The 57671-nt window shown below is 60.6% G+C and carries 40 protein-coding genes (2 of these 40 running past the window's edge); 27 read left to right on the top strand and 13 right to left on the bottom strand.

Annotated elements, in window-relative coordinates; all coding sequences use genetic code 11:
- Both JIN78_RS02185 and JIN78_RS02180 read right to left on the bottom strand, forming a co-directional pair.
- Positions 1–1081, bottom strand: partial view of a hypothetical protein gene (locus tag JIN78_RS02185; protein WP_200390291.1) — the 5' portion only. Its footprint begins 548 nt before the window's first position; only the first 1081 of its 1629 coding nucleotides appear in the window; it begins with the start codon at positions 1079–1081; its stop codon lies beyond the left edge, outside the window.
- Between the two features lie 110 nt (positions 1082–1191).
- Positions 1192–1626 carry a YlbF/YmcA family competence regulator gene (locus tag JIN78_RS02180; protein WP_200390290.1) on the bottom strand — a complete coding sequence of 145 codons (435 nt, stop codon included), beginning with the start codon at positions 1624–1626 and terminating at the stop codon, positions 1192–1194.
- A 136-nt stretch (positions 1627–1762) separates the two neighbouring features.
- Between JIN78_RS02180 and JIN78_RS02175 the strand changes: the two genes are divergently transcribed.
- The 3 genes from JIN78_RS02175 (at position 1763) to JIN78_RS02165 (ending at position 5337) form a co-directional block, all read left to right on the top strand.
- Positions 1763–3070, top strand: coding sequence for a hypothetical protein (locus JIN78_RS02175; RefSeq protein WP_200390289.1), 1308 nt, complete (start codon positions 1763–1765; stop codon positions 3068–3070).
- A 99-nt stretch (positions 3071–3169) separates the two neighbouring features.
- Positions 3170–4666, top strand: a complete 1497-nt coding sequence (locus tag JIN78_RS02170) for a S10 family peptidase (protein ID WP_200390288.1) — start codon at positions 3170–3172, stop codon at positions 4664–4666.
- Between the two features lie 47 nt (positions 4667–4713).
- Complete coding sequence (locus tag JIN78_RS02165) at positions 4714–5337, top strand: hypothetical protein (RefSeq protein ID WP_200390287.1); 624 nt, start codon at positions 4714–4716, stop codon at positions 5335–5337.
- 6 nt (positions 5338–5343) lie between these two features.
- On the opposite strand, the gene JIN78_RS02160 is transcribed toward JIN78_RS02165, so the two are convergent.
- From JIN78_RS02160 to JIN78_RS02145, 4 genes are all read right to left on the bottom strand, one after another.
- On the bottom strand, positions 5344–6222 hold the full coding sequence (locus JIN78_RS02160; RefSeq protein WP_200390286.1) for a haloacid dehalogenase-like hydrolase: 879 nt from the start codon (positions 6220–6222) through the stop codon (positions 5344–5346).
- 79 nt (positions 6223–6301) lie between these two features.
- Positions 6302–7087, bottom strand: coding sequence for an SDR family NAD(P)-dependent oxidoreductase (locus JIN78_RS02155; protein ID WP_200390285.1), 786 nt, complete (start codon positions 7085–7087; stop codon positions 6302–6304).
- A complete protein-coding gene (locus JIN78_RS02150; protein WP_200390284.1) occupies positions 7084–8091 on the bottom strand; it encodes a zinc-dependent alcohol dehydrogenase in 1008 nt (335 codons plus the stop codon). Before JIN78_RS02150 ends, JIN78_RS02155 begins: the two co-directional genes overlap by 4 nt.
- A gap of 48 nt (positions 8092–8139) precedes the next feature.
- The gene (locus JIN78_RS02145; RefSeq protein WP_200390283.1) at positions 8140–9324 is read right to left on the bottom strand and encodes an FAD-dependent oxidoreductase; all 1185 of its coding nucleotides are present in this window, start codon (positions 9322–9324) and stop codon (positions 8140–8142) included.
- Positions 9325–9483: 159 nt separating this feature from the next.
- Between JIN78_RS02145 and JIN78_RS02140 the strand changes: the two genes are divergently transcribed.
- A complete protein-coding gene (locus JIN78_RS02140) occupies positions 9484–11745 on the top strand; it encodes a right-handed parallel beta-helix repeat-containing protein (protein WP_200390282.1) in 2262 nt (753 codons plus the stop codon).
- Positions 11746–11881: 136 nt separating this feature from the next.
- Positions 11882–12778 (top strand): ornithine carbamoyltransferase, encoded by an 897-nt coding sequence (gene argF, locus JIN78_RS02135; RefSeq protein ID WP_200390281.1) that lies wholly within the window; start codon positions 11882–11884, stop codon positions 12776–12778.
- 131 nt (positions 12779–12909) lie between these two features.
- Here the strand turns inward: argF and JIN78_RS02130 are convergent, their stop codons facing one another.
- Positions 12910–13767, bottom strand: coding sequence for a carbon-nitrogen hydrolase (locus tag JIN78_RS02130; RefSeq protein ID WP_200390280.1), 858 nt, complete (start codon positions 13765–13767; stop codon positions 12910–12912).
- Between the two features lie 73 nt (positions 13768–13840).
- Here JIN78_RS02130 and JIN78_RS02125 point away from each other — a divergent pair, with 73 nt between their 5' ends.
- From JIN78_RS02125 to galB, 11 genes are all read left to right on the top strand, one after another.
- Entirely contained in the window at positions 13841–14194 is a 354-nt protein-coding gene (locus tag JIN78_RS02125; RefSeq protein ID WP_234037729.1) for a BrnT family toxin, read from the top strand.
- A complete protein-coding gene (locus tag JIN78_RS02120; protein WP_200390279.1) occupies positions 14195–14470 on the top strand; it encodes a CopG family antitoxin in 276 nt (91 codons plus the stop codon).
- 12 nt (positions 14471–14482) lie between these two features.
- The gene (locus tag JIN78_RS02115; protein WP_200390278.1) at positions 14483–14893 is read left to right on the top strand and encodes a VanZ family protein; all 411 of its coding nucleotides are present in this window, start codon (positions 14483–14485) and stop codon (positions 14891–14893) included.
- A gap of 71 nt (positions 14894–14964) precedes the next feature.
- Positions 14965–16791 (top strand): SulP family inorganic anion transporter, encoded by a 1827-nt coding sequence (locus JIN78_RS02110; RefSeq protein ID WP_200390277.1) that lies wholly within the window; start codon positions 14965–14967, stop codon positions 16789–16791.
- Positions 16788–17351, top strand: a complete 564-nt coding sequence (locus JIN78_RS02105) for a sugar O-acetyltransferase (protein WP_200390276.1) — start codon at positions 16788–16790, stop codon at positions 17349–17351. Before JIN78_RS02110 ends, JIN78_RS02105 begins: the two co-directional genes overlap by 4 nt.
- Positions 17352–17641: 290 nt before the next feature.
- Positions 17642–18820, top strand: coding sequence for a 3-keto-disaccharide hydrolase (locus JIN78_RS02100; protein WP_200390275.1), 1179 nt, complete (start codon positions 17642–17644; stop codon positions 18818–18820).
- An 82-nt stretch (positions 18821–18902) separates the two neighbouring features.
- The gene (locus tag JIN78_RS02095) at positions 18903–20282 is read left to right on the top strand and encodes a hypothetical protein (protein WP_234037728.1); all 1380 of its coding nucleotides are present in this window, start codon (positions 18903–18905) and stop codon (positions 20280–20282) included.
- A gap of 154 nt (positions 20283–20436) precedes the next feature.
- A complete protein-coding gene (locus JIN78_RS02090; RefSeq protein WP_200390274.1) occupies positions 20437–24762 on the top strand; it encodes a PVC-type heme-binding CxxCH protein in 4326 nt (1441 codons plus the stop codon).
- 89 nt (positions 24763–24851) lie between these two features.
- A complete protein-coding gene (locus JIN78_RS02085; RefSeq protein WP_200390273.1) occupies positions 24852–27992 on the top strand; it encodes a DUF1553 domain-containing protein in 3141 nt (1046 codons plus the stop codon).
- A complete protein-coding gene (locus JIN78_RS02080; protein WP_200390272.1) occupies positions 27989–29449 on the top strand; it encodes a DUF1501 domain-containing protein in 1461 nt (486 codons plus the stop codon). Before JIN78_RS02085 ends, JIN78_RS02080 begins: the two co-directional genes overlap by 4 nt.
- 64 nt (positions 29450–29513) lie before the next feature.
- Positions 29514–31988: a beta-galactosidase GalB gene (gene galB, locus JIN78_RS02075; protein WP_200390271.1), complete on the top strand. Its 2475-nt coding sequence runs from the start codon at positions 29514–29516 to the stop codon at positions 31986–31988.
- A 69-nt stretch (positions 31989–32057) separates the two neighbouring features.
- Here the strand turns inward: galB and JIN78_RS02070 are convergent, their stop codons facing one another.
- On the bottom strand, positions 32058–33689 hold the full coding sequence (locus JIN78_RS02070) for an Ig-like domain-containing protein (RefSeq protein ID WP_200390270.1): 1632 nt from the start codon (positions 33687–33689) through the stop codon (positions 32058–32060).
- 162 nt (positions 33690–33851) lie between these two features.
- Here JIN78_RS02070 and JIN78_RS02065 point away from each other — a divergent pair, with 162 nt between their 5' ends.
- The 5 genes from JIN78_RS02065 (at position 33852) to JIN78_RS02045 (ending at position 42178) form a co-directional block, all read left to right on the top strand.
- Positions 33852–36098, top strand: a complete 2247-nt coding sequence (locus JIN78_RS02065; RefSeq protein WP_200390269.1) for a 3-keto-alpha-glucoside-1,2-lyase-like domain-containing protein — start codon at positions 33852–33854, stop codon at positions 36096–36098.
- Complete coding sequence (locus JIN78_RS02060; protein WP_200390268.1) at positions 36095–37594, top strand: sulfatase family protein; 1500 nt, start codon at positions 36095–36097, stop codon at positions 37592–37594. The genes JIN78_RS02065 and JIN78_RS02060 overlap by 4 nt, the downstream gene beginning before the upstream one ends.
- The gene (locus tag JIN78_RS02055) at positions 37591–39213 is read left to right on the top strand and encodes a sulfatase-like hydrolase/transferase (RefSeq protein ID WP_200390267.1); all 1623 of its coding nucleotides are present in this window, start codon (positions 37591–37593) and stop codon (positions 39211–39213) included. The genes JIN78_RS02060 and JIN78_RS02055 overlap by 4 nt, the downstream gene beginning before the upstream one ends.
- A 141-nt stretch (positions 39214–39354) precedes the next feature.
- Positions 39355–40179: a PEP-CTERM sorting domain-containing protein gene (locus JIN78_RS02050; RefSeq protein ID WP_200390266.1), complete on the top strand. Its 825-nt coding sequence runs from the start codon at positions 39355–39357 to the stop codon at positions 40177–40179.
- A gap of 205 nt (positions 40180–40384) precedes the next feature.
- Positions 40385–42178 carry a DUF5060 domain-containing protein gene (locus JIN78_RS02045; RefSeq protein WP_200390265.1) on the top strand — a complete coding sequence of 598 codons (1794 nt, stop codon included), beginning with the start codon at positions 40385–40387 and terminating at the stop codon, positions 42176–42178.
- Positions 42179–42217: 39 nt separating this feature from the next.
- Here the strand turns inward: JIN78_RS02045 and cysS are convergent, their stop codons facing one another.
- Together cysS and JIN78_RS02035 are read right to left on the bottom strand one after the other, a co-directional pair.
- The gene (gene cysS, locus JIN78_RS02040; protein ID WP_200390264.1) at positions 42218–43624 is read right to left on the bottom strand and encodes a cysteine--tRNA ligase; all 1407 of its coding nucleotides are present in this window, start codon (positions 43622–43624) and stop codon (positions 42218–42220) included.
- A 38-nt stretch (positions 43625–43662) separates the two neighbouring features.
- Positions 43663–44997, bottom strand: coding sequence for a dicarboxylate/amino acid:cation symporter (locus JIN78_RS02035; protein ID WP_200390263.1), 1335 nt, complete (start codon positions 44995–44997; stop codon positions 43663–43665).
- 446 nt (positions 44998–45443) lie between these two features.
- Here JIN78_RS02035 and JIN78_RS17670 point away from each other — a divergent pair, with 446 nt between their 5' ends.
- The 5 genes from JIN78_RS17670 (at position 45444) to JIN78_RS02010 (ending at position 53369) form a co-directional block, all read left to right on the top strand.
- Positions 45444–49232: an autotransporter family protein gene (locus JIN78_RS17670; RefSeq protein ID WP_200390262.1), complete on the top strand. Its 3789-nt coding sequence runs from the start codon at positions 45444–45446 to the stop codon at positions 49230–49232.
- A 93-nt stretch (positions 49233–49325) separates the two neighbouring features.
- Entirely contained in the window at positions 49326–50360 is a 1035-nt protein-coding gene (locus JIN78_RS02025; RefSeq protein WP_200390261.1) for a LysM peptidoglycan-binding domain-containing protein, read from the top strand.
- 290 nt (positions 50361–50650) lie between these two features.
- Positions 50651–51853 carry an OmpP1/FadL family transporter gene (locus JIN78_RS02020; protein WP_200390260.1) on the top strand — a complete coding sequence of 401 codons (1203 nt, stop codon included), beginning with the start codon at positions 50651–50653 and terminating at the stop codon, positions 51851–51853.
- A gap of 105 nt (positions 51854–51958) precedes the next feature.
- Positions 51959–52633 carry a helix-turn-helix transcriptional regulator gene (locus JIN78_RS02015; RefSeq protein ID WP_200390259.1) on the top strand — a complete coding sequence of 225 codons (675 nt, stop codon included), beginning with the start codon at positions 51959–51961 and terminating at the stop codon, positions 52631–52633.
- A gap of 10 nt (positions 52634–52643) precedes the next feature.
- Complete coding sequence (locus JIN78_RS02010) at positions 52644–53369, top strand: helix-turn-helix domain-containing protein (RefSeq protein ID WP_200390258.1); 726 nt, start codon at positions 52644–52646, stop codon at positions 53367–53369.
- A 634-nt stretch (positions 53370–54003) separates the two neighbouring features.
- Here the strand turns inward: JIN78_RS02010 and JIN78_RS02005 are convergent.
- The 3 genes from JIN78_RS02005 to JIN78_RS01995 are packed head-to-tail and all read right to left on the bottom strand — an operon-like array spanning position 54004 to position 55856.
- Positions 54004–54441: a DUF2752 domain-containing protein gene (locus JIN78_RS02005; RefSeq protein WP_200390257.1), complete on the bottom strand. Its 438-nt coding sequence runs from the start codon at positions 54439–54441 to the stop codon at positions 54004–54006.
- Positions 54438–55364, bottom strand: coding sequence for a bifunctional riboflavin kinase/FAD synthetase (locus JIN78_RS02000; RefSeq protein WP_200390256.1), 927 nt, complete (start codon positions 55362–55364; stop codon positions 54438–54440). Before JIN78_RS02000 ends, JIN78_RS02005 begins: the two co-directional genes overlap by 4 nt.
- A gap of 3 nt (positions 55365–55367) precedes the next feature.
- A complete protein-coding gene (locus JIN78_RS01995) occupies positions 55368–55856 on the bottom strand; it encodes a DUF1802 family protein (RefSeq protein WP_200390255.1) in 489 nt (162 codons plus the stop codon).
- Between the two features lie 90 nt (positions 55857–55946).
- On the opposite strand from JIN78_RS01995, the gene ligA reads away from it, so the two are divergent.
- On the top strand, positions 55947–57671 hold the 5' portion of the coding sequence (gene ligA / locus JIN78_RS01990) for an NAD-dependent DNA ligase LigA (protein ID WP_200390254.1). The gene runs 597 nt beyond the window's last position; 1725 of the gene's 2322 nt are visible here — the first part of the coding sequence; the start codon lies at positions 55947–55949; the stop codon falls past the right edge of the window.

Genomic DNA, 57671 nt, shown 5'->3' with positions numbered 1-57671 from the left:
TCAAGCCACCCGTGAGCTCACAGTTGCGGAGTTCGGTGTAGATTCCGATGGTTCCTACTTCCCAGGGAACGCCCTCGAAGGTGAGACGCTCGCCTTTCCGCACGGGACCGAGATTGAGGAGCATTTTGGTCTGCTCGAAGGTCTTGGGAATGGTGTTTTTCGCCGTCCAGCCGAGACCGACGATGAAAACGATGAAGAGAGTAAGGAGCAGCCAGTCTCCGCTGTAATAGAGCACCATCAGGGAGGCAAAGGCGGCGAGGAGCCCGCTGATCACGACTGCGGAGAGTTCCAAGAGGCGCCAGCCGAAAGCGCCGTGGTCGCGCTTTGCCAAAACGGGCAAGCGCAACAGCCAGCGCCAGAGCCAACGGAGAAGAAACCAGGTGGCTGCCAAGGCTCCGATGGCTTTCAAGAGATTGAGGCCCCGTCCCTTGAAAAAATTCCCCAAGGCATCGCTGACCGGTTTAAGAATGGAGCCTTGTTCGCTTTCCTGCTGATCCATCTGAACGGCCAGGGCCGCGAGCTGACCCTCAGCGTCCTTCTGGCGCGACGACCAGATTTCCTGCAGTTCGGCGACCTCTTCCGCCGCATGCCCCTGCAGGCCTTGCCAACGGGAGAGCCGGGCCAGAGCTTGCTTGGCCAGCTCCGCTTGCTCCAGTAGGCGCGCTTCCCGCGAGCGCAACATCTCGATTTCACGAGGCCGGGCCGTGGCTTCCTTCACCGCTTTGATCGCCGGTTGAAGGATTTCCCGGACTTCATCCATCGGATCGAGGTCGGCCTCATCAGCAGTGGTCAGCTCGTCAGCCCGCACCCCGGTGGCCAATTCACCAAAGCCTTTCTCATTCTCCTCCAGGCGGGCGGCCAATTCCGCTTCCCGCTTTTGTAGACGCTCGATTTCCTGTTGGGCCAAGGGCTCCTCCCCTTCTTCCGGGCTCAGCAAATCGCGCACCCGGGTCAGCTCCGCTGAGGTGTCGGCAATGACTTGGGAGAGGGTTTCCAAGGTCTCCCGCGTGCGCCCGTTGGTAACGGAATCGGCTTGAAGAGACCACGCGAACAGGAAGAAGCAACATGCAACAGCCCTCATTCTGCTGATTCTAACCACTTTGTTTCAGAGAACGAAAGCCCCAAGGCCCAAAAAAACCGCTTTCACCGGAGTGAGAGCGGTTTTTGCAATTAATTTTGGCCAGTGGGCGATCAACCGCAGCCACAGCCACCACCGCCTCCGCCTCCGCAGCAGCCCCCGCCATCCTGTGCGGCGAAGTCCTCGGCAGAAGGGACCCGGCCCAACTCGAGGGTCATCCCCACATACTTGCTCACGCTGCCCTGCAGAGCTTGCAGGGTTTGCTGGGCATTGAGGAAATTGGTCGCTACGGGATTCTCGAAGAGAGCGCCCCGAGCGGACTCGAAGTCCTTGATCTCACTGTCGCTGAGCTCGAGGCCAGCTTGCTGCTTCTGATGGAGTTCATCGCCCCACTCCTGCACGCGCCGGAAACTGTCGCGAGCGGTGTCATCTGCAAAAAAGGTCTCCACGTCCTTTTGCAGGCTGGCGAACTCATCATTTTCTGCGATCAAGGCGCAGAGTTCGCGCGTCTTTTCCATTACCGGGGAATTGTCCTCCAAGATACTCATGTGGAGCGGACGCTAGCGGCGGCCGTCCTCGCCCGCAACTCGCGATTTGCGGAATTTGGCCTTAAGAAAGGGATTTTCCCGCGAATTGCGACGAATTTTGCCAAGAAGAGAGGGAGAGAGAGCGTATAATGCCCCCATGAACCCAAGATCCATCGCCTATCTCTCGATTTGGGGCCTTTCCGTGGGTGCCGCCTATTTTGCCGGAAAATCACTCACGCCGACCGACTCTGCGGAGGGCGCGTCCGTGCAGGCCACCAAATCGGTGCGGGCCAACGTCAGCGGCGGCTCTGCCCCGGGCACCACCCCCGATAGCACCACCAGCCGTTCCTCGGCCCAAGCCCGGCTCGAGGCCGCGCCCATGGTGCGCAAGGGTTCGAGTCCGGAGGAAATGATGGCCGATATTGCTCTTTCCGAAGATCCACTGGAGCGGACCAATGCGCTCCTCGCCCTCATCGACAGCCTCGACCCCAGCCAATTCGAGTCCGTAGTGGCCTCTTTCCGCGATTTGGGCATCACCCGCGAGCGCTGGGGCGAATACCGCATGCTTCTCACCGCTTGGGCCAAGGTCGATCCGCAAAACGCCCTGACCTATGCATCAGAAAATACCGACGGCACCTTTGCGCGCAACACCATCCTGGCCACTTGGGCCGCCACCAATCCCGAGGGTGCCATTGCGTGGGCCGAGGCCAATCATGACAATCCCGACGAAGCCAACCCTTGGTTGGTGGGCGTGATCGAAGGCCTCGCCCCCCACGATCTGGGCCGTGCCACCGCCCTCATGGAGACCATGCCCCGCTCCCGCCAGCGGGGAGACGCTCTCGAAAGCATTCTCTCCAACATGCTGGCCCGCAACCCGGAGGACGCCAAAAACTGGTCCGCCACCATCACCGATGACGTGCTACGCGCCGGGGCTTACGCCATGACCGCCGAGGCCATTGCCCGCAAAGACGCGGAGGAGGCGGCCACTTGGCTGGCTGGCACAGGCGACATCGATGCCCTCAATCGGGTGGGCGAAGACATCGTGGAGGATTGGTACCGCCAATCTCCCGAAGCCGCCACCCAGTGGGTCACCAACCTGCCACCGGAAGCGATCAGCGAAGGCGCTGAGGGCGTGATTGACAACATGGTGCGGGAAGACCCCGTCAACTCCGCCCTCTGGCTCTCCGATCTGATGACCACCCATCCCGACACCAACTTTGACTCTGCAGTCGATGAACTGGTGCGGGGCTCAACCCGGCGTGACCCTGAGCTGGCCGCCACTTGGGTCTCAGCCTACCGGGACGAAGGTCACCGCAATCGCAATTACCACCGCGTGCTGGGTGACTGGAACAACCAGGACTCGCAGGCCGCCAAGGCCTGGATGCAGCAAAATATCGATTCCCTGCCCAATTCCATTCGCCGCCGTTTCCTGGAGCAAGATCAGCAGCCTAACAACGGCCAGTAAAAGACAGTCGAAAGAAGAGGACAAAAGGGTCATTATTCAGTCGACGTTGGTCCGCGCGTTCACCAGACTGCGCCGGACCTTCACTTTTGTTGACTTCGCATGAAAATAACCACCTTTGCTCTCTTCACCGCCTCCTGCCTCATCCTCCCATTATCCGCTCAGGAGAAGGATAAGAAGGAGGAGAAAAAGCCTGAATCCGCCGAGATCAGTCTCGCCCCCGTCGAGGCTGAGGTCGAGATTGCAGGCGCGACCCTCTCCTACACCGTCACTGCCGACACCTTGGTTCTCAAGGAGGACGATGGCAAGGAACGGGCCTCGGTTTTCCATGTCTCCTATGTGAAAAAGGAAGAGGGCGACAAGGATCGGCCGGTGATGTTTGCCTTCAATGGTGGCCCGGGTTCCTCTGCGGTTTGGCTGCACCTCGGAGCCCTTGGTCCCAAGCTCGTCCCCACCAGCAAGGACGGCACTGAAACCCTGCCCCCGCCAGTGACCCTCATCGACAATCCCCACTCCATCCTTGATGTCACCGACCTCGTCTTCATTGACCCGGTTTCCACGGGATACTCGCGACCCAAGGAGGACAAGACCAAGGGCCAGTTCCACGGACTGAATGGCGACATCGAGTCGGTGGCCGACTTCATTCGGCGGTGGACGACGGAGAACAAGCGCTGGAGTTCGCCCAAATACCTTCTCGGAGAATCTTATGGAGGGATTCGGGCCGCAGGACTCGCCGAGCATCTGCAGTCGGAATACGGCATGAGCCTAAATGGCGTGGTCATGCTCTCCTCTCTCCTCGACTTCCGCACGCTGCGGGCGAGCCAAGGCAACTACCTGATGAACCAAGTCTATCTCCCCGCCATGACGGCAGTGGCCCATCATCATGGCAAAATCTCCGGCGATCGCGATGAGCTGCTCAAGCAAGCCTATGCCTTGGCGGCGGGCGACTACACCCGGGCCCTTTTTGTCGGCTCCCGCCTCAGCGAGGGGGAAGTGGAGGCCATGGCCGAGCGTCTCTCCGCCCTCACCGGGGTTCCTGCCGCCCTCTGGGTCGAGACCAATCTACGCCTGTCGCCCACCCGCTACCGCCGCGAGCTGCTGCGGGCGGAAGGGAAGGTGCTCGGTCGCTTCGATGCCCGCGTGGCCTGGCCCGCCCAGTCCAAAGACAGTGATTACCCCTCCTACGATCCCTCTTATGCGGTGGCCTACGGAGCGTTTTCCACCGCCATGCTCGCCTACCTTAGCGAGGACCTTGGCGGCCAGGACATCCACCACCCCTATCGCATTCTGACGGGAAAGGTGCATCCCTGGCGTTGGGATGCCGAGAACAGCATTGTGAACGTCGCCGACCGCTTGCAGGACGCCATGACCGAGAATCCCAACCTCCGCCTGCTCGTGATGGGCGGTTACACCGACTTCGCCACCCCCCCGAGCGGCATCGAATACACCCTCGATCAACTGGTGGACCTGCCGAAGGAGAGCCGCGAGCGCATCAGCTACACCTATTATGAAGCCGGGCACATGTTCTATCTCAACGAGCCCGACATCATCAAGATGCGCACCGATCTGGTCGAATTCATCACCGGCCAGTCCGAGTAAGGGCCGTTCTGCCTTGCACGGCCAAAGAGAATCTGCTAGCAGGAGCGATGATCCCGCTCGATCCTGAAGAAATCTTTGGCTGTGCGATCTGGGACGCCGTTCGCCGCGTCCTTGCCGTCATTGCCTGTCTTTATCTGGGGAGCTTCGTCGCCTTTCTCGCTGCGGGTTTTTGCGAAATCCTCGGCACCCTCATCGGCTCGGGCTTGACGGTCTTCCCATCCTTTGCCTGGACTCCAGAGCTTTTGATTCTCCCCTTCTGGAGCTTCGGCAGCCTTTTTGGCATTCTCACCGCCACGACCATCTTCCTCGCCCTGATCTACTACCTGCGGGTGGAGGAAACCTCGTGGAAAAAATTTCTCCAATTCGCCACTCTGCAGCAAATCGCCCTCGCGGGCACTCTGGCCGATCACTCTCTGGCCCTGGGGCTCGTTTCTTCTCCTGTTTGGCAAACCGTGCTCGCCCTGCTCGGAAACTTGTTCTTTCAACTGCAGGGCTGGGCGTTCATGGCTCTTACCCTGTTCTTTCTCAAAATCAAACAGCGCCAAGACCACGAGATCCACCTTCTCAATGTCGCGGCCGAGAATGCGCGCTGGCGCGAGAAGGTCGAGTCTCTGGAGCACATCCCCCCTCCGCCTTCGGGGCCGAAGCCGCCCCAGCCCCGCCCCCTCTAGCTCTTCCTAAAAGCCGGGTGCCGAGACCGTTGCATTGGTCCGCTCATCGACCCGGCGCTTGAGGATGCGGTCCGCGATGCCAAGCACGATCTCTTCCAGCAGCAAGCGCAGGTGGCTGCCGGGTCGGTAATCGGCCGGGGCAATGTGCTTCACCCGCTCGGCCCGCGCCGAGAGCTGGTAGCACTTGCGAAAGCTCCGCCGCGTTTCATCATGAGGATTGTAGACCGCCACCGCGTGCCCCCCATTCTTTTTCATCACGGTGAAGCAAGGCACATCGGTCGGCCCGTCTCCGATATAGGTCATGTTTTCAAAGGGAATCGGCCGCTGTTCAGGCGGCATGTGGTCGTTGACATCCTGGTCATAGCCCAACATCCCCTTGTTGATGCGAAAGAGAAACTGCGTCTTGGTGGTGTGCGAGATGGTGCGCTTGGGAAAGGCGATGCAGCCGTCGGAATTCTCACCGAATTCGCAACCGAAGATGGCCTTCACCTTGCCCTTGAGGCTGCAGCCATCGAGGAGTGCCTTCAATCCCGAAGAAATGATGTAGTGCTCGATGGTGATCCCGGCGGCTTCGTGCTCCGGTCGCAAGATTTGATTCATCTCCCCGAAAAGATCATCCACCCCCGGGTAATAGCTCAGATTGCGTCCCAGCTCCGAGAGGTCCGCATTGCTGACATTGTCCATTCCAAGGTAGTCGAGGAGACACTTCATGTAGGCCAGCTCCCCGTCCCAGCTCTGCTCCGTGACGAGGGTGTTGCACTTCTTCCAAAACTGCTCGGGATCGATGCCAAAGCGCGGAAAAAGAACGTCGTCCTGCATGTAGCTCGGGCTCAGGGTCTGGTCGTAATCATAAACGAGAGCTATGGTATTCTGCGGTTCTGCCACCGCGCGAGACTGGCACGTTCCCTCAGCCCGAGCAAGGGAAAGGCGGCAGGGTCCTCACCGGGCAGCGGGGCGGGTCCGCTCACTTCTTGGGCACGGCCCGCACCGAGCCCACCGAGATGCCGCCATCGACCAACAGGGTCTGCCCCGTCAGGTAGGCGCTGGCCTCGCTGGCGAGGAAAATCAGGGTGCCATCAAGGTCCCCCGGTTCTCCAGGCCGCCTGAGCGGAATGCGATCGGTGAGATACTCCACCCAGCCCTCATTCTCATACATCACCTGATTCTGCGCGGTCTTGAACCAGCCCGGAGCAAGGCAGTTGACGGTGATGCCGTGGGGTCCCCAGTCATCGGCAAGACTCATCGTCAATTGCTTGGTCCCGCCCCGGCTCGCTCCGTAGGGAGCCAGCCCGGCATAGCCATTGACACAAGTCACCGAGCCAATATTGATGATTCGCCCCGCGAGACCTTGGGCCATCATGCGCGCGGCACAGGCCTGGGCCACGAAGAAAACCCCGCGCAGATTGGTATCGTGGACGAGATTCCAATCCTCCCAAGTCACCTCCAGAGCGGGCTTGCGCACATTGCAGCCAGCATTATTGACCAGAATATCGAGCCCTCCACTCACCTCCCACGCCTCCGCCACCGCTTGGGTGATGCTCTCCTGCTCGCGCACATCCAGGGCCACGGGCCAGGCCTGCCGACCGAGGTCCTGCACCGCCGCCACGGTATCAGCCAGAGAGTCCAGAGAGCGACTGGTCACCACCACATCGGCTCCAGCCCGCGCCAGGGCGAGAGCGAAACCCTTCCCCAACCCCCGGCTCGCCCCTGTGACGAGCGCCTTCTTTCCTGATAAATCAAATGCCTTCATAAAATCTCTGCTGCCGGAGTGACCATGACCTTGAGGGCGCCCTTCTCCCCCGCCGCGGCAAAGGCCCGAGCCCCTTCGCCCAGCGAGAAGGAGGCCGAAATCAGCGGCTGCACCCGGATCGCACCACTAGCAATCGCTTCCAGGGCCGCTGGATACTCGCCCGCGATCGCGCAGGAACCGAGAACGTCAAGCTCCCGGGTGACGACGGCTTGCAAGGGCAGCGGAACCTCCGGCGACAAATTGCCCACCAAGACCAAGCGGCCGCCTTTGACCAAAGATTTCACCGCCAAAGCCACGGTGGGCGCGATGCCGACGACTTCAAAGGCGAGATCAAAATCGCTACCCGCGAACTCATCCGGCAAGGAGACCTTCTGCGCTCCCAGCTCCATGGCCAGCTCAAGCCGCGACTGGTCTTGATCCACCGCCGTGACCACCGCCCCCTCGCTGGCGAGAGCCTGGATGAGGAGCAATCCGATGAGACCGGCCCCGATGACAAGAACTTCCTTCTCCCGCACCGAGCCCGCCCGCCGCAGCGCGTGGAGAGCCACCCCCACCGGCTCGGCAAAAGCGGCCTCCGCGAAGGAGAGCCCGGCAGGCAAGGAATGGAGAATCCGCGCGGGAAGGACCACTTGTTCGGCAAAAGCCCCATCGCGATGGAATTCCGCACAAGAGACCCCCACCACCTGCCTCTGGTCGCAAAGATTGACCCGTCCCGCCCGGCAGTAGCCACATTCCCCACACCAGACCGTGGAATCGAAGGTCACCCGATCGCCCACCTGCCAGTCGTCCACCCCCGGGCCGAGAGCCGCAATCACCCCACTCGCCTCATGCCCCATGACCACGGGGGGAATGCGCCGACCCGTGCGGCCATCCATTCCATGCAAGTCGCTTCCACAAATGCCACAGGCCTGCACGGCAAGCACGACCTCCCCGGGACCAGGCTGCAGGTCAGGCCTTTCGACCACAGTGAAGCGGGAGGGAGCGGAAAGTTCGAGGGCTTTCATGCCTCATTGCTACGCGATCGTGAGTCGGAAGGCCAAGAAATTGTCCCCTCACCCCAGCTGTCGACGGTAAGCGGCCAGGTTCTCACCAAATTGCCGGAAGATCGCCTCGTGCCCGGCCAAGATGCGATCGCTATCCCCGCTATCGGGCGGCAAATCCTGACGACCCCGGTCGTAAGTTCCGCCCAAAATGACCCCATCCGCGCGGGGAAACATGTAATGGAGCCCACTAATCAAATTGTAGTTCACCTCCTGCTGCGGCAGTAGCACGCAGAGCTGCCCCCGGATGGGCATCAATTCCCCGTCTCCAAAGAGCGGCCCGGCCCCGAGTCCCGTGCAGTTGAAAATAAGGGCCTCCGGCAAGGCGAGGACTTCATCCGCGCTGGTGAAATCGCGCACCACCACCCTGGCCCCTGTTCCCTGCACTTCTGCCAGCAAGCGGGCGAGATAGGTGGCGGGCTCGATGAGCATGGAATGAAAACGCCGCACATAAGCGGAGGGGAACAGATGCTCCCCGGGAGCGAAATCGCGGAACCCCACTTGCAGGTCGTGCAAGACCCCGCCAGGTCCATCGATCCAGCCATTGGCCGGGGCGCGATTGCTCAGGTAGTAGTTCGGCAACCAGCGCACCCCCCACTGAGGACCCACGAGATTCTGGAAATAGCGGTGGGCAAAGTGCGCCGCCTCGACAAATTGGCGGCCAAAAGACTCACTGCGGCGGCTCCCGTCAAAAACAGAGACCGGCCACCATTGCGCGCCCGCGATATTGGAGGTGGTCTCCGGTGGCAGAGCCCGGGTATAGAGCGTCACCTGCGCGCCCCGCTGCTGCAGCAGTCGGGCCGTGCTCAAGCCCATCACCCCTCCGCCAACCACGGCACAAGAGCGCCCGGCCAGGTCCCCGGCCTCTCGACAGGCAAGATGAGCCGAACCCCAGGAGAGAGACATTCCCCCTCCGCCATGACCGTAATTATGGATCAGCACCTTCTCTCCGCGCTCTTCCCGCCGCACCACAAAGCCAGCCGGGCGGAAGGGCCGCAAGCCCACCACCGTCCGGATCTGCCGCGCTCGCTCCACCCGCACCGGCTCCAAGTCCCAGCCTTCGGGAGCTTCACTCGCAGGCCCTTCCACCGACCGGCTTTCCCCCGGCATGGGAGGAGGGTTTTCTTCTTTCTTGCGGCACCCCGCTGCCAAGCCGAGCCCTCCTGCGGCCAATGTCAAAGCCTCTCGTCGTTTCATCTTCCTAGCATCGCCCCAGCGACAATGAAAAGATACGGAAAAAGCCGTAAAAAATTGCCGTCCATCCCCTCGCGAAAACGTCATTTTTTGGGCATTGGGCAGGCAATTTGCCCTCTCTACGGACGTGAAAAGGCAGGCCATCACGCCACGCGCCCAGCTATGAAGTTCCTCACCAGTTGCCTCCTGCTTTCTCTCCTCACCTGCCCCGCTCACGAACTTTTCCTCTCGCCCCAAGGGGACGACCGCCATCCCGGCACCCGCGAGCAACCCCTGGCCACCCTCGCCGGAGCCGCCCGGGCCCTCCAAGAGGCGCCCGTCGGGGAGGAAGCCATCACGATCTGGATTCAGGGTGGTCACTATCCCGTCAGCGAGACCGCCGTTTTCGGCCCCGGGCTGGCCGGCACGGCCGAGAACCCCATCCGCTTCCGCGCCGTGGCCGGGGAAGTCCCCGTCTTCGATGCCGGACTCACCTTGCCGCTTTCCGAGGCCCAGCCTGTGGAGAAAGAAGAAGAACTCGCCAAACTCCACCCGACTGCCCGGGGCCAGGTTTACTCCCTACCCGTGACCGATAAAGGCCTGCACCAGGCTCTGGCCAAAAGAGGGATGCGCTGCAGCCTGGATGGCAAGATGATGACCGTTGCCACCTACCCTAATGTGGGCTTCGGCCACATCGATCGAGTGCTCGCCAAGGGCGCCGTCTATGCTCAGGGCCGCACCCAGGGGGCCCCGCCCCGCTGGACTCTCGATCAACCCATTGGCGGCAAGTTCACCCTTCTTGACAAGGATCTCTCGGCTTGGGAAAAGGAGCTACAGGATCGCCGGGTGGCCCTCGTCACCGGTTACTTGAGCCACGATTGGTATCGCGAGACCCACCCCATCGCCAATATCCAAGAAGGCGTCATCCAGCTGGCCGATTCCAGCCGCTACGGAGTCCTGGGAGGCAAGGCGGTTCCCCGCCGTTTGCGCGTCACCAATCTCTTGTGCGAGCTGGACCAGCCTGGAGAATTCTACTACGACGAGCCTACCGCCCGGCTTTACTTCCTTCCCCCCCGCCCCCTCTCCGCCGGGTCCCGCCTCAGCATTTGGCAGGGGCCGGCCATCGTGGAAACCCGGGGAGCGTGCCGCCTCTCACTGGAGGGGCTCGTCTTCGAAGGCGTGGGTCAGGGAAAGGCCCTCGTCAGCATTTCCGGGAGCCACGACGTCGTCCTCGCGGGCTGCACCATTCGCAATTCCACCCGCCCGGGAGTCATTATCGAGGGCGGCCAATCGTGCGGACTTCTTTCCTGTGATCTCTACGACCTCCCCCACCACCTCACCCTCTCCGGAGGCACCGTCAAGACCCTCACCCCCTCCGGCCACTTTGCCAAAAACTGCCACTTCACCCAGATTGAAGCCGCCGATTTCTATGGCCGGGTCAGCATCCGGGGCGTGGGCCAGGTCTTCCGCAACAATCTCATCCATCACTTCCCCGGCCAAGTGGTCGTCTTCGGCGATTGCGACCACCTCATCGAACGCAACGAACTCTTCAATATCGGCTTCGAAGAGGGCGACGGCGGGGCCATCTACAGCGGGGCTTCGCGTTGGAGCTGGGGCAACGTTATCCAACACAACTTCCTCCACCACCTCATGTGTCTCCCCGAGGCCCATCCCCGCGGGGGCGTTTATCCCGATGACGGAGACCAGGGCGAGACCATCGCAGAAAACATCTTCTACAAAGCCGCCCACCGCGCGGTCCTCATCAATGGCGGGGCCGGTCACCGGGTCCGGGGCAATCTCTTCCTGCAAGGCTACATCGGCATCTACAATACCGAGGCCTACGCCGAACGCGGCTACCGCGACATCGCCCGCTACGAGAAGGGGGAGCTGAAGCGCGGTGACAAGGGCGATGCCATTTGGCGCACCGAACGTGTGGTGGGGGACGAGGGCTGGAACAAGGAGCCTTGGATCAGCCGTTACCCGCTCTTTGCCAAAATCATGAACCAAGAACGGATGAGATTCTATCCCATTGAATGTGAGTTCGTGGACAATCGTTTTGCCGGGAACTGGCGCAATATCGAATACCGCACGGGCAGTGGCGAAAAAGGAGTAAAGGACATCGCTGAAGTCCCCTTCATCAAAAGCGAGGGCAATGAAGAAGTGCCGCTCTCCCTCTTCATGAACCCGGCCAATCTGGACTTTCGCCCCCGGGCTGGAGCAGGCCTCTCCATGCCAGCGATTCCCTTTACCGAAATCGGGCTCTACCGCGATTCCTACCGCAGGACCGCCCCCGACCCCTCCTCCTATCGCCGGGCCGTGCAAGCCGAGTTCGCCGACCGGCCCTCCTACGACCCCGACGCCCGCTACAATCCCCGCACGGTCAACGAGGAAATCTACTTCAACAGCGGACGCCTGCTCGAAAAGCTGGCCGGCTTTCTCCACTGAGTCCCTCCCGCCCCACTGCGGAATCTTGGCGACCTCCCGGAGCTCCCCCTCCCTTCCTGGGGGACAAAGGTCACTAGTTCTTGCTTCTGTCCCCGCCATCCGCCATGGTCCCTCCTTCCTTTCCCTTCCCCAATTTATGAACAATCTTTTGTCCATCGAAGAACTTTCAGCGGCTCAGCTCAGCGAACTCATCGATCTCGCGGTCGAGATGAAAGCCACCCGCGGTCGCCACCCCAGCCAACCTCTTGCCGGGCAAACGTGGGCACTGATCTTCACCAAAGCTTCCACCCGCACCCGGGCTTCCTTCGAGGTCGGAGTGCGCGAGCTGGGAGGCGCTCCCATGTTCTTGTCCAAGACCGAGATTCAGCTCGGTCGTGGCGAACCCATCAAAGACACCGCCCGGGTTCTCGGCCGCATGGTGCATGGAGCCATCATTCGAACCTTTGCCCAGGAAGATGTCGTGGAATTTGCCGCCTTCAGCAAAATCCCCACCATCAATGCCCTGACCGATGACGAGCATCCCTGCCAGATTCTGGCCGATCTACTGACCATTCGCGAGCGCCTGGGCACTTGGGAGGGGCAAAAGGTCGCCTTCATCGGTGACGGCTTCTCCAACATGACCATCTCCTGGATGTGGGCCGCCAAACACCTCGGCTTCGAACTGGCGGTGGCCGGCCCGCAGGAATACCTCCCGCCTGCGGATTTCCTCGCCAAGCTGGACGCTCCCAATGTGAGCGTGGGCACCGATGCCGCCGCCGCCGTGCAAGGCGCTTCCGTCATCAATACCGATGTCTGGCTCTCCATGGGCCAGGAGGGTCAAACTGAGAAGGAGGCCCTCTTCGGGCCCTATCAGGTCAATGAAAACCTCCTCTCGGGAGCGAGTGAAGGACACCTCGTCCTCCACTGCCTGCCCGCCTACCGGGGAAAAGAAATCACCGAAGATGTTCTGGAAAAACAGGCCGAAGTCATCTTCCAGCAAGCAGAGAACCGACTCCATGCCCAAAAGGCGGTCCTCGCCACCCTCGCCAGATAGCGGATAAGCCCAGACCCGTCACTCCCCCTGGCGAATCGAATCGGGGCAAATCCCCAGAGCGATCGGGAGGCAGGTCTTTCCCCTCAAAATGACAAGCGGTTGTGGCCCGGCAGGCCCGCCGCCTCTTTTTCCTAACCCAGCCACCGCTGGCCCAGATCGCGGTAAGTCTCGATGCGCCGATCCCGGAAGAATGGCCACCAGCGGCGATGATCCTCCAAGGCCTGCCGATCACAATCCACCGTCACGATCTCGCACTGATCCACCGAGCCCCGGGCCACCACCCGCCCCATGAAGTCGCTGACAAAACTCTGCCCCCAAAACTCGGTGCCGTCCTCGCGGCCCACCCGATTGATCGCCGCCACGTAGCAACCATTGGCCACCGCATGACCACACTGCACGGTCTGCCAGGCATGGTGTTGACCCGCGCCAAGCTCCTCCTTTTCCTCCGGCAACCAACCAATGGCGGTGGGATAAAAGAGGATCTCCGCCCCTGCCAGCGCCATCAGTCGCGCCCCTTCCGGGAACCACTGGTCCCAACAGATCAAGACCCCGATAGTGCCAAATTTCGTTTTCCAAACCGGGTAACCCTGATCCCCGGGAGTGAAATAAAATTTCTCTTCAAAACCAGGATCCTGTGGAATGTGATTCTTGCGATAAGTCCCCAGAAGCGAACCATCGGCATCAATCACCACGGCGGTATTGTGGTAGACCCCGGCCGCCCGCCGTTCGAAGAGCGCTCCCACCACCACCACCCCACAGAGAGCGGCCACCTCGCACAACGCCTCAGTCGTCTCCCCCGGTATCGACTCCGCCAAATCAAACAAATCCGGATCCTCCACCGTGCAAAAATAGCTGGTGGTAAATAATTCCTGCGTGCAGACAATTTCCGCTCCCTCTGCCGCCGCACGCCGGATTTGCTCCACCGTCCAAGCCACATTCTCCTCCCGCGAACCCTTGTTTTCGCCTTGAATCAGCGCAATTTTTGCCATGGCGGCACCATGGCACCTCCGGCCAAACTTGAAAAAGGAAAAGGGGGGGCGGAACAGAAAAGTAGCCAGCGGAATGGCCAAGGAAGACGAGCTGTCCACCTTTTGCCTTGATGGCGGAGGCATCCGGCGACACCTTCCCCCCGCAGCCATGGAACTCGATATTCTAGACGTCTCCTTTGACACCAAAACGATCAAGCCCCGCGAAATCGAGGAGGCCTTGGAAGATCCCTTTGCGGTCCGACTTCTGCCGGAAAATGATCGCGCCGACGGAGAGTCGCGCTTCTACGCCATCGGCAAGTCCATCGCCAACCGCCACCTCTTCCTCGCCTTTTCCACCGATGGCAAAAAAGTCCGGGTGGTGGCCGCCCGCGACGCCAGCGAAGACGAGGAAACCTTTTACGAGCGCAAATTCGCCGAATTCAAGTAAATGAAAACGATCACCAGTTGGGAGGACATTCCCGATTTCGAGGACGAAGAAGAAGAAGCCGACTTCTGGAGTAAGCACGAGCTGGCTCCGCGGTTGATGCAGGGCTCCTTGCACTCGCCAGACTCGCGCGAGTCCACCACCATCACCCTGCGCTTCGACCCTCGCATGCTCTCCCGCATCAAGCGCATCGCACGCTCCCGCTTCCTCAACTACCAGTCCATGATCAAGCAATGGCTGGCCGAGCGCTTGGAAGACGAGATGCGGAAAATGGACTGAGCCCCCATCGCCGTGAAAGTGCCCGCCATTGCGCAACGGTCCTCGTTCTGGAGCGCCGCCTTCGCCATCTGGTTCCTTGTCCTTTGGCAGCTCTCCAGCAATCCCTTGCCCGGGCCCCGGCTTGAGAGCGACTTCCCCATCGATAAGATCCTCCATTTCGGTTACTTCTTCGGAGGCGGCGGGCTCCTCTCCGCCGCCCTCTTTCTCAAAAAAAGCCGACCCCTCACTGGGAGCAGCCTCCATCTCGCCGTCGTCCTCACCCTCTTTCTCACTGGTGCCCTCGATGAGTGGCACCAATCCTGGGATCCCCATCGCTCCGGCAACGACGCGGGCGACCTGACCTTCGACATCTTGGGTGCCCTGGCCGGCACAGTGGTCTTCCGCCGCCTGCAGCCCGCCATCTTCCCCCGCCCGACCCTCTAGCGGAAGGAATTGCCATCTTGCCGCAATCCCTTCTTTCACTGAGCGGTTCGCCTTTGCTAGCTTGGGCCGCGATGCGATTTTTTTGGAAACATCTCCAGCGCAAGGCTCGCCGAACCCGCTTCGATGGTCTTCCCGACCTGTTTGCCATCCGCCGCTTCCGCCCCCTGTTCACCCTCCCAAACCTCTCCCAGGACGCCAAAGCCTCCCTCAACGTCTCCCTCCTCGCCATCCCCCAGGGCATGGCCTACGCCACCATCGCCGGTCTCCCCATCGTTAATGGCATCCTCTGTTCCGCAGTGGCCGCCCTCGTCGCCCCCCTTTTCGCCTCCTCGCGATTCACCATCCTCGGGCCCACCAATGCCACCTCCTTCATGCTCTTTTCCAGCATCGCGGCAGGCACCCTGGGCCTGGCGGGCGTGCCCTTCCTCGTCATTCTCGTCGGTCTCATCTCCATCGCCGGCGCCTACTTGAAGCTGGCCGATCTTCTCCAATTCATCTCCCGCTCGGTCCTCGTAGGCTACATCACCGGCGCCGCCACCCTCATCATCGTCAATCAGCTCAAGCCCCTCCTGGGGATCTCCCAGTATTTCCAGAAAACCGACGGCCGCACCTTCCCCTCCCTGGTGGCCAAAATCTGGGAAAACCTCCCCCAAGCCGACTGGCAACCAGCCGTGCTCGGCGGTGTCGCCCTCACCACCTTCCTCCTGCTGCAAAAATCCTTCAAAAAGCTGCCCAACTTCGCCCTCACCCTCCTGCTCGCCTCCCTCCTTGCCGCTCTCTTTCCCCGCGATGCCATCGAGTTCTTCGCCGACTTCACCCTCGCCGACCTCTCCCCTTCTCTTCCCCAAATCGCGGGCTTCAATGATCTACTCGAACAAACCGCCCAACTCCTCCCCATCGCCTTCGCCCTCGCCTTTCTCGCCTCGCTGGAAAACACGGCCATGTCCAAGTCCCTCGCCTCCCAATCCGGCGATCGACCGGACGTGAACCAAGACATGTTCTCAGTAGGGATGGCCAACCTCGCCGCCTCCTGCCTCGCCGCCATGCCCGCCTCCGGCTCTCTGGTGCGCTCCACCCTCAACTACAATTCCGGCGCGCGCACCCCTTTCGCCTCCATCTTCTCCGGCCTCTTCTGCCTCGGAGCCACCTTTCTCCTCGCCACCGTCCCCATCGTCTCCCTCATCCCCAAGTCGGTGCTCGCCGGCCTCGTTATCGCCATCGCCATTTCCCTCATCTCTATCAAAAACATCCGCGTCTGCCTGCGCTCCACCCGCTCCGACGCCCTCGTCCTGGTCACCACCTTCCTCGCCACTCTCCTCACCCCCCTCCACGTCGCCATCTTCATCGGCGTAGCCCTTTCCATCGCCCTCTTCCTTCGCAAAGCCGCCGTGCCCCAACTCGTCGAATACGCCATCCACGACGATGGCGACCTCCGTGAACTGGGGGAAAAACGCCCCCGCCCCAATCCCGAAATCTCCATCGTGCACGTCGAAGGCGACCTCTTCTTCGGAGCCGCCGAACTCTTCCGCTCCCAAATCCAGCGGATTGCCGCCGATGCCAACCTCAAGGTCATCATCCTCCGGCTGAAAAACGCCCGCCACCTCGATGCCACCTCCGTCCTGGCCCTCGCCGACCTCATCAAGTTCATGCGCGACCACGACCGCCACGTCCTCCTCTCCGGCACCCCCCGCCCCGTCTATCGCGTGCTCAAGAACTCCGGTGTCCTGGAACTTCTCCAAGAAGGCACCAGCAAAGAAGAAGGCACCTCCAATATCTTCATGTTCGGCCCCTCCAATCCCAATATCTCCACCCGCAACGCCCTCCGCCGGGCCCAACAATTGCTGGGCGATCAGAAAGCCGACATCTCCATCTTCCACGACGCCAACAAAGACAAATGAACTCCTCCCCTGAAAAAGAAAAGATGCTCGCAGGAGAACTCTATCAGGCCAATGACGAACTCCTGATCACCGAGCGCACCCGCGCCAAACGCCTCTGCAAGCAATTCAACGCCAATCAGGACGACTCCTCCCTGCGCGAACTCCTCGGCACCTCCCCCGCCAACTTCACCATCGAACCCTTCTTCCGCTGCGACTACGGAAGCAACATCCACCTGGGAGAAAATTTCTACGCCAATTTCGACCTCGTCATCCTCGATGTCTGCGAAGTCCGCATCGGTCGCAACTGCTTCATCGCCCCTCGCGTCAGCATCTGCACCGCGGGCCACCCCGTGGCAGCCGCCCCCCGCTCGGCTGGATGGGAATTCGGAAAACCCATCACCATCGGGGACGATGTCTGGATCGGAGCCCACGCCGTCATCAACCCCGGAGTCACCCTCGGCAACCGGGTCGTAGTCGCCTCCGGAGCCGTGGTCACCAAGAGCTTCGGCGACGACGTCGTCCTCGCTGGAGTCCCCGCCCGCGTGATCAAAACCATCCCCCAAAAAGACAGCCTCATTTGACCAGCGAAAACCCGAAGTTGGCCCTCTAGAAAGCCTGCGCAATTCGTGAAGGGAAGACAATCCACAAACCGAGCGACACGACGCAACCCTTATTCTCTTATATTTTTCCAAAAAAACAGTCGCTGGTCCAACACGCGGGAATTGCGCCTGCAAGCGGTAGGTCAAATCCTTGCTGATACAGAGGTCTTCGGCAGCTTCGGCAACTTCGGTCTGGGCTTTGAGTTCTTTAGTAGAGCACTAACGGACTTTCATGATTTCAGTAGTCATTTGGTTGAGACGTGGTCCAAGAAATGACCGCACTTCAAACCTCCTTTTACCAGAATCTCCACCCCACAAAGCGTATACTTTGCTATCGTCAGACCATGAATCACCACAAAAGACTCCTTTTCAACCCTGTTCTCTCCCCCACGCTCTTTCTAGTCCTGGCCAATAGCTCCTTACTGCGGGCCGAAGAAGCGATGGTCTTCCCCGCCTGGACGGCGAAAATCACTGGCAATCTAGAAATTCAAGGAGCAAAGGAAGCCGCGACCATTCACTACTGGAACCAAGCTGAAGACACCATGACTTGGACTTGGAAAGAGGCCCACCCGGGACATTATCGGGCGGACATTCAATACTCTCTTGATCCATCCATGGTGGGAGGACAAATGGCCCTAAGCATCGGAGAGCAAACCGTGACCGTGCCCGCAAAGCCCACCGGGGACTGGGCTCTCTTTCGTCCCACTCCACTTGGAGTGCTGAACCTCACCTCGGAAGGTGATTTGACAGTTACTCTCCAAGCTGGGGAACTCCCCCAAATGGCCAACGCCGCGTTGCCCAATTTCGCTTGGCTCTCATTGACCCCAACCGACGAAGCCGTTACGCTGGATACCACTTCCCACGAAGGAGCGCCCCCCGCCGAATTTTCGGGCAAAAGTCTCTTCAACGGTGAAAATTTCAGTGGCTGGGAAGGCAATCTGGATTGGTTCCGGATAGAAGAAGGTGTCGCAATCGCAGGCTCCCTCACACAAAGAATTCCCCAAAATGAATTTCTCGCCACCACTGCCGATTACGGCGACTTCGAACTGCGTCTGCAAGCACGCTTGGTTGAAGGACGAGGAAATGGGGGCGTGCAATTCCGCAGCCAACGAGATGAGAACAGCACAGAAATGATTGGCTACCAGGCCGATGTCGCGGGTTCCTATTGGGGCCGAGTCTATGACGAGCATCGGCGCCGTCACTTCCTCGGCCAGCCGCTGAATGAAGATAAAATGCGGGCTACACTCCAAGCCGATGGCTGGAACGACTATATCATCCGATGCCAAGGACCCCGTGTGCGGGTCTGGGTGAACAAAGTCCTTACTCTAGATTACACTGAGAAAGACGAGACCATTCCCCGCACGGGAAAAATTGCCCTCCAAATCCACAGCGGAGCCCCATCAGAAGCTTGGTATCGGAATGTCAAAATCCAAAGATTAAGTGCTCAATAAACGAAAGAGTCGCGTATCTACACTTGTGTTAACGGCGTGAAGATGCCTTGGAAGGTCCCCCTTCAAGCGGCGTAGAATGGGAATGACTCGCTTGTTATTCCTCAGCTTCTTCTTCTTCATCGGATGGGCTCTTGCGGAAGAACCTCGATTGCGGGAGCCCTGTCTCATCGAAGTAGTCGACGAAAGTAACGATTGGCCCGTCCCGCTGGTGACGCTTCGCACGACACATGAAGTTGAATTTGTTACGGACAACGCGGGACGAGTCGCTTTTGATCTTCCCGAGCTGATGGGGCAGGAGGTCTGGATGAGCGTGGAGGGGCACGGTTATCAGGTTGCCGCCGACGCCTTTGGCTACCGGGGGGTCAAAATTACGCCCACCCCCGGAGGAGAGATTCAGATTCCGGTGCAGCGGCAGAACTTGGCCAAGCGACTGGGTCGGTTGACGGGGGCCGGGCTTTTCGCCGAAAGCCAACAACTGGGCCACGAGCTCACTTGGCCGGAAAGTGGGGTGCTGGGCTGCGACACCGTGCAGACCGCGCGCTTGGGCGATCGGCTGTGGTGGTCGTGGGGAGACACCACCCTGGCCAACCATCCCCTCGGACTTTTTCACATCACGGCAGCGACCACGCCCCTGCGCGCTCTCGACCGCTACGAGCCCCCGCTACGGCTGACTTTTTCCCACTATCGCGATGGGCAGGGGCGAGTGCGGGAGGTGGCCCGCATGCCCGGAGAAGGACCCACCTGGATAGCGGGGGCCACCACCCTGGTTGATCGGAAGGGGCAGGAACAGCTCGTGGCTTGCTACTCGAAAATCGAGCCCCCCCTGAGCAGTTACGAGGTCGGCTTGTGCGTCTGGAACGAAGAGAAGGCGCGCTTCGTTCAGCAAAAAGTTCTCTGGAACCAGGCCAAGGACGGTGGCTCCCGCCCTTCCCTCTTGCCCGAAGGCCATCCCGTGTCCTGGACCGACGAGGAAGGAAAGGAGTGGATGCTTTTCGGCGATCCCTTTCCGCGGCTGAAGTGCCCGGCCACCTTCGAGTCCTGGCTGGACCCCGCCCAATGGGTCGCCCTCGAGGCTCAGCAAACCGTGCCTGCCCGGACGGGAGGGAGAGAAATTCGCCCGCACCGGGGGTCCCTCATTTGGTCTCCTTACCGTGAAAAATGGGTCACCCTGTTCACCGAATTCGGAGGTGAATCCTCCCCTCTGGGAGAAGTTTGGTATGCCGAAGCCGGGACGCCCTTTGGGCCTTGGGAAGGGGCGGTGCCGGTTCTCAGCCACGCCAATTACACCTTCTACAATCCCAAGATCCATCCGGAATTGACGGCCCCCGAAGCCTCTTTCCTTCTTTTTGAAGGCACTTATACCCAGACCTTTGCCGACAACCCCATCCCCACCCCCCGATACGATTACAATCAGGTGCTCTATCGGCTGGATTTGGCGGATGTGGCTCCCCGCCTTCCCTGAGGGGAGCGTTCTGCGAGCGCCCACCGGGCAGCACAGGAGGCAATTGTGCCGGACGGGCCGTTCAGTTGGCAAAACTCGGCAGGGCCTTCCCAGAACAGGGTGAACATGAAATATCATTCTCTAGGAGCGGGTATTCCGCTTCTCTCATTCAGACATGAAATTACTGCGACAGACCACCATCCTCATTGTCTCCGGCCTTTGTCCGGCGCTTTGGGCGGACGACTTGACGCTCCACTTCGAGGGCAATCCGGATCTACCGGGTCAAAACAAGCACGTCGTCCTGATCTCCGGCGATGAAGAATACCGCAGCGAGGAATCCTGCCCCATGCTGGCCAAGATTCTGAGCAAGCGATACGGCTTCCAGACTACCGTTCTTTTTGCGGTCAATCCGGAAGGCAACTTCATCGACAACCAGTATCAGAAGAACATTCCTGGCATGGAGGCCGTCTCCGATGCCGAGGTGGTGGTGATTGGCACACGCTTCCGCGACCTCCCCGAGGTCCAGCTGCAGCCCCTGGCGGACTATCTGAACGAAGGCAAGCCCATCATTGGCTTCCGCACCTCCACCCATGCCTTCCGCACCAAGAGCACGACCGGCAACATCGAGTGGAACAACTTCGGCCCGAACTTCATGGGCGAGGGTTGGGTGAACCACTATGGTAAGCACAAAGTGCAGGGTGCTCGCTCCGAGGTCCACAGCGAGGCGGCCGCCGAGCACGTGGTGATGAATGGAGTGGGTCCCATTTTCGCCGAGTCCGATGTCTACGGCATCAATGCGGTCAATGACGACAATGCCACCATCCTGCTGGACGGCATCGTGACCGAGAGCTTGCAACCCGACTCCCAGGATGTGACGGGCAAGGAGCCTCAACCGGCAGCCTGGTTGCGCGAATACACCACGCCCAATGGCGGCAAAGGCCAAGCCTTTTGCAGCACCTTTGGCTCTTCCTGCGACTTCGATGACGAGGACCTGCGCCGGCTGTTCGTGAACGTGATTTTCCACTTTGCCGGTCTCGACGTGCCCGAGATGGCGGACGTCAGCTACATCGATCCCTTCCAGCCCAGTGCCTACAAGAATCACGGTAATTCCAATTATTATAAAAAGCTGGACCTGAAGCCCGCCGACTACGGCTATGGCCATTCGCCAGTGACTGGACCCGAGCTCACCACCTTGGTCAAAGTGGAATCAGCCACCACCGAGAAGGGGCAGCCCGCAGTGGTCTCCACCGTCACCCCGGTGGAAGAACAGCAAAAGGAGCGCAAGCGGCCCGAATACAAGCAACCCAAGGAACTCGGCGACGCGCGTGGCACGACTTCCCTGCCGCTGACTCCCGAGAAAGGCGAAACGATTGTTTTCCTCGGCAATGCCCTCCCCGAGCGCATGGAGCACTTCGGCTACTTCGAGACTCTCTTGCACGAGAACTTCGCGGACAAGAACATCACTTTCCGCAACATGGGCAAGCCCGCCTACACACCGGCCTTTCGCCCGGAAGCCGGTCAACCCGACCCCTGGGCTTTCCCCGGGGCACAGAAGTTCCGCCCCGAAATCAAGAAGCACTTCGGCAAGGGTCACTATCCCAAGCCCGACGACTGGCTGACCATTCTCGGTGCCGACACCATCGTGGCCTTTTTTGGTTTCAACGAGTCCTTTGACGGCCCCGAGGGGGTGGAAAACTTCCGCAACGAGTTGGCGGCCTTCGTGGACCACACTGTGTCTCGGGCCTACAATCTGGAGACCGCGCCGAAGTTGGTTCTCGCCACTCCCATCGCGATGGAGCAGAACCCGAACTATGCCCTGCCCGATGCGGCAGCGCGCAATGAGGTGCTGGCCCTCTACGCCGAGGCCGTCAAGGCCGTGGCGGAGGAGAAAAGGGTGGGCTTCGTCGACCTCTTCACCCCCACGAAAAAGTGGTTTGAAAAAGCAGATGGAAGCCTGACCCTCAACGGAATCCACCTCTCCGGGGAAGGCTATCAGAAGCTCGCTCCGGTGCTTTTCAAAGACCTCTTCGGCCAGGAGGCCAAAAGCAGCGAAGGTAATGAGACCCTTCGCCAAGCCATCTACGACAAGTCCTGGTTCTGGCGCAACGACTACCGCATGCTCAATGGCGTCCATGCCTACGGGCAGCGCTGGGCCCCCTACGGGAACTTCAACTACCCGGAGGAAATTGAGAAAATCCGCCAAATGACAGTGCTGCGTGACGAGAATGTCTGGGCCATCGCCCAAGGCAAGGCTTCCACCCTGGAGGTCGACGACTCCGTCACCCGTCCCCTTTCCGAAGTGGAAACCAACTACAAGCCCAGCGAGAAAAACGGGTCGCCCAACTACCTCGCGGAAGAAGCGGCGTTAGAGAAATTCACCCTGCCGGAAGGCTACGACGTGAGCGTCTTTGCCACCGAAGCCGAGTTCCCGAACTTGGGCAACCCCGCGCAAATGCGCTTCGACAACCGGGGCCGTCTCTGGGTCTCTACCGTCAAGAGCTACCCTCACTACCAGCCCGGTGGCCCCATGCCCAACGACATGTTGCTCATCTATGAGGACACGGATGGCGACGGGCGCGCGGACAAGGAGACCGTCTTCGCAGATGGCCTGCACATTCCCATCGGCTTCGAGTTTGCCGATGATGGCGGCGTCTACATCTCCGAGGAACCTTACCTGACCGTGCATTATGACGACGACGGCGACGATCGCGCGGACCGCAAGGTTTACATTCTGGACGGCTTTGATCCCCACGATACCCACCATGCCATTTCGGCCTTCGATACCGACCACGGCGGCGGCCTCTTCATGTGCGAAGGGCGCTTCCTCCACTCGCAGGTGGAGACCCCCTATGGTCCCGAGCGCATGACTGACGGTGGCGCCTGGCGCTTCGACCCCCATTCTTGGAAAGTCGAGCGGGTGCTGCAGCGCGATGTGAGCAATCCCTGGGGCGTGGCCCACGACGAATACGGCCAGAGCTTCCTGAACGATGCCTCCGGGGGCGCGCAATTCTGGATGCTGGGCTATTCGGTAAAAATGCCCCACGCAGCCGAAATCCCCAATATTGGCAAGTTCAACTACGAACACCACGCCCGCCCCACCTCGGGCTCAGAGTTCTTGCATTCCCGCCACTTCCCGGAGGAGGTGCAGGGAGATTACCTCTACGCCAACACCATTGGCTTCCTCGGCATCAAGCAATATGACGTCATAGAGGACAATGCCGAAATCAAGGGCAAACACCGCCAGGACCTCATCGTCTCCAGCGACGGCAACTTCCGTCCCTGCGACCTCGAAGTCGCTCCCGATGGCTCGCTCTACTTCATCGACTGGCACAATGCCCTCATCGGTCACATGCAGCACAGCGCGCGCGATCCGCTTCGCAACAGCGACTACGGCCGCATTTACCGTATCACCTACCCCGAGCGCGACCTTGTCGAGCCGCCCCAGGTGGCCGGAGCTTCTATTGAGCAGCTTTTTGAAAACATGAAGTTGCCCGAGCTCAATGCCCGCAAGCGCTCCCACCTCGAGCTGCGCCAGCACGAGGCCGGAGACGTGATCGCCGCCGCGAAAAAATTCGCTGCCGATAACGCCGGCGACGAACGCCTTGTGCTCGAAGCCCTCTGGGCCACTTGGGGACAACAACAGCCGGATGTCGACCTCTTGCAAAAGAGCCTCGCCGCCAGCGATCACCGCGTGCGCAGTGCCGCCGTGCGAGTCGTGCGCCATTGCCTCCACCTCCTCGAGGCCCCTGAGCAGTATTTGCTCACCGCCGCAGGCGACGAGCACGCCCGCGTGCGCCTGGAGGCCCTCTCCGCCGCCACCTGGCTGGGAGGGGAAGCGGGAGCGAAGATCCTCCTCGCGGTGGCTTCCGAGCCCACCGAGAAATGGATCCGCAACTCTCTGAACAGCGCCATGCTGACCCTTGGAGAAGAGGTGAAGAGCCTGCTGGAGGGGGGCGACTACGAGCTCAGTATTGACCAAGGGCAATTGCTCGCTCGCAAACTCTCCACCGTGGAAGAGAAGAAGAGCGACCTCTCCCCCAAGGCCCTCGCCGGAATGAACCAGAAGCAGCGCCAAGCCTTCCGCAAAGTCTATGAACTGGGCGAAAGCATCTTCCACAAGGAAGGGTCCTGCGTCACCTGCCACCAGGAGAATGGTCAGGGATTGGAAAACATCTATCCGCCCCTCGTCGATTCCGTCTGGGTTACCGGTGACAAGGAACGTCTCACCAAGCTCGTGCTCCATGGCCTCTACGGCAAAATCACCGTCAACGGCAAAGTATACGACCCCGCCAAGGGAGTTCCCCCCATGACAGCAGTGGGTGCCATGTATAATGACGAGGAAGTGGCTGCGGCCCTGACCTTTGTCCGCAACAGCTGGGGTAACGTCGCCGAAGCGATCACCCCTGCCGAGGTGAAGGAAGTGCGCGAGGCCAACAAGGAGCGCACCCAGTTCTGGACTCCGGAAGAGTTGTTGAAAGACCATCCGCTGGAGAAGGAGTAAGGAGGAGGCTCTCGCCGGGAGAAGAAACTTTGCAATCCATCGGAGGCAAAGAACATCTCCCCCCGAGAGCATCCCTCACTCCCTATCCTATGCGATATCTTCTTTTTCTCATCCCCTGTGCTCTCGCGAGCACGGGGGTTTTTGCGCAAGAGGTCTCCTACCAGACCCAGGTGCGCCCCATTCTCTCCGACAAGTGCTACGCCTGCCACGGCCCCGACGAGGCCAACAACAAGGCTGATCTGCGTCTGGACACCCCCGAGGCCGCCTATGCCGCCCTCAAGGAAGGCGAGGGCCACGCCATTGTGCCCGGCGACTTGGAGAACTCGGTGGCCTGGCAGCGCATTCTGGCCACCGATCCCAATGAAGTGATGCCTCCTCCGGAGTCGAACCTGACCCTCGACGAGAAAGAGAAAGCCCTCATCCGGCAATGGATTGAGGAAGGAGCGAAATACGAAAAACATTGGGCCTTCACCGCCTTGCCCCGGGAAGTGCCGGTACCGGCAGTGAAGCAAAAGGACTGGCCTGCCAACGAGATTGACCACTTCATCCTTGCTAGGCTGGAAGATGAAAAGATCGCCCCTTCCCCTGCCGCCGATCCCCTGCGGTGGCTGCGCCGGGCCACCTTCGACCTCACCGGTTTGCCGCCCACGGCAGAGGAGATCCACGCCTTCGAGCAAGAAGCGGCCACCGACTTCGCCGCCGCCAAGGCCCGCGCCACCGAACGCCTGCTGGCCTCTCCGGCTTACGGCGAACACATGGCGGTCGCCTGGCTCGACGCCGCCCGCTATGCGGACTCCTACGGCTATCAGTCCGACAAACTCAACACCCAATGGCCCTACCGCGATTGGGTCATCGAAGCCTTCAACAAAAATTTGCCCTACGACGAGTTCGTCCGCTGGCAATTGGCGGGCGATTTACTGGAGGACCCCAGCCGGGAGCAAAAGCTGGCCACGGCCTTCAACCGCCTCCATCGCCTCAATAACGAGGGCGGAGCCATTTTCGAAGAATGGCGCATCGAGAATATCGCCGACCGCGTCCACACCATGGGCACCGCCTTTCTCGGTCTGACCATGGAATGCTGCCGCTGCCATGATCACAAATACGATCCCATCTCGATGCGGGACTACTACTCCCTCTTTGCCTTCTTCAATTCCATTGACGAGAACGGGCTCTACGACCGCACGGCCCGAGTCCCGTCCCCCACTCTTCTCCTACCCGACGAGGCCGAGGAGAAGGCCCTGCAAGCGGCCCGCAGCGAACTCGACGCGGCCCGCGAAAACCTGCAGGCAAGCGAAAAACAAGCCCGCCAAGCTTTCTTCGCATGGCTGGAGCAGGACCCGGCAGTGCAGCCCCCCCGGCCCGGGCCGACTCTCGACTTTTCGCAAGGCAAGCTGGACAAAAAGGTGGCGAGATTCGCCGAAAACGATCACGCGCACGCCCCGCCCCTCGCTTTCGCTCCTTTTTCCCCGGATCAACCCGGGGTGCAGGCCATCCGCTTCGATGGCGACCGCTATCTCAGCTTCGAGGACATTCCCTCCTTTGATCGCTGGACCCCCTTCTCCCTGGCAGTGACCTTCCGAGAGAGCGTGCGCAAAGAGATCCGCGCCACGCTGGCCCATCACACCCGCGGAACAGACGCCGGTTTCAATGGCTGGGACCTCATTCTGGACAACGGTTACCTGGAGCACCGCCTCTACCGGGTGTGGCCCGGCAATGCCATGGGCCTGCGCACTCTGGAGCCGATTCCCGCCAATCAGGTCCATCACCTGGTAGTCACCTACGATGCCAGCGATCGGGCGGAAGGCCTCCGCCTCTTCCTCAATGGCAAAGAACTCGCCACCGAAATTCTACGCGACAAAAAGGTCAAATCCGCAGGAGTGGCCACCCAGCATGGCGGCCGCCTCGCCCTCGGTTCGCGATGGCGCGACCGGGGAGTGGAGGGCCTGCTGGTGCGGGACTTTAGCCTCCACCACCGTGCTCTTTCAGCGGCGGAAATCGCCCGCCTGGCCGCACCGACCAGCGAGCTGACCCGGGAGCAGCTCTGGGATCATTTCTGCCTGGTGGCTTCCAGGGACACACGCGAAGCCCGCCAGCGACTGACCCAAGCGGTCACCGCTCTCGTCGAGGCCGAAGAGGGTGTGCAGGAAATTCCCGTGATGGAAGAACTCCCCGAGCCTCTCGAGGCCCACCTCTTGGCCCGCGGAGAATACAATGCCCCGACCGACGAAAGCACCCGGGTGGAGCGTGTCACCCCTGCCTTTCTTCCCCCCTTGGAAAAACGCGGCGAGGTCGCTGATCGTCTCGATTTGGCCAATTGGTTGCTGGAGCCAGACCATCCCCTCACCGCCCGCGTCTTTGTCAATCGGCTCTGGGCCAACTTTTTCGGAGTCGGCCTGGTTTCCACTCCCGAGAATTTCGGCCTCCAGGGGGCCCTCCCCACCCACCCCGAACTCTTCGACTGGCTTAGCCGGGATTTCATTGCCAAGGACTGGGACATCAAAGCTCTTTGCCGCTCCTTCGTGCTCTCGGCCACTTATGGCCAGGAATCGCGACGACGACCGGAATTAGCCGAGCGGGATCCCGAGAATCTTCTTCTTGCCCGGGCCCCCGCCCACCGACTCGATGCGGAGCAGATTCGCGATCTGGCCCTCGCCGCCAGCGGCTTGCTTAATGACACCATCGGCGGACCTCCCGTCTCGCCCTATCAACCCGGCGAAGACCTCTGGACCGAATCCAATGGCATGTCCCCGCCCTACCAACAATCCGTGGGCAAGGCCCTCTACCGCCGCTCGGTCTACTCGGTGTGGAAGCGCACCGCGCCCCTGCCGAACATGATGGCCTTCGACACCTCCACCCGCGAGGTCTGCACCGTCGCCCGCCCCCGCACGAATACTCCCCTGCAAGCTCTCGTCCTGCTCAATGACGTGCAATTTGTGGAAGCCGCCCGCCACCTCGCCAGCCGCCTGAGCGGCTCCACTGCCCGGGAACAGATCGCGGAGGCCTTTCTCCGCCTGACGGGACGCCCTGCCAGCGAGCGGGAGAGCGAGATTCTGGCAACGCTCTATCAATCCGAGCACGCCCGCCTCGCCCAAGACCCGGAAGCCACCAGGCACCTGCTCGCCCATGGGGACTCGCCGGCCAGTGAAAGCGACCATCCCGCGCAACTGGCAGCAGCGACCTCCGTCTGCCTCGCCATCCTCAACCTCGACGCCACCATTTGGAAACGATGAACTCCCACGGACCCTCCCTCGATCGCCTCTTCCAACTCAACCGCCGCCACTTCTTCAAAAGCTCGGCGGCCGGGATTGGAGGCCTGGCCCTCTCCTCGCTCCTCGGGGACACCAAACTCGCCGACTTCGCCCCCAAGGCCAAGCGGGTGATCTACCTCTTTCAATCAGGTGGTCCCGCCCAGCAGGACCTCTTTGACCCCAAGCCTCTCCTGCGCGAGCGCAACGGGGAACAGCTTCCCCCCGAGGTGCGCTCGGGGCAACGGCTCACCGGCATGTCCGCCCATCAAAGCTCCCTGCCCATGGCGGGCTCGCACTTTGACTTTGCCCAATACGGCCAATCCGGCACCTGGCTCTCCGACCTCCTCCCCTATCACCGCGAAATCGTGGACGATATCTGCGTGGTGAAGTCGATGTATACCGAGGCCATCAATCACGATCCCGCGATCACCTTCTTCCAGACCGGTTCGCAAATCGCCGGAAGGCCCTCCCTGGGCTCCTGGCTTTCCTACGGCCTGGGTAGTCTCAATAACAACCTGCCCTCCTTCATCGTGCTGGTGAGCGCCAATCAAGGCGGCCAGCCCCTCTACGCCCGCCTCTGGGGCAGCGGTTTCCTCGACTCGCGCCACTCCGGAGTGCAATTCCGCGCGGGGAAAGACGCGGTGCTCTACCTCTCCAATCCCGAGGGGATTTGCCGCACCTCCCGCCGCGCCACCCTCGATGCCCTCAACGAACTCAACCGCGAACAATTCGCCCACGAGCTCGACCCGGAAATCGAATCGCGCATCGCCCAATACGAGATGGCCTACCGCATGCAGGCCAGTGTGCCGGAAGCCACTGATGTGAGTGATGAGCCCGAGAGCACCTTTGCCCTCTACGGCGACGACAGCCGCATCCCGGGCACCTACGCGGCCAATTGCCTGCAGGCCCGCCGCCTCGCCGAGCGCGGAGTCCGCTTCATCCAGCTCTACCACCAGGGCTGGGACCACCACGGCGGCCTCCCCAAAGGCATTCGCAACCAATGCCAGGAAACCGACCAAGCTTCCGCCGCCCTCGTCAAAGACCTTAAGCAGCGGGGCCTCCTCGATGACACCCTCGTCATCTGGGGCGGCGAGTTCGGTCGCACCTCCTACTCCCAAGGCACCCTGACCAAAACCGACTATGGGCGGGACCACCACCCGCGCTGCTTCACGATGTGGCTGGCCGGTGGCGGCATCAAGCCCGGCATGAGCTTCGGCCAGACCGATCCCTACGGCTACAACATCCTCGATGCCAGTGGAGTGCCCATCTCCCCGACCAAGCACCACTACCATCCCGACGCCGTCCACGTGCACGACTTGCAAGCCACCATCCTGCATCTCCTCGGCGTCGACCACACGGCCCTGACCCACAAGTATCAAGGCCGCCGCTTCCGCCTCACCGATGTCCACGGTCATGTGGTGAAGCCGCTACTCGCTTAAACCCCGAAAAAGCCACAAGATTCTTTCACTCCGCCTCTTGGGAGAGACATTACCTTGTGAATCCATGACCCGGCTTGCACTCACTCTAACAATTAGTTATCTTTTCTCCTTCTCGGCCCAGGGGCGCACCCGCGAATCCTTCAATACCGATTGGTATTTCCACCGCGGCCAGGCCCCCGGAGCCGAGGAAAGCAGCTACGATCACTCCACCTGGCGGGAACTCGCCCTACCCCATGACTGGGCCATCGAAGGCCCATTCGACATCCAGTACAACGCCCGGGCGGGCGGGCTGCCCTTTCACGGCACCGGCTGGTATCGCAAATCCTTCACCGTGCCGGACCACGCGGAGGGCCAGGTGGTCACCCTCGAATTCGATGGTGCCATGTATGATGCCCACGTCTGGCTCAATGGACACTTCCTTGGCAACCGTCCCTTCGGCTACATCGGCTTTCAATACGACCTCACCCCCTACCTCAACCTGGAGGGAGAAAACACCCTCGCCGTGCGCCTCCAGCCGGAAGACCTCTCCTCCCGCTGGTATCCCGGTGCCGGGCTCTACCGCAACACTTGGCTTGAGGTGAAAGACCCCGTTCATGTGGCCCAATGGGGAACCTTCGTGACCACCCCCACCGCTACGGCCGAACGCGGCGAAGTGCGCGTGGCCAACGAAATCAAAAACAGCAGTGACAAACGCCGGGAAATCACCCTGGAGGTCAGCCTCACCAATCCCGAGGGACGGGAAGTCGCCAAAGAGAGCCGCCGCTTGGCCCTGGCTCCCCACGAAAGCGGAGAAGCCACCCTCGCCTTCGACGTCGCGCAGCCCCAGCTCTGGGACCTCGCTTCCCCCGCCCTCTACACCGCCGTCACCCGAGTCCTCGAAGGAGAGACCGAACTCGATCGCACCGAGACCGCCTTCGGCATCCGCGACGTCAACTACGTGGTCGGCGAAGGCCTCTACCTCAACGGCCAACCCGTGCCCATCAAAGGGGTCTGCATGCACCACGACCTGGGAGCCCTAGGGGCGGCCGTCCATCCCCGGGCCATCGAACGGCAGTTGGAAATCATGCAGGAAATGGGGATCAACTCCATCCGCACCGCCCACAACCCACCCTCCCCCGAGGTTCTGCAAGCCTGCGACCGCATGGGCATCCTCGTGCAATGCGAGGCCTTTGATTGTTGGGAAATGGCCAAGGTCCCCAACGGCTACAACAAGTTCTTTGCCGAATGGCACGAACGCGATTTGCGCGACATGATCCGGGCCTACCGCAACCACCCCTCGATCATCATGTGGTCCATTGGCAACGAAATCCTCGAACAAAGCCAGAAAGACGGCTGGAAGCTGGCCCGCCATCTCCACCAAATCTGCAAAGACGAAGACCCCTCCCGCGCCACTTCGGCCGGCTTCAACTACTACCCCGCTAGTGTCACCAATGGTCTCGCCGCCGAAGTGGACATCCCGGGCTTCAACTACAAACCCCTCGCCTATGCCGAAGTCGCCGAGGCTCATCCCGATTGGCACATCCTCGGTTCGGAAACCTCTTCCTGCACCTCCACCCGGGGCGTGTATCATTTGCCTATCGAGAAATATGACACCCACCCCTCCCTCCATGTCACTTCCTATGACTTGATCGGCCCCGTGTGGGCTTATCCCCCAGACATCGAGTTCCGTTTTCTGGCGGAGACTCCCCGCGTTCTCGGGGAATACATCTGGACCGGATTCGACTATCTTGGCGAGCCCACCCCCTATGGTGGCCGCGACAATTCCACCAATGGTTACTGGAATGATGATTGGCCCGCCCGCTCCTCCAGCTTCGGCGCCGTCGACCTCTGCGGCTTTCCCAAAGACCGCTTCTTCCTCTATCAAAGCCAATGGACCACGGTGGAGGACAATCCCATGGTCCACCTCCTCCCACATTGGAACTGGGAGGGCCGGGAAGGGGAAACCATTCCAGTCTATGCCTATACCAATGCCCGAGAAGTGGAGCTCTTTCTCAATGGCCAGTCCCTCGGGCGCAAGGTGAAAGGCGAGGACCCCACCGAGTTGATCGTCGACTTCAAAAACTGGCAGGAAGGCTCCTACGCCTCCCCCTACCGCCTCTCCTGGGAGGTGCCCTACCAGCCCGGCGAACTGAAAGCGGTGGCCTATCAGGACGACCAGCAGGTTGCGGAAAAAAGCATTCAAACTGCGGCCGCTCCCGCCCAACTAGAGGTCACCGCTGATCGGCAGACCATCGCCGCCGATGGCATTGACCTCTCTTTCCTCACCGTGCGGGTCCTGGATGGAGAAGGCCACTTCTGCCCCCTTGCCAACGATTCATTGACCTTTACAGTGGAAGGCCCTGGAAAAATCGTGGCCGTGGACAACGGAGATTCCACTTCTCTGGAATCCTTCCAAGGCAACACCCGCAGCGCCTTCAATGGCATGGCTCTCGTCGTGGTGCAAAGCCAGCGAGGCAAGAGTGGCAAAATCACCCTCACCGCCAAAGCCCGAGGGCTCACCGCCGCTTCCGCGACCATCGAGACCATCGCAGCCCCCTGACACCACGCGCGATTCTCCACTTGCCAGGGCTGGTCACCGCGACCAGCCCTTTTTTTCCCCGGCCCTCACTTAGCGAGCAACCTTTTGCAGGGAAAGCCGCGTCACGGCCCAGCGGGAACTCTTTCCCCCCAAGTCCGCAAAGGTCAGGGTGAGTTCTCCATCGCGAACCGTCACTTCACCTTGCAGATAGGGAAACTCCCCAGCCTTGGAATCAAGCGGACTCCCCAGATCCCGACCTTCCGCCCGCACCACCATGCGATCAAAATCACCTTTGCCAGCCCCCATATTCAGAGTGATGGCCCATGTTCCGTTGGCAATCTTATGCTTCAGGGTCGTCGTGCCTTCACTGGTGACATGGTCGCGATTGATCTCATTGACCCCGCCGCGCGCGCCTTCATCCACCGCCCGCAGCTCCTTGGTAGGGTGGGTTTGCCAAGAAATATCACCCTTCGTGCCAGGAGTGATCCCCGTCCAATCGCTTGGCACCGGCGAGGAATCGGTCCCGAAATCATAGTGGTAGGCCGTCTCTTCCAAATCGACCGAAACCGGCCCGCTCACCGTCACATAGACCGCCCCCCAATCGCGTTTCCCAGTGGCATCGACCACGAGATAATGGAAGAAATCTTCCCCTACAAAGTTGCGGGGAGGAGTGTAAATTACCTCATTGCGTCCGCCGGGACCGGTAGCAGACGAGAGCTGGATACGCCCCCCGTGATAACTAACCTCATCCAGCAGTTGCGCATCGAGGACATCATTATTGGCATCGTAATCATTGGCAATGACATCGATGGTCACCGCTTGCCCATCCTCAGCCCGCGCCCGGTCGTAAGCGCCAAAGGGAGCGATCTCGCCGGGCTCGGCGACTGGATCGCCAAACTGCCGCTTCCGCTGCCGGGTCTCGTAGACGCGATAGGCCTCTTCGGTTGAGAGCCGCCCGATGTTGTGATTGCCACCCCCGTGCATGATGCTGACGTGATAGTTGGCCCCCTCTGCGCTCCGGGCCCCCCGGCCATCACGAGGACGGGCTTCGTAAAAGAAGCCAGACTTGTTGTTGTGATGAAGATTCCAGGAATGACCAAACTCGTGCGCAATCGTGCCATCGGCCCAACTGGTCTCTCCTCGGCCACAAGAAAGGGCGTAGCGATTCCCCGAGCCCACCGTGTTGACATAGGCAATCCCCGAAGGCGCATAATGCACATGATAAACCGCCAAATCGTGTTCCTTGCCCACTTCGCCCGCATTCTTGTTCCAATAATCACGAAAGGCCCGCAACCCGCCGACATCCCCCTTGCGCACCGCATCACGCAGAGGGTCAGATTCGGCCTCGGTGCGAATGAGAACCTTGCCAAGCCGATGCTTGATGCCAGCCGCCGGCAGGAAACGACGGTCCAGATTTGGAATGAGTGATTCCGCAGCTGCCCGCGCTCGCTTCAAATCGCCTCCATAAGTGTCGTGAAAAGCCCGCGAGCCAATCTCGACTCCAATTTCGAATTCCAGCACCTCCATCACCCGCTCTGGAGGCAGTGTGGCACGGGACTTCCCCGTCAGCGCGGAAGTCCCCAAGCCCGGCAAAAGCCCGATGGCCACCGGTCCCACCGAGGCCGCGGTCTCGGCTTCACCCTCATGATGGGGATGGGCGAGCAGAGCAGGAGACAAGACCGCAGAAAAAAGGGAGAGTGAGAGTTTGGCAGCAGATTTCATCGTTCCGGATAGGCAGAGTGGGATTCAGTTGTCCTTTTCACTGCCCGCAAGGCGCGATTTTGCCCGGAAATCGACGCACGCCCGCTCTCCCCGGAGCACAAGCCGCAAGATTTGTATTTGCCCAGTGCACAAATCACCCTTCAGAGACATTTCCCCTCGATAATGAAGATCACTTTCGCGGTCCTCGCCGCCACTCTCCAGTTCGTCACCGCCAGGCCCGAGAAGCCGAACATCGTGCTCCTCCTCACCGACGACATCAGTGCGCGCGAATTGCCGCTCTACGGCTCCACCACCTGGACCGACCCCTTCCGCGAAGACACCTCCGACCCCGCGCAGCAGGCCCACATGCCCGTGCTCGACCGACTGGCCCGAGAGGGCTGCTGGGTGGAGACCACTTGGGCCGCCACGGTCTGCTCCCCCAGCCGGGCAATGATGATGACCGGTCGCTACGCCCACCTGCACAAATGGTGGAACAACAAGGACAAGGGAATGGTCACCCGCGCGAACGGCAAACAGGAAGTCTGGCCCCTCTACGAAAGCTCCCCCCTCCAACTGGGCCATTTGGCGCAAAAAGCCGGCTACGGAACCTTCTGGGCCGGCAAAACCCAGATGGCCGGCGACCTCGATCGCTTTGGCTTTGACGAAGGTTGCTTCACCCCCGGCTCGCTCAGCGACCGCGACAACCCCTACACCGACTTCAAGCACGTCCCCACCATGGTCGCTGGCGAAAAAATCCTCCTCTGCGCCGATACCGGAAAACCCGTGGATACCTATTGGCAGCACGGCTGGTATTTCTACCCCCACGTCAAGTTGCTCAATCCTGGAGGAAAGAAGGGCTATCACTGGTGGCCGGATAGCGAGGAATCCCGCGCCCAATTCGGTCCCCAGACCTACGGCCCCGATGTCGAACTCGACTTCGCCTTCGACTACTTGGAACGTCAGGTCCAAGAGGAAAAACCCTTCTTCATCTACCATTGCAGCCATCTCGGCCACGACGCCTATGATTGGTTGCATCCGGAGTCCAAGAGCAGCTGGCCTGGCACTCCGGTCGTCACTTGGAACGGCCAAGGCTATGAACGCCGCGAGGTCAAAATCACCGGCAACAAGGGGAACTACGACACCCATGGCACCGTCACCGAGCCCGGCATGCACCGCCACCTGAACTACCTCGACTACCAAGTCTGGCAATATCTGCAGAAGTTTGAAGAGCTGGGCATTGCCGACAACACGCTCTTTATCTTCACCTCCGACAATGGCTCCGGTGGCTATGGCAAGAATAGCCCCGACCGGCAAAAAGGAACCCATGTCCCTCTCATCATCCATGGCAAAGGATTGAGCAAAAAAGGAAAGCAAGAGATCCTCGTCAATCTCTCCGACTTCCTCCCCACTCTTGCCGAACTCACCGGCTACGAGATTCCTATTGACTACGAACACAATGGCAAAAGCCTGGTTCCCTTTCTCTACGGCGAGGAAGAGCAACACCGTGACTGGATCTATGCCTACTACTTTGGCAAACAGCTCATCCGCGGTCACAAGGTGATGAAGGACGCCCGCGACAAGTGGTGGGACGTCAGCGCTGTTCCTGGCGACCTCATCAGCTTTCCCGAAATCACTGACTGGAAACAGATTTCTCCGGCCCACCGTACGGAACGAGCTCGGCTCGAAGCTATCCTTCCCTCCTTCGATCTTTACGAAAGTGCCCATGACGCCCCTGGCACGAAAGCCGAACGGCTCTTCACCGCGTCTGGCAAACGCATCAAAGCCCCGGTCAAATTGAGCCCGGAAAAGTCTCCCGATGGGCTCCAGGCAGCGGGCGCACCGATCGATCTCTTTGCCCAGGGAGATTTCTCGGAATGGACGATTCAAGGCAAGCCCGTGGCCGGGGGCTGGACGATAGCGGACGGAGTGGTCCATTTGAAACCCCAGGGCGGCAACTTACTCAGCAAACGCAGCTTCAAGAACTTCGAACTCAGCTTCGAATGGAAAGTCTCCGAGGGTGGAAATAGCGGCGTCAAATACCGCTGCCAAAAGAGCCTGGGGCCGGAATACCAGATTCTCGATGACGAGAAGCACCCGGCAGGCAAGAATCCCCGCCAGCGCACCGGCGGCCTCTACGAAATCCAGGCTCGCCTCCACGACAACTGCTACCGCCCCGCCGGAGAGTGGAATACCAGCCGCATCGTAGCGAAAAACAAGTCGCTGGCTCATTGGCTCAACGGAAAACAAGTGGTCGCTATCAAAATCGGCTCTCCAGAATGGAACGAGGCCTATGGAGCCAGCAAATTTGCCAAGCTGCCGGACTTCGGGCTCAAGGCAGGAAACCTCCTTTTGCAAGATCATGGCAACGAGGTCTGGTTTCGCAATGTCAAAGTCCGCAAACTCAAACCTCACAAGAAGAACGCGCAATGAAAAACACTCTCCTTTGCCTCCTCCTCTGCGGACAAACAACTCTCGCGTCAGGGGCGGAGAAGCGTCCCAACGTGGTGCTCGTCATGGCCGACGACATCGGTCTCGGTGACCTCAGCTTCTATCAGCGGCAGCTTCATCCCGATCGGCCCCCAACCGTCGAGACCCCTCATTTGGACCGTTTGATTGAGGAGGGCATGCGCTTTAGTGATGCTCATTCCCCCGCCTCACTTTGCGCCCCCACCCGCTTTTCCATGCTGACCGGTAACTATTCCTTTCGGAACAAAAAAGGGCCGTGGGGAGTCTGGAACCCCGGCAGCGACAGCGGCATCGACCCGCACTTCACCACCATCGCTCGCTTGGCCAAGGCTGGCGGCTATGAGACCGCCTTCTTTGGCAAATGGGGACTCGGCAGCGCAACGAAGAAGGAGGACTACACGGCTCTCGCCCAGGGAGCGACTGCCTTTGGCTTCGACTACGCCCTGGAGCTTCCGCAGGGAATTCAGGATGAGCCTTTCGCCTTTTACGAGAACAGGAAGTGGCTCAAAGCAGCCGAGGACTCCCGCTTCGTGCGCCTCTCTGCCGAGCAGCTCGGCTATGCCCGCCATGTGGGCAACAAACACGAGCATGACGAGGGCTGGGGAGACTCTCACTGGAATCCCTTTCAAGCCGGCCCCCTCTTGATTGAAAAGGCCACTGCCTATCTTTCCTCCCGGGCCCGGGAACCCTTCTTTCTCTACTATTGCAGCCAAGCTGTGCACATCCCCCACACCGCGCCCGAGCAACTGGCCGGCGTCGCCTTGGCTGGCACTACTGCAGGCAAACATGGCGACATGATTCGGGAACTCGATCTCCAGGTGGGCTTGCTCATTCGCGCTTTGCAGGAAACCGGGGTCTACGAAAACACCCTCTTTGTCTTCACCTCCGACAATGGCGGACTGGTCATCGACCAGGAAATGCGCCAGGCCGGACATGACGCCAGCAACGGGTGGAGCGGGAGCAAGGGCTCCATCCTCGAAGGCGGCCATCGCGTCCCCTTCCTCGCGGTCTGGCCCGGGGTGATTCCACCCGGAAGCGAGTCCCACGAGCCCATCGTGACCCACGACATGGTGGCCACCATGGCCGCCCTGGCGGGGCAAGCGCTGGACCGAAGCCAAATCAAAGATTCCCTCAACCTCCTCCCTCTTTGGCAGGGAAAAGAGGCGCGCGGAAGCCACACCGTCCTCCTGCACGGCTCCATTGCAGGCGGCTTCAGCTATGCCATCCGCCAGGGCCCCTGGAAACTCGTCATGCAGGGTTCCCGAGACTACGACCCCGCCCAATTGCAAGCAGTAGGGCTCTATAACCTCGCGCAAAACAAAAGGGAAACTCACGCGACCAACCTCATCCATCGGGAAGACCAGCAAGAGCGGGTCGAGGAACTCCTGGAAAGCTATCGCCGCTACCGGAAGAATACAATTCCCACCGTGCAGCAAGTCCCGCCCCCACCCGTGCCATGATTAGCAAAATTCTCCCCTTCCTCTTCCTCCTCCCTCTCATCGCGGAGGAACGCCCCAACCTCATCTTCATCCTCACCGACGACCACAATCGGGCGGATCTGGGTTGTTATGGAAATCCCATCGTCCAAACACCCCATCTCGACCAAATGGCAGCCGAGGGCGTGCTTTTTGAGAAGGCCTCGGTAACCTCCGCGATCTGCACCCCGAGCCGGGTCTGCTATTTCCTCGGGCAATACGAGCGCAAACACGGGATCAACTTCAACTCTGGCACCGCCCTCTCCCAAGCGGCTTGGGCCAAAAGTTATCCCGTCCTCCTGCGGGAGAACGGCTACTTCACTGGTTATGTCGGAAAAAATCACGTCCCCATCGGAGCGCGCGGTTACGACACCGGGCTTATGGAGGCTTCCTTCGACTTTTGGTATGCCGCGCATGGCCACCTCCGCTTCTATCCCAAGAAAGGACACCGCCTCTTTCGCCATGCGAAGCACGATACCCAGGTGGAAGTCATTCAGGAAGGAGTCCATGAGTTCTTGGCGGGCAAGGAAAGCTCTTATCTGAGTGGGGCGGAGCGATTTCTCTCCACCCGCCCCCAGGACCAACCTTTTTGCCTCAGCATCTGCCTCAATGTCCCCCATGGCTCCAGCACGAGCACGATGCAGCTCTTGCCCACCGACGATGACCTCTATCGCACCGCCTACCGCGAGGGGATGGAGAAGATGCCGCTGCCACCCCACTACCTGGCAAAATCGGCCATCTCCCAACCCAAACTGCCCGCCGACCTCCTCCACACCGCCTTTCGACAGGAAAGCTACAGTTGGGTCGACACCCCCGCCACCGTGCGAGAACGCCGCGTGCGCCACTTCCAAACCATCACCGGAGTCGACCGGATGGTGGGACAACTACGCCAACAACTGGACGAGTTGGGGGAATCCGACAACACAATCATCATCTTCACCTCCGACCATGGCCTCTTCAATGGCGAGCAAGGTCTAGGAGGGAAGGCGCTAAACTACGAACAATGCTTGGCGGTTCCCCTCATCGTCTTCGATCCCCATTTGCCCCGCGAACAAAGAGGCCAACGGCGCCAGGAACTGGTGCAATCCATCGACCTCGCTCCCACCCTGCTCGACCTTGGGGGAAAAGAGATACCCGCTGCGATGCAAGGAACAAGCTTCCTCCCCCTCCTTCGCAACGAGGAAATCCCTTGGCGGCAGTATGCTTTTGCCGAGAACCTGTGGTCCACCTACTTTGGCAATCCCCGAATCGAATCGGTTCGAAGCCAAAGATGGAAGTATATCCGCTACTTCGCCAATCCTCGCTCACAGTGGCAAGAGCTGGAGGGCGTGCAAGGAGTGCGCCTCTATCAGGTCTCCCCCCAGCAGCGCGAACGCTACCAACAATGGCGCACGGCCTCCATCGCGGGTGAGGAACCGGTCTACGAAGAACTCTACGATCTCGAGGCCGACCCTCACGAAGTCCGCAACCTGGCGACCCAGCCAGAGCACGCGCCCACCCTCGCCCTCCTGCGGGCGCAATGCCAGGAGGCCGTCACCGCCGCCTACGGAGCAAGCGAGCACCCGGCCGTGGTCCCCCTCCCACCAGGCACTAATGCCAAGTAAAAAGAGGATAAAGCGCGTCCCGAGCGATTCACTGCCACCCCCTGTTTTTCTGCACGGGCAAGCCTCTGAAGCACATAGCCAGAGTAAGCGACGTCGGCGGCAACGCCACGCACGCTTGTAAAAACACGAAAACCACCTCCTATGAAAACCACACAAATCCTGTCAATAGCTGCCGCCTCTCTCGCCGCTCCCCTCTCCAGCCAGGCTGCCACCAGCGTCATTTATTCCGCCGATTTCGAGAGCCTGCCCGACCAAGCGCCTCTCGTGACGGCGGAGGGCAACCCCTGGACCAGTTTTAACGCGAACTCCAGTATAGGAGACACCAACGCCAATGGTGATGCCGCCAGTGGAGGAATCTACGCGAGCCCAGGAGCCAACCTGGCCACCCGCAATGGCATGCGCGGCTATGGAACCATTGCCGATGCCAACTTCACCTCGGCAGCGGGAAAGGTCGGACAACTCCACACCTTCAACGGAGGCGGGTTCGGCGTTCTCTCGGTGGGCCCCATCACCACCGTCGGCGGTGAGAACAATCAACCGACCCCAATCACCATCACTCCCGTGGTTGGAGATATCTACCGGGTCACCTTCGACATGTATGTCCAAGCCATTCGCTCGGAAACCTCGGCTCTGGCAGTCAACTGGAACCTGAAGGATGCCAGCTTCGCCGCCTATCCGACCTACAACACCACTTGGGATGACTACACCAACGCGGGCGTAGGCGATGTCCTCAGTATCACCCAGGATCTGGTCATCACCCAGGCCATGGTAGACGACGGCATCACCTCTTTCGGGCCCCAGTTCGCACTCTTCAATGCCAACACCACTGAGCAGAACCTCCCCCACAACACGGCTTTCGCGCAAGTGGACAATTTCCAGATCTCCCACATCACCATTCCCGAACCTTCCTCCATGGCCCTCCTCGGTCTGGCAGGTGGGCTCCTGGCCTTCCGCCGCAAGAAGTAGCCCTCCCCTTTTTTCAGAAGGCTCCCCTCACCAGGCGCAAACCGATCGGGTTGCGCTTTTTTTCTCCCTCCCTCGCTCGCGCCTCTCCCGGATTGGGTCAAAAGAGCGCTTTCTTCCTGCAAGATTTGCCTGGAAGAAGACATCTTCCTTTCCATCGGGAGCCGAGCTTTTCCCGCTCTTCCCTGCAACCTTATCGAGACCTTCCATGCTTCGCTTTTTACCCATACTCATTTCACCGCTTTTTCTACCCGGGCCCAGCCAGGGAGCCACTGCGCCCCAACAATGGCACAAGGTCACCCTCGACTTTGTCGGACCGGAAACCTCGGAGACCGCAGAGCCCAATCCCTTTCTCGACTATCGACTCGACGTCACCTTCACCCAGGGAGACACCACTCTGGTTGTGCCCGGCTACTTCGCCGCCGACGGCGATGCCGCGCACACTTCGGCGGAGGCCGGAAATTGCTGGCGGGTGCACTTCTCGCCGCCGTCAACCGGTGATTGGCAGTGGACCGCCTCCTTCCGAGCCGGGGAAGAAATTGCCATCGCCGACAATCCCCTGGCGGGCACGGCAGGCGGATTCTGCGACGGCCAACAGGGCACGCTCCACGTCGTTGCCAGTGACAAGCAAGCCCCAGACTTCCGGGCCCTCGGCCGTCTCGCCTACGCCGGCCATCGTTACCCTATCACCTTGGGCACCGGAGAGATCTTTCTCAAACAAGGTTCCGATGCCCCGGAGAATTTGCTGGCTTACGCCGACTTCGATGGCGACTTCAAAAGCGATGGACACAAGGACAACCTCATCAAAAGCTGGCAACCCCACGAGCAAGACTGGCAGGAAGGCGATCCCACTTGGAAAGAGGGAAAAGGAAAGGGTCTTATCGGAGCCATCAACTACCTCGCGGGCAAAGGACTGAACGCGGTCTCTTTTCTCACGTTCAATGTGGAAGGCGACGACCGCAATGTCTTCCCCTATCTCAGCTACGACGAACGCTTTCGATTCGATATCTCCCGCCTGGCCCAGTGGGAGATAGTCTTTGAGCACGCCACCAGCAAGGGACTGTTTCTCCATTTCAAGACCCAGGAAACAGAAAACGAAACCCTGCTGGATGACGGGGACACCGGGCCGATGCGTAAGCTCTACTATCGCGAGCTCATCGCCCGCTTCGCCCATCACCCGGGCCTAAACTGGAACATGGGGGAGGAGAACGGGGAATGGGGCAAGCATCACAAAGCCAAATGGCAAACGACCGCGCAACGGCTGGCGATGGGGCGTCATCTGGCAGCGCTGGATCCCTACGAGCACCCCATCGTGATTCACAACGGCCAGTGGCCCCATGACCTTTACGGGCCGGACTCACCCTATCACGGAGCCTCCTTGCAAACCGGGCAACCCGACTTCCGCAATGTGCCCAAGTCCACTCTCAACATCCTCACCGCCAGCCGGGCCAAGGGAAAACAATGGATGGTGGCTTGTGACGAACCCGGGGATGCCCAGCGTTCGCTCGTTCCGGACGAGACCGATCCCGAGCATGATGATGCCCGCCAAAACGGCCTCTGGGGACAGCTTCTCGCCGGAGGCTGGGGCTGCGAATGGTATTTCGGCTACCAATTTCCGCACTCCGACCTGACCTGCCAGGACTACCGCTCCCGCGACCTCTTCTGGGACCAATGCCGTCTCGCTTTGCAATTCTTCCGCGAGCAAGACCTGCCTCTCCTTGAGATGGAAAACCACAATGAACTCCTCAGCGGCGGGGAAGGCTACTGCCTCGCGCAACCGGGAAAACACTATCTGATCCTGAGCAAGAAAGCGGCCTCGGAGCTGCGGGTGGATTTGAAGCAGGCTCCCGGTGAGTTCACCGTGCAGTGGTTCAATCCCCGGCGTGGAGGCCCCTTGCAAACGGGCTCCCTCGAAGTGGTCAACGGAGGGCAGACCGTGGAGTTGGGGGAAGCCCCGGCCGAGCCACAGCGCGATTGGGTGATCCTCCTCACCGCTAGGTAAGCCCTTCGCCCCAATGCTCTCCAGAGAAAATCAAGCCCCTCAGCCTTCGATCCGCTCCAGCTCATAGCCCTCCCGGCCATCCTTGGCCACCCAGCCAAGCTCCTTGAGGGCATCGCGGAGTTCATCGGATTTGGCCCAGTCCTTGGCCGTGCGAGCAGCCCAGCGTTCCTCCGCCAGGGCGCGCACTGGGGCAGGAATCTCAGCCTCCGAGCCCTCAGCAATCTCGGGCAGGGCCAGCCCCAGAGCAGCCAACAGGGCATGCAAGCCCAGCCAGTCCTCTTTTGTGCCCGCCTTCTTCAAGCCGGTGAAAAGTTGCCCAATCGCGGCCGCCGTGTTGAGGTCATCCTGCAACTTGGCCCAAGCGTCCTGAAAGACTCCAAAAGTTTCCAAGCCACGCAAATCCTCGTAGTTGGGAATCTCTTCCGCCCCCACTCTCTGCCGCAGCTCTTTCTCGGCCTTGGCCAGTTTGCCCAACGCCTCCTTCTTGGCGTGGAGGGAATCGAAAGTGAAGTTGGCCTGCTTCCGGTAGTAGGCGCTCAGAAGTTCGTAGCGCACTTCGGCAGCAGTGAAGCCCTTATCCTCCAAATCCGCGAGCGTGTAGACCGTCCCGGCACTCTTCGACATCTTCTTGCCATTCACCAGCAGATGGGCCCCATGGAACCAGTGGCGGGCAAAGTCCCCCCCGCAAGCACACTGGCTTTGCGCGATTTCGTTCTCGTGGTGAGGAAAGGCCAGGTCCTCTCCCCCGCCGTGCAAGTCGAAGGTCTCACCCAGATATTCGCGAATCATGGCCGAGCACTCGAGGTGCCAGCCCGGGCGGCCTTGCCCCCAGGGACTGTCCCAGAAGTTTTCGCCGTCGCTCTCGCGTCGGCCCTTCCACAGGACAAAATCGGATACGCTTTCTTTCTCATACTCATCGGCCAGTTCCCCGGCCCGGTCCTCTTGCGTTTTTCCCAGATCGAGCTCGCGGGTCTCCAGGCGGGAGAGTTTGCCATAGCCTGGGAAGGAGGAAATCTTGAAGTAAACAGAGCCATCGCCGGGCGCATAGGCATGACCTTTGGCGACCAATTCCTCAATCATTCGGATTTGCTGGGGAATGTGCGCCACCGCGCTGGGCTCGAGGTGGGGAGGGAGACAGTTGAGCTTTTCGCAATCATGATGAAACTGTTCCAACCAGCGCCCAGTGAAGGAGGTCAAACTCTCTCCCGCAGCCTGGGAATCGCGAATGGTTTTGTCATCCACATCGGTGATGTTACGCACATGGAAGGTCTTCAGGCCGCCAATTTCCAGCACCCGCCGCAAGACATCGTTCATCACGAAAGTGCGGAAATTGCCGATGTGGGCAGGTCCGTAAACGGTTGGCCCGCAGCAATAGAAACGGAAGGTTTCGCCATCGACCGGTTGCAACTCCCGCACTTCGCGGGTCATGGAATCAAACAAACGCACGGGCGAGCCTTAGCGGCTTTTGGCGAGGGGTGCAACCGTCAGCTTTGCGCGCCCTTGATGGTCAGAGCAGGCAAAGATTCCCCCTCTGAGCGGGCCACCACCACGGCCGCGCAAGAGTCGCCAAAGACGTTGACGGCGGTGCGACACATATCGAGGGGCCGATCCACAGCGAGGATGGCAAAGGCCGCGGCCTCCGCCCCAGGAATGTTGGCACTTTTCAAAATAAGCAAAATGGCCACCAGACTGGCTGAGGGAATGCCCGCCACCCCCACGCTGGTGAGAAGGGCGGAAACCACCACGACGAATTGCTCGCTAAAGCCCAGCGAGATCCCCATCACTTGGGCCACGAAGATGACCGCCACGCATTCGTAGAGTGCCGTGCCATCCATGTTTACCGTCGCTCCCAGAGGGAGGGTGAAGCTACTGGTGCGCTTGGAGACCCCCGAATTCTCCTGCACATTGCGCATCGTCACCGGCAAGGTGGCCGAAGAACTGGCGGTGGAAAAAGCCATCACCAATGCGGTCTTCATGGCCCCGAAATGGGCGAGAGGATTCACCCGCCCGAGGAAAAAGAGAAGAGCCGGCAGGGTGATGAAAAAGTGAAAGCCCAGGGAGGCCAGGACAGTGCCGAAGTAAAGGGCCATCTTGGCGAAGAGATCGAGGCCAGTGTCATAAACCACGGGCAGGATGAGGCCAAATATGCCCACCGGAGCAGTAGCCATCACCCACCGAGTCACCGTGACCATGACCTCATTGAGTCCCTGGAAAGTGCGAGAGAGAAAGGCCCCCTCTTCTGCCGGAAGCCTCGTCATGGCAATGGCAAAGAGCAGGGAAAAGGTGATCAATCCCAGCAACTGGCCATTGTCGGTGGCGGCAGCAAATATATTCTCGGGAAACATCTTGCGAAAGAGATCCCGCAAATCCCCAGCCTTACGATCGGAATTGCCGACCGCCTGTTCGATCGTTCCTCGCTCGGACTCCCCCGCCCGGGTCTCGCTTTCGCTAAAGACCTCCCGCAATACCGCATTGGGTTCGCCCTCAACTAACCCGGGTTGGAGAAGATTAACAAAAATCAGACCCATCACGATAGCGAGAAAACTAGACAAAGCATAGAACGCGATCGTCTTACCACCCAAGCGGGCAAAGCCCTCCATCGCCCCCAGGCTGGAAATTCCCGCAATCACAGAAGTCGTGACCAAAGGAACGATCAACATCTTCAAGGCCAGCTTGAACAGGTCCCCCAGAAACCGGCTCCCCTCTACCACAAAGATAGTAAATTGACTCTCGGGCAGGGACCTCAGGACGATCGCCAAGGCCACGGCAATGGCAAGCGCTCCCAGAATCCACCAGTGATCTTTCCCTTTCAACTTCATGCCCCCACTCAATCGATTCCCCTTGGCTTGCAAAGCTAAAAATTTTTCCCTTTTTCCGAAACAATATAAAGAACTCTCATTAAGCACGTTGAACAACTCTCTACTCAACTATCGAAAGGAGGGAGAGATTTCCCAAAGCTTCATCTCAGCCGCACTCATCGCTCCGAACAGCTACCCGCCTCCCTCCCTCGCTCTCCCTTCTTTGCTCCTCCCTGTATAGTTTTTCCGCAAGCCTTCGGTATCTCCGACCTCTTTGGAAAAGAACTTATAGACAGAAAGATACCTAGAAAGAGAGCACAGTTCACACAAACAGACTATTAATTATTATTGACTTTACAACTAGAAAGACCAGATAGTCTTCTCTGCCTGAACAGCAACGAACAACAATGCAACGAAAACAACTGACCTTGGGGAGAGGCCGACTCCCTTACTCACTGGCACTTGCCGTGAGTTTAAGTTTCGGCTCGATGCCTCTTTGTGCCCAGACGCCGGGAGGTCGTGTCGATAGCGGCACTCAAAAGACGAACTCCAGTGCCATCTCCGGAGGGGCAGGAGTAAGCGGATTGCGAGGCACTGATGGCACCCACGGCGCCAGCGGGGAGACCGGTCAAGGCGGAATTGATGGCGACGACGGCACGATCGGCACCACCGGCCGGGAAGGCTTGGATGGAGCGGACGGCCTCACCCCCACCGATCCGGTGGATGGTGCCGATGGCGCTCCAGGAGCGGTAGGCTCGACGGGAAGCAATAACTCGGCCTCTCCCGGTGTGCCCGGGGGAGTTGGCGGACCGGGTGGCGACGGAGCCCCGGGTCAGCATGGGCTCGATGGTGGGGACGGAGGAAATGGCGCGGACGGAGGAAATGGCGGTCAGGGAGCACCCGGCGGCAGGGGGCAGGACGGCTTGGACGGAACGAACGGCCAGGCTGGCACCCACGGCACCAATGGCACCCACGGCAGCCGGGGAGCCAGCGGCTACGTGGTGGAGAGCAATGGCATTTTAACCAACGCCGCCGGAGCGACCATCTCAGGTGGCATCGGAGGGGCTGGAGGAGACGGCGGAACTGGTGGCAACGGCGGAACTGGTGGCAGTGGGGGCGATGGCGGCGATGGCGGCGATGGCGGCGATGGCGGCAACGGAGGTGATGGCGGCGACGGAGCACCCGGTCAAGACGGGGGTAATGGCGGTCATGGAGGCGTCGGCGGCGTCGGCGGCACCGGCGGGGTCGGTGGAGCCAATGCCCCGGGAGGCGACGGCGGCAACGGCGGCAATGGCGGGATCGGTGGCAATGGCGGCAATGGCGGCAATGGAGGCCTGGGCGGTGACGGCGGTGACGGCGGCCTCGGTGCCGCAGGCGGGAATGGGGGCAATGCCGGACTCGGCGGCGATGGCGGCAATGGTGGAAATGGCGGCAACGGCGGTGATGCCGGCGCCGGCGGAGAGGGAGTGACCCTCGCCACAGGAGCCACTTTGAAGAATTCAGGCACGATCCGGGGAGGTGATGCCGGGGCCGCAGGCGCTGGCGGAGCCGGTGGAACAGCGGGCGCGGCAGGAGCCAATGGCACTCCCGGTCAAGGCGGCCTCGCTGGCAGCAATGGCTCGGGCGGTCTCGCTGGAGTAGGCGGCACCGGCGGGGCAGCCGGCCAAGGGGGAGCCCCCGGCGGCGGAGGCGGCGCTGGCGCTGGCGGCGCTGGCGGGAACAATGGGCCGGGTGGCAATGGAGGTGTGCGCGGAGAAACCGCCAACAACGGACTCCCTGGTCTGGATGGAAACGCCGGAGACCCCGCCGCAATCTCAAGGGGCGAAGATGGCCTTTCCCCCACAACCCAGGCACCCAACGGGCAAGCGGGCTCTCCTCCCAATGGCGTAGCCTCACCCGGCAATGCCGGAGCCGATGGCTTGGACGGCGCCGGCAATACCGGAGGCGTCGGCGTCACCGGAGTGGGCAACACCACCGTCATCACCTCCGGACACATCGCCGGAGGCCTTTCTTCGCAGGGCACCCGCGCCCACGCGGTGGAATTCACCAACGGCGGCAACCGCCTGGAATTGCAGGCTGGTGCCACCTTCGACGGCCAGGTGATTGCCAGCCAGAGCAGCCCCAGCCAAATCGACACCTTTGCCCTCGGCGGCATCGGAGGAGGCTCATTCGACACCTCCAGCCTGGGAGAACAATTCCTTGGCTTCAACCAGTTTGAAAAATCCGGCAGCAGCACCTGGGTCCTGACCGGCACCACCGGAGAGCAAACCTCCTGGCAAGTCAAAGCAGGAACCCTGGCCGTCTCTGCCGACGAGAATCTGGGAGACCCCAGCGGGAACATCACCCTCGCCGGGGGCACTTTGCGCATCGATGGCACCGCCTTCCAGGAATCCAGCCGCCAGCTCATCCTGGCAGGCCCGGTCGGCGGAGGCCTCAACATCGCGGATGCGGAGAACTGTTTTGCCTTCCGCACCCCGGTAACCGGGGAAGGAGGTTTGCGCAAAGAAGGGGCGGGAGCACTCGTCCTCAATGGCAACAACACCTTCACCGGCCTCCTCGAAGTGGCTCAGGGGTCAGTGGCCATTGGCGCCACCAGCTCCCAGCTCACTTCCCGCATCGGGGGCGATGCCTTGGTGGGCATCGAGGGCACCTTGGCCGGTTATGGAGGCCTCTCAGGCCATTTGACCAATCGGGGCACTCTTTCCCCGGGTGCCTTGAAGGAGGAAGAGGCCGCTGAAGGCCGCCTGGCCATCGCCGGAGACTTCGTCCAAGCCGAAACCGGGGAGCTCGTGGTCGACTTCGACAGTGTGGACGATGACATCGACCACCTACAGGTTGGCGGGCAAGCGCAGCTGGCGGGCAAGCTCACCGTGCGCACCGACAATACCCGAGAATGGTATCACCGCCAGGACGTCGTCATCACCGAAGAAGGAGTCAACGGCACTTTCGACCAGGTCGACACCACCGCAACCAACCTCGATGTGGTCGACATCTATTCGCCGCACATGGCCTCCCTGGACCTCTTTCGCAATGATGTCGTCTTTGAAGAAGAAATTCCCAATCTAACCCCCAACCAACGGGAAACCGCCCGCGGAGCCGACACCATTCCACGCGATGGCGACCTCTACCGGAACATCCTCATCGAAGGCGAACCCAATGCCCCCCGCAGCCTGGACAAGCTCTCGGGCGAACTCCATGCCGCCGCCGGAGCCGCTCCATTGGCCGTGAACCGGGTCGCCCGCGACCTTGCTTTGGAAAACATGCGCTCCCGCCTCAATCGCCATCCCAAGCAAGGACCCAGCGAGGTCATCCCCCCCGCTCCCCTCCCCGATTACAAAGGGAAGAATGGCAAAGGCGCGGTCGCCTACCACTACCAGAGCGGCAACTTCCTCTTTGCCAACACCCTTCAGGATGACGGCGTCGTCCTTTGGGCCTCGGCAGCTGGAGACCACACCTCCATTGAGGCCGACCGCGGCGACTTCGACCTCGACCAGACCTTGGCAGGCCTCTTTGTCGGAGCGGATGCCATGCTGGGCTTCGATTGGTATGGCTCACTGGTCGCGGCCTACAACCGCACCGATACCGAGCTGGAAAATGGCTTCGATTCGACGGCGGAGGGCAATCACTTCACCCTGATGGCAACCGCCGGACGGAGCTTTGCCTTACGCGACGGAGACGTGAACCTTCTCCTCGGCGCAAGTTACACCCGCAGCGGGCTGGAGACCTCGCGTGACGTCGCCCTTGGCCGCCTCGACGACACCTTGACTGCCGATTACGATGGAAATTCCTACCAACTCTTCGGGGAAGTGGGCTACGCCTTCCAGACCAGTCTGCGCACCAGTCTGGAACCCTATCTGGAGATGGGCTGGACCCGGCTTTCCACCGATGACTACGCGGAGAGCGGAGGCATCGCGGCCCTCTCCGGTGGTGGCTACGACTATTCCCAGGGAAATGCTCTCCTCGGCGTGCGTTTTCAGAGTGAGTTCGACCTCGCCAGCACCCCGGGACGCTTCTCGGCCCGGGCCGGTTACGACCGGGTCTTTGGCGATGAAGACATCGTCACCCGCCATGCCTTTGCCGAAGGCGATCCCTTCGACATCGGCTCCAACGGCACAGTGGGGAGCTCATTCCTCCTAGGAGTCGGCACCCGCCTGGACCTGTCGGAAAACATCGGCATGGGAGCCAACTACACCGGTCGCTTCGGCGAACGGGGAAATAACAACACTTTCCACCTGAACTTCGACTGGAGCTTCTAGGTTCGTAGCCCGGGTCGGCCCGCATTCTGCTGTCTGCCAGCAGGACGCGTGGCCGGCCCTTTTTTCGTGAACGCCAACCTCTTTTATCACAAAATGAGACCACTTACTCTCCCGGCTCTCGCCACCCTCCTCCTCGTCAGCTGCAAGGACGATTCTCCCCAAACTCTCTCCTCCCCGACAAATCTGCCCGTTACCTACGAATCCACCCCCGTCCGGTGGCAGGAAAGGGACTTCACCCCCTGGGGAAGCCGGGCCGAACTCCAAGTCCTGATGGAAAGCAACCGGGATGAATTCTTTTTCGCGGCCGTGCAAGGCCGGAATCAGGAAGGATTCAACGAATACCGGGCGGTGCGCCGGCCCTTCGACGACCCGGACTACGATCGTTGGGCCGTCTTCTGGGAGTTGGACAACGACCAACTCTTCGAAGCGGAAAGCAAACTCCTCCGGCTGGGCTTTGAGAAACACTACCGGCAAGCCTTCGCAGATAAAGACGGAATCACCCGCACCCAAATCATCTATCTACGACCCGCTGCCCACAGCGAAACTCCTCCCCCCGCCGTCGCGCAAGAAGAGACGCCATCCTCCCCTAGGGCCCTGTCGGAATCGGCCACTCCCGGGGCAAAAGCGACTGTGGCACAGCAGACTGCGGAAAGGGAGCCAGCTCCCACGGAAACCGCAGCAAAGAGTCCCCCGCAAGCGGCGGATGAATCCACTCCCGCGTTGGCCACCACTCCCCCTTCTCCCTCCGGCCCCTTGGGCCAGGCGGCCGCCCCAAAACCTGCGCAAGAACCCGCGAGCGAGACCGTCCCCAACGAGAAACGGGCCGAAAGCCCCCCTGCTCCCCCCACAGAGCCTGTCCCGACAGCGCAATTGGCTGAGCAAACGCCCGCCCAGCCCGACCCCGCAAGCGAGCCAAAAGAGGAACCGAAAGCAGAACCAAAGGAACAGCCCGCGCCGACCCCGGTCGCGCCAGCGGAGCCCAAGCTGGAAGTCTATATTGTCAAAAAAGGGGACACGCTCAGCAAGATCGCTCGCGAGCACCGCTGCACGGTGACTGCGCTGAAAAAAGCCAACGGTCTCCGCTCGGACCATCTCGCCATCGGACAACGCCTGAAAGTGCCCCGTTGAGAGCCCTTCGCCCGAACCATTCCGGAAATTGATGCGAAAAAGGGTGCGCTCCTCCTTTTCGCTCTATCTCCCTTCTGATGACTCGGCATAAGGGGTTAGAGGGTCCTCCCTCATCTCTGGCCTTGGCGTCAGCGCTGCTCTCGTGCCAACGGGTCCCCCCCTGTTCCCGGGATGGAACCATCTGCCCACGCGGCCCTTTTCCCGGCCTAAAAAGGCTCAATTTCTCCCAGTTGGAGTTATTGACAACTTGACTAACAGCTCGATTCCGGACAACGGAAGCTCTCTAGCTTATGAATACTGCGCTCTTCACTGCTCCGGTTGGCCTTCTCTCCCTCCTTGCCCTAACCGCGTCCACCCGAGCAGCGGGCTTCGGCTTCGAGTATCAGTCCGCGCGCGCATCCGCTCGAGGGAACACCTCTTCCCCCAGTGAAGGAGGGGCGGAGTTGCTCCACTACAATCCCGGTGCCCTCGTCTGGGCCGAACGCCCGAATGCCTCGGCCAACCTCTTTTTCCCCGCTGGAGAAGTAGAAGTCCGCCAAGGCACCCAAACCTACGAACTGGAAGACAACGAGCGTTTTGCCGGCTCTTTTTTCTACGCCCATCCCTTCGAGATTCACGATCGCCGTCTGGCTGTAGGCTTCGGTGTGCGCACTCCCTATGGACAGGAAGCCGAGTGGCCCTCTTCGGTTCCCTTTGCCCGCTTTGGCCAGAGCGCGGAGATGACTCATCTCGAATACCTTCTGGGAGGAGCGGTGGAATTGGGACAGGGTTTCTCCCTGGGAGCCAACCTGGTCATCATTGATAGCGAATTGAAAACGGCGACCCGGGGACTCATCTTTCCCAATGACAGACAGCGTTTTTCGGGGGACGACGAAGCCCTCGCCTTCCAATTGGGACTGCATCATCAGGTCACTCCCCGCTTCTCTTGGGGAATCGGCTACCGCTCCGGCTTCGACTTGGATTACGAAGGCTCGGTGAGCTACCAGAGCGGCACCCCCTTTCTACCCGATGGCAAGTTAGACGCCCGTTCGCCCCTCGATTTTCCCGCCCATTGGACGCTGGAGGCGGATTGGCTGCTCAGCGAGTCCTGGTCCCTCGGCTTCCGGGTCCAGTGGTCCGGTTGGTCTGCGGTGGATAAGTTGGCGGTGGAAACTCCCGCGCAATCCGTCGAGCAGCCCGTCGACTGGCAAGACAGCTGGCTGGTTGGGGTGGGCACCACTTGGCAGGTGAACCCGCTCTGCTCTCTCCATGCCGGCTACCTCTATGTGGAGTCCGCTATGGAAGAGCCTTACCAGACCCCCCTCAATAGCGACTTCGACCAACACTTGCTCTCCCTCGGCACCTCCCTCCATCTGGGCTCTTGGCGAGGCGACTTGGCTCTCGTTCGCGTCATCGCCGAGTCCCGCCGCAGTCAGACCTCCCTCTACGGCTTCCAGGGCCATCACGAGAACGAAGGCTGGTTCCTCAACGCGGGGATTTCCTGCCAGTTTTAACTGGCTAGCGAAGAGGACACTAAAAGACTAACAACTGGCATGAAGGATGGTTTTCTTTCCGCTTGAAAGTCGCCTTTTCTACTAGAAACTGCTTTTTCCGCATTCATGCCCGGATCCGTCGCCATCGCCAAAAAAATTGCCCTGCGCTTGCAGCAGGAAAACTGCGTGGACGAGGATTACCAACTCCGCAAATGTGCACAGGTCAGCGAAATCATCGAGAGCTACCCGCTCTGGGTGCTGGTCTATCGCTGCGATCCTCTTTCCGCCCTCTACATCAGTGAAAAAATGGCTGCCGCCATGGCGGTGCCCGGAGGCTTCATTGCGCAGGAAAACGAGTACCACACCGTCTATCATTGCGATATGTCGACCGCTCATTTCCGTTTCCGGGCCTTTGAACACTTCTTCAGAGGAGCAACCGAGCCGATGGAACACACCGCCAGCCTCAATCTTCCGGATGATAGCTGGATAACGGTTAGCGATTTGGCTCACGCCCTCATCACCGACCGCGATGGCCGGGCCACCACCTACGCCCACTTCTACGCCCCGACCGCTCAACCGACTCTAGCACAAGCCTATGCTTTCTGCGATCCCGATTTTCTCACTCCCCGCCAGAAGGAAGTATTCACCCTGTTGCTGAAAGGCCTCCCGATGGCAACCATTGCCGAACAATTGCAAATTTCCATCAAGACTCTCGAAAAACACCTCACCGCCATCTACGATCTCACCGGTCAGCCCAACCAATTGGCACTGATCAAAAAGTGCACCTCCCCCCTCCTCTGACCCTTTCCGCATGGACTACCTTTCCCGCAGCCTCGAGACCATCATCCGTCGGGTGCAAGCGAGCCCCGCGCTCGATTGTATTCCTCTCAAGTCCAGTGCGGACTTCATGCCCTATCAACCCCTTCTCAATCATTATCTGGTGCAGACGGCCTTCCTCTCCGTCGACAAGACCCCCTTTTGCCGGATTCACAACGACGCCGCCGCCGCCTTCTATGGCCTCCCCGACCCGGACGTCACCCCCCTCAATATCAGCTTCTATTACCGCTTTATCCGGGTGAAGCACTACGCCGTCATGCTGCAGGGCCACCAATTCTTCCGCCGCAACGAAAAAGGAGAATTTCGCTGTCTGGTCGACCTCAAAAACGCGCAAGGGGAATTCCAACCCGTGAAGGCCGCCTTCCGCACCGTGGCGTGGAACGACAAGGGACAAGCCGCCTACGCCATCGTCGTAGGCTCACCGGTGGAAGAACTTCTCTATCAGGAAGCCTACGAAACCTTGGATCTCGCCGGGCTGCCCGCCCGCACCTTGCAGGCCACCAAGCTCCTCCTCCAAGGCCATTCCAACCAGGAGATTGCAGACCACCTGGCCTGTTCTCCCAAATCTGTTGAACGGGATTTGCATGTCCTCTTCCAGCACGCTGGGCTCCGCAACCGCAAGGAACTCTTCGCACGACTGGCTCCCCAGGACGAAGCCACCTCCCCCCTTTCTCCCAATAATAGAGACCTTTGGGACTAGTGGCCAAGCCTCTGCTCTTTTTTCCAGAAGAGAGCCTTTTGAGGGATTTTCCCTACTAAGAAAAAGACCGGCCCTTACCGGACCGTCAAGCAGGCTCTCCTATTTTCAGCCTGAGATACAAAATTTTCGCCCTCCAACCCTCTTAAAAACAACACAATTCCTTATCTATGAGCCTTCCTCATAACTTTCATGAATTTTTTTCATCGTTTTACCCGGGAGCCGCGCGAAGGGCGAACAAGACGAAGTTGAGGGATTTCTTCTATCCCCCTCCCACCCGCAGCAAGGCACACTGGGGACCGTCAGCTCTTCCTCACCTAGACTCATGAACGCCAATCTTCTCCAGCTCATTCGCTCCACCAGATTCAACCGGGCTCGTGAGAACGGTGGTTCCCTAGGCTTTCCCCGAAGAGCGTTCGCGCACGCGCGGACCAGCTACTTTCCTGCAATGCTCAAGCTCCATTTGGAGCGTCAGCCTCTGGATGCCCCGTCCGGAACGACAACGCAATACCTCGCTCACGCTTCCACACGACCGGCCCCCCCTGCAACCGGGACTTTTGATGGAATTTGACTTTGCTGGATATTCAGGGGTGAAGGCCGGACATGTGGAAATCAGGCCTTCACCCCTTCCCATTTCCTAACTCCCCGCCAGCGCACGCAGGAGAGTCTGCCCGACCAGGATGAGGGCCAACAGGTAAAGCAAGCGACTGCGCTGCTCAATTCGTTCAAAAACCAGCAGGAGCCGCTCTCTTCCCGCAGCAGGCACGGCCAGGAAAACGGGAAGCGTCAACAACCCCGCCACTACCAAGGGGCTGAACCAGTGGGCTTGCCAACCCGCGACAAAGTCCCCCTGCAGGACGGCCTTGCAACCTGTCGTTAAACCGCAACCCGGACATCTCAACCCCGTTACTTCGCGAAACCAACAACGCCAGAGCGACACGCCCTGCGCGGAAAAATAGAGATAGACCGCAGTCACTCCCAAAGTCACAGCTACGACCACTCGTTGGCGGAGTAGAAAAGTCAGCGGAGCCTGACGCCCACTGAGCTGCCACCACTTCCGCAGCGCCCGCTTCATCGCGCCAGGTAGTCCCGCGCCTTGGCCACGTCGCGGGCGATTTGCTTTTGCAGCGCATCCAGGCCGGTGAATTTCTGCTCGGGCCGCAGCTGCCGCAGGAAGCGCACCTCAAGTTCCTGGTCATAGAGGTCTCCCTGCCAGTCCAGCAGATGAACTTCCAGCACGCGCTCTTCCTCGGCCTCCAGCGTGGGCCGGTGTCCCAAGTTGGCCACCCCACCGCGCCACGCCTCACCGTCGGTCCGGGTTTGCACCACCCAGACCCCATCTGGCGGAAGTTGCTCGCCCTGGGGCACGACATTGGCGGTGGGAAACCCCAGGGTTCGCCCCAGCTGCCGTCCTTGCGAAACGGTGCCCAAAATCGAGTATTGCCGCCCGAGCATCTCCTCGGCAGCCGCCAGGTTGCCATCGCGCAAGGCTTGACGGATGCGCGTGCTGCTAATGCGCTCCCCCGCTTTCATCACCGCGGGCACGGCCTCAATCGCCACTCCCTGCTCCTGCCCGAATTTTTCCAGCAAAGCGACGTTGCCCCGCCTCTCCTTGCCGAAGCGCCAGTCTTGCCCCATCGCCAGCGCCCGCAAACGGGGAGCCTGTGCGAGCTGGGCCAAAAAATCCTCGGCTTCTCGCGCCGCAAATTCCTCGTCAAAAGCAACCACCACCATCAGGTCCAGCCCCAGCTCGGCCAACAAGCGCTCTTTGTGGGCGAGGCTGGCGAGCAAACGCCTCGGCGCGCGCTCGGGGGCGAGAACCTGCACGGGATGGGGTTCGAAGGTGACCACTCCGGCCAGCCCGCCCGCCGCCCCCGCCTGCGTCTTCGCCCGCGCCATGACCTCCTGGTGACCCAGATGAATGCCGTCAAAAACGCCCAAAGCCAACGCCAGGGGCTCCTCCACCGAGGGCAAGTCCTCCAATCGCAGCCGCCTCATCCCTTACTTTTTCAATTCCAACCAACTGCGACACCCCCCATGCAACCGCTTGGCGTAGGTGACCTCGAAGGGCTCGGCCAGCTCCCGGGTCTCGACAAAGGCCGCATGCAGGCTCTGGCCCTTCATCCCCTTCATCTCCCAAGCAAAGCGCTCGCGCACCACCTCCTCGGTCCAGATGTGGGCCTCGTCCAGGGCTGCGACCTCTTCCCAGGATTCCAAGGTCACCGCCTTTTCGACCACGCATTCCCAGCGAATGGGCACCACCTCGCCTTCCTGCCATTCTTCAAAGGGTCCTTCTCCAAAGCGCTCCCAGTCCGCTGGCTTGAGGCCTTCCCGCTGGGCATGAAAGCGAGTGGGAAAGAGGGCGAAGCGCTCATGCTTCCACGCAAACCCCTCGCGTCCTTCATGGATTCCCCCCTTGCGCAAAATCACCCTCTGCCTCCCTGCGGCCAGGGCCGCGCACACTGTTTGCCATTCCTTGAATGCGATCACCCCCCTTGCTTGCCTCTGATTGGGAGAAAAAGCAACCCCCGGCCAGTGTTCCCTCTTTGACCTCGCTTTCAATCCGTGCAAAGTCGCGCCGTGACTCCCGCCGAACGCATCGAGGACCTTCGCGCCCAGCTCCATCGCCACAATCGCCTTTATTACAACGAGGCTCAGCCCGAAATCTCGGATGCCGCCTACGATGAGCTCTTTCACGAACTCAAGGACCTGGAGAAGAAGCATCCCGAGCTGACGGACCCGAATTCCCCCACTCAGCGCGTGGGCGGCCCCCCTCTGGAGCACTTTGAGCAAATCGATCACCTCGTGCCCATGCTCTCCATCGAGGATGTCCACGAACTGAAAGCCAGCGAGCTGGAAACCCCGACCCGCGAGGGCGAAGAGCTCGATCTCTTCGCCGCGCCCGCCGAGGACATTGCCTATGCCGCCGCCGGCCGCCTCGCCAACTGGTTCGCCCGCCTGGAGAAAAATCTCGCCCCCGGCACCGCCCTCACCATCGAGCCCAAAATCGACGGGGTGGCGGTCTCCATTCTCTATCGCGACCACCAGCTGGTCTACGCCGCCACCCGCGGCGACGGCACCACCGGCGACGACATCACCGCCAATATCCGCACCATCGGCTCCATCCCCCTCACCCTCCCGCCCGAAGCCCCCGCCTTGCTGGAAATCCGGGGCGAGGTTTTCATGAATGACGCCGACTTCGCCCGCCTCAATGAGCAGCGCGATGAAGCAGGCGAGACCCCCTTTGTCAATTCCCGCAACGCCACCGCCGGCACGCTCAAGCAACTCGATCCCAAGCTGGTCGCCGCCCGTCCCCTGGACTGCATTTTCCACTCCTTTGGCCAAGTCGAGCCCCGCGAGTTCGCCACCATGGCGGAGTTCCATCGGCTCCTGCCCACCTGGGGTTTCCGGGCCACCCAATGGCTTGAAAAAGCCACCACCCGTGAGGAGTTGCTCGCTGCCGTGGCCAAGCTCAACGTAGCCCGGCACGATTTCCCCTACGCCACCGATGGCGCGGTGGTGAAGGTCGACGACATCGACCTCCACGCCGGGCTGGGCTCCACCTCCCGCTTTCCCCGCTGGGCCTGCGCCTACAAGTTTCTTCCCGAACAAAAGGAAACCCTCCTCAAGGCCATCACCATCCAGGTTGGCCGCACGGGAGTCCTCACCCCCGTCGCCGAGCTGGAGCCGGTCTTCGTCTCGCGCACTACGGTCTCGCGCGCCACCCTGCACAATGAGGAGGAGATTCAGCGCAAAGACATCCGCCTCGGTGACACCGTGGTGGTGGAAAAGGCAGGCGAAATCATCCCGGCCATCGAACGCGTGATTTTCGAGAAACGCCCCGCCGACAGCGAGCCCTTCTCCCTGCCCGCCCACGTCAATCACCGCTGCCCTTCCTGCCACGCCCCCATCGAGAAGCCCGAGGGCTTCGTGGCCTGGCGCTGCGTGAACTTTGCCTGCCCCGCCCAAGCCGTGACCCGCATCAAGCACTTTGGCGCCCGCAAAGCCCTCGATCTGGACGGTCTCGGCGAGGCGGTGGCCAAGAAACTGGTGGAGACCGAGCTCGCTCTCAGCCCCCTCGATCTTTTCACCCTCACCCTCGCCGACCTCGCCAACCTGATGCTCGACCCGGCCAAGTCGGCCGATGGCACCGCGACCTCCAAGGAGCGCCGTTTCGGAGAAAAACGGGCCCAGACCTTGCTCGACTCCCTCGAAAAGGCCCGTCACGAGCGCCCGCTCAATCGCTGGCTCTTCGCCATGGGCATTCCCCACATCGGCGAATCCACCGCCAAAGAGCTCTCCCGC

This window comes from Roseibacillus ishigakijimensis (assembly GCF_016595415.1).
In the GTDB taxonomy this organism is placed as follows: domain Bacteria; phylum Verrucomicrobiota; class Verrucomicrobiia; order Verrucomicrobiales; family Akkermansiaceae; genus Roseibacillus; species Roseibacillus ishigakijimensis.
This window is presented reverse-complemented; position numbering and strand designations above follow the sequence as displayed.

What these genes read in the sequence shown, in the direction of transcription:
- JIN78_RS02180 (WP_200390290.1), bottom strand. Translation starts at nt 1,626, where the DNA reads ATGAGTATCTTGGAGGACAATTCCCCGGTAATGGAAAAGACGCGCGAA.
- JIN78_RS02175 (WP_200390289.1), top strand. Translation starts at nt 1,763, where the DNA reads ATGAACCCAAGATCCATCGCCTATCTCTCGATTTGGGGCCTTTCCGTG.
- JIN78_RS02170 (WP_200390288.1), top strand. Translation starts at nt 3,170, where the DNA reads ATGAAAATAACCACCTTTGCTCTCTTCACCGCCTCCTGCCTCATCCTC.
- JIN78_RS02165 (WP_200390287.1), top strand. Translation starts at nt 4,714, where the DNA reads ATGATCCCGCTCGATCCTGAAGAAATCTTTGGCTGTGCGATCTGGGAC.
- JIN78_RS02155 (WP_200390285.1), bottom strand. Translation starts at nt 7,087, where the DNA reads ATGAAGGCATTTGATTTATCAGGAAAGAAGGCGCTCGTCACAGGGGCG.
- JIN78_RS02150 (WP_200390284.1), bottom strand. Translation starts at nt 8,091, where the DNA reads ATGAAAGCCCTCGAACTTTCCGCTCCCTCCCGCTTCACTGTGGTCGAA.
- JIN78_RS02145 (WP_200390283.1), bottom strand. Translation starts at nt 9,324, where the DNA reads ATGAAACGACGAGAGGCTTTGACATTGGCCGCAGGAGGGCTCGGCTTG.
- JIN78_RS02140 (WP_200390282.1), top strand. Translation starts at nt 9,484, where the DNA reads ATGAAGTTCCTCACCAGTTGCCTCCTGCTTTCTCTCCTCACCTGCCCC.
- argF (WP_200390281.1), top strand. Translation starts at nt 11,882, where the DNA reads ATGAACAATCTTTTGTCCATCGAAGAACTTTCAGCGGCTCAGCTCAGC.
- JIN78_RS02130 (WP_200390280.1), bottom strand. Translation starts at nt 13,767, where the DNA reads ATGGCAAAAATTGCGCTGATTCAAGGCGAAAACAAGGGTTCGCGGGAG.
- JIN78_RS02125 (WP_234037729.1), top strand. Translation starts at nt 13,841, where the DNA reads ATGGCCAAGGAAGACGAGCTGTCCACCTTTTGCCTTGATGGCGGAGGC.
- JIN78_RS02120 (WP_200390279.1), top strand. Translation starts at nt 14,195, where the DNA reads ATGAAAACGATCACCAGTTGGGAGGACATTCCCGATTTCGAGGACGAA.
- JIN78_RS02110 (WP_200390277.1), top strand. Translation starts at nt 14,965, where the DNA reads ATGCGATTTTTTTGGAAACATCTCCAGCGCAAGGCTCGCCGAACCCGC.
- JIN78_RS02105 (WP_200390276.1), top strand. Translation starts at nt 16,788, where the DNA reads ATGAACTCCTCCCCTGAAAAAGAAAAGATGCTCGCAGGAGAACTCTAT.
- JIN78_RS02100 (WP_200390275.1), top strand. Translation starts at nt 17,642, where the DNA reads ATGACCGCACTTCAAACCTCCTTTTACCAGAATCTCCACCCCACAAAG.
- JIN78_RS02095 (WP_234037728.1), top strand. Translation starts at nt 18,903, where the DNA reads ATGACTCGCTTGTTATTCCTCAGCTTCTTCTTCTTCATCGGATGGGCT.
- JIN78_RS02090 (WP_200390274.1), top strand. Translation starts at nt 20,437, where the DNA reads ATGAAATTACTGCGACAGACCACCATCCTCATTGTCTCCGGCCTTTGT.
- JIN78_RS02085 (WP_200390273.1), top strand. Translation starts at nt 24,852, where the DNA reads ATGCGATATCTTCTTTTTCTCATCCCCTGTGCTCTCGCGAGCACGGGG.
- JIN78_RS02080 (WP_200390272.1), top strand. Translation starts at nt 27,989, where the DNA reads ATGAACTCCCACGGACCCTCCCTCGATCGCCTCTTCCAACTCAACCGC.
- galB (WP_200390271.1), top strand. Translation starts at nt 29,514, where the DNA reads ATGACCCGGCTTGCACTCACTCTAACAATTAGTTATCTTTTCTCCTTC.
- JIN78_RS02070 (WP_200390270.1), bottom strand. Translation starts at nt 33,689, where the DNA reads ATGAAATCTGCTGCCAAACTCTCACTCTCCCTTTTTTCTGCGGTCTTG.
- JIN78_RS02065 (WP_200390269.1), top strand. Translation starts at nt 33,852, where the DNA reads ATGAAGATCACTTTCGCGGTCCTCGCCGCCACTCTCCAGTTCGTCACC.
- JIN78_RS02060 (WP_200390268.1), top strand. Translation starts at nt 36,095, where the DNA reads ATGAAAAACACTCTCCTTTGCCTCCTCCTCTGCGGACAAACAACTCTC.
- JIN78_RS02055 (WP_200390267.1), top strand. Translation starts at nt 37,591, where the DNA reads ATGATTAGCAAAATTCTCCCCTTCCTCTTCCTCCTCCCTCTCATCGCG.
- JIN78_RS02050 (WP_200390266.1), top strand. Translation starts at nt 39,355, where the DNA reads ATGAAAACCACACAAATCCTGTCAATAGCTGCCGCCTCTCTCGCCGCT.
- JIN78_RS02045 (WP_200390265.1), top strand. Translation starts at nt 40,385, where the DNA reads ATGCTTCGCTTTTTACCCATACTCATTTCACCGCTTTTTCTACCCGGG.
- JIN78_RS02035 (WP_200390263.1), bottom strand. Translation starts at nt 44,997, where the DNA reads ATGAAGTTGAAAGGGAAAGATCACTGGTGGATTCTGGGAGCGCTTGCC.
- JIN78_RS02025 (WP_200390261.1), top strand. Translation starts at nt 49,326, where the DNA reads ATGAGACCACTTACTCTCCCGGCTCTCGCCACCCTCCTCCTCGTCAGC.
- JIN78_RS02020 (WP_200390260.1), top strand. Translation starts at nt 50,651, where the DNA reads ATGAATACTGCGCTCTTCACTGCTCCGGTTGGCCTTCTCTCCCTCCTT.
- JIN78_RS02015 (WP_200390259.1), top strand. Translation starts at nt 51,959, where the DNA reads ATGCCCGGATCCGTCGCCATCGCCAAAAAAATTGCCCTGCGCTTGCAG.
- JIN78_RS02010 (WP_200390258.1), top strand. Translation starts at nt 52,644, where the DNA reads ATGGACTACCTTTCCCGCAGCCTCGAGACCATCATCCGTCGGGTGCAA.
- JIN78_RS02005 (WP_200390257.1), bottom strand. Translation starts at nt 54,441, where the DNA reads ATGAAGCGGGCGCTGCGGAAGTGGTGGCAGCTCAGTGGGCGTCAGGCT.
- JIN78_RS02000 (WP_200390256.1), bottom strand. Translation starts at nt 55,364, where the DNA reads ATGAGGCGGCTGCGATTGGAGGACTTGCCCTCGGTGGAGGAGCCCCTG.